This is a genomic window from Patulibacter defluvii (assembly GCF_034096925.1).
In the GTDB taxonomy this organism is placed as follows: domain Bacteria; phylum Actinomycetota; class Thermoleophilia; order Solirubrobacterales; family Solirubrobacteraceae; genus Patulibacter; species Patulibacter defluvii.
In genome coordinates, this window is record NZ_JAWZSQ010000008.1 from 110,931 (window position 1) to 167,326 (window position 56,396).

The window sequence follows — 56,396 nt, forward strand, 5'->3', positions numbered from 1 at the left end:
GACGCGAGCATCCACGGCGCGGACGCGAACGAGGGCGTCGAGTTCCCGGCGGTGGCCCAGGCGGTGCTGCCGGCGGACCGCGGGGCCTGGCTCGACTCCATGGTCGCCGCCGTCCGCGCCAGCGGGTCGTGGCGGCACGAGTACCGGATCCTCGCCGAGGACGGGACGGTCAAGTGGATGCGGGCCCAGGCGGTGGCGCGCGCCGCCCCCGACGGCTCGGGCGACCTCTACGGCTACGTCGGCGACGTCAGCGACCAGAAGAGCCTGGAGGCCGACCTGCTGCGCGCGCGGGAGGAGGCGGAGTCGGCCGATCGGGCGAAGTCGGCCTTCCTGGCGATGGTCAGCCACGAGCTGCGGACGCCGCTGGTGGCGGTGACCGGCACGCTCGAGGTGCTGGCCCTCGACGACCTCGACGCGCGCCAGCGCGAGCTGGTCGAGGTCGCGCTGCGCTCGGCCTCGGCGCTGCTGGCGGTGATCGGCGACGTGCTCGACTTCTCCAAGATCGAGTCCGGTCACCTGGACCTGGTCCCGCGGCCGACGGCGATCGGGCGGCTGGTGACCGAGCTGGCGGCGCAGTACCGCCACAACGCGGCGGCGAAGGGCGTGCGGCTGACCAGCGGCGTCGGCGGGCCGCTGGAGCCGGTGCACGTGGTCGACGCCGATCGCCTGCGCCAGGTGCTCGGCAACCTGATCGGCAACGCGATCAAGTACACGCCCGGCGGCGCGGTCGAGCTGCGGGCCGAGGCCGCGGCGGCCGAGGACGGGCGGCAGGCGCTGCTGTTCGAGGTCCGCGACACGGGCATCGGCGTCTCACCCGAGGACCAGCGGCGGCTGTTCGCGCCGTTCGCGCAGGCCCGCGCCCGCAACGACGGGACCGGGCTGGGGCTGGTGATCGCCCGCCAGCTGACCGAGGCGATGGGCGGCACGCTGGCGATGGAGAGCGCCGTCGGCGCCGGCACCACGATGCGGGTGCGGCTGGCGCTGCCGGTGTCGGACGAGGCCGAGCGGCAGCGGCTGGCGGACGGCGCGGTGACCCTGCGCCGGCGGCGGCCGTCGCGCGCCGCCGCCGTGGCCGAGGGCAGCCTGGTGCTGCTGGTCGAGGACCACCCGGTCAACCGGGCCGTGCTCCGCCGGCAGCTGGAGGCGATCGGGGTCGCGACCGACGTCGCGGGGGACGCGTCGGCGGCGCTGGAGCGGCTGCGCCGGACGGCCTACGGACTGGTCTTCAGCGACGTCCAGCTGCCGGACCTCGACGGCTACGAGCTGGTCCGCCGCTGGCGGGCCGAGGAACGGGCGATCGCCGGCCGCCCGCGGGTGCCGGTGGTGGCCCTGACCGCGAGCGCGATCGACGGCGAGGAGCAGCGCTGCCGGGCGGCGGGGATGGACGACCTGGTGACGAAGCCGGCGCCGATGGCGGTGCTCGCGGGCACGCTCCGCCGCTGGCTGCCGCACGTGGCCTGGGACGAGCCGGCCTTCGATCGCGGGGTCCTCGACGAGGTGACCGGCGGCGACCGGGAGTTCGAGCGGTCGCTGATCGCGACCTTCCGGACCGCGCTGCGCGACGACCTGGCCCGCCTCGAGGACGCGCTGGAGCGGGACGAGCGGGAGGTCCTGCGGGTGGTCGCCCACCAGCTGCTCGGCGCCAGCCGGATGGTCGGGTCGCACGCGGTCGGCGAGGCCGCGCAGGCCCTGCAGCGGGCGGCGGCCGCGCCCGACGCCACGCCCGCGCGGCTGCGCGAGCTGGTCGCGGCGCTGCGGCGCGCGACCGACGGGGTGGCCGCGCCGGCGACCTGAGTCAGAGCCAGGTGGTCGCCATCCGCGGAGCGACGTGGATGCAGACCATCCGCAGGTGGCCGGCGCCGATCGAGGTGAAGCGGTGGGGCGTCTCCGGCGCGACCACCACGACGTCGCCCGGGACCGCGTCGATCCGCAGGCCGTCGAGCTCGAAGCGGGCCCGCCCGCCCTCGACGACGAAGGTCTCCGAGTAGGGGTGGAGGTGCAGCGCCGGTCCCTCGCCGGGCGGCGTGTCGACCACGAAGCAGGAGACGGCCGAGCCGAGCTCCTCGCCCTCGAAGCGCCCGGCGCGCTGGCCCGGCTCGGGCAGCCACGAGCCGAGCGCGCCGGCCGGTTCCGCGGTGGTGGTGGTGTCGGGGTCCTGCAGCAGCATCTCGTCCTCCCGGGTCGTGTGGGGAGAAGGACCGGACGAGGGGCCGGAACTCATCGGTCGGTAGGGTGGGCCGCCGTGGTCGGGGTCAGGGGGAAGCGGATCGTCGGCGTGGCGCTGGTCGCCACCGTGGTGCCGGCCGTGGCCGGGGTGGCGATCGTCGCCGGCGAGTCGTCGCCGCGGGCGCCGGTGGCGGCGAGCGCGCCGGCCAACCCCTGCCTGGGGCCGGAGGCCGCGACGCTGCGCTGCCCCGACCTGATGATGAGCCGGCCGTTCGGGATCCGGGTCGACCGCAAGGCGCGGCCGGGGCGGACGCTGCTGCGGGCCGGCAACTCGATCGACAGCGTCGGCGCCGGTCCGGCCGAGCTGCGCGGTCGCCGCACCAGCGGCGGCTGGATGCAGGCCCGCCAGTACATCGACCGGGTCGGCGGCGGGCACCTGAAGCTCGACAGCGGCGGCCGGCTGCAGTTCAAGAAGGCCCACCTCGACCGCCGCTGGTGGAAGTTCCACGACGCGGCCCGCTTCGAGCTGTGGACGCTCGACGCCGCCGGCGAGCGCCAGCAGCGGGTCCGGGTGGGGCCGAAGGTCGCCTACTGCCTGCGCGACCTGGAGCGGACCGAGGGGCGGCTGCCGCGCTCGCCGCGGCGGGCCGTCTACCCCGCCTGCAGCACCGACCGCGACCGCCGGCGGGCGACGCTGGGCACCTCGCCGGGCTGGTCGGACGTCTACCCGCCGGCCTATCCCGAGCAGTGGATCGACGTCAGCGGCCTGCGCGGCTGCTTCGCCTACGTCCACATCGCCGATCCCGGCAACGCGATCCTCGAGTCGAACGAAGACAACAACCAGGCGCAGGTGATCCTGCGCCTGCCCTTCCGCCGCAGCGACCCGCGCGGCGACTGCCCGGGACGCGACTTCGGCCGCCGCTACCGGGCCGCCGATCGCGCCAGCAGCCGCGCCTACTGACCCCCGCCACGCGCCAAAGCGCAACTGATAGGTTGCGCGTCATGCGGATCCTGATCCTCGGCGGCACCGTCTTCCTGGGCCGCCACGTGACGGAGGCGGCGCTGGCCCGCGGGCACGAGCCGACGCTCTTCACCCGCGGCCTGCACGGCGCCGACCTCTTCCCCGAGGCCGAGCACGTCCGCGGCGACCGGGCCGACCTGGCGCCGCTCGCCGGCCGCTCGTGGGACGCCGTGATCGATACCTCCTGCTACGTCAGCGACCACGCGCGGGCGGCGGCGCGGCTCGACGTCGGGCACTACGTGTTCGTCTCGACGGCCAACGCCTACCCGCGCTGGCCCGACGAGCCGGTCGACGAGGACAGCCCGACCTGGCCCGGCGACGAGCCCGGCTACGGCCCGCAGAAGGCGGCCAGCGAGCGGGTGCTGCGGGCGGCGCTGCCCGGGCGCGTGGCGCTCGTCCGCGCCGGCCTGCTGGTCGGGCCCCACGACAACGTCTTTCGGCTGCCGTGGTGGGTCCGGCGGGTGGCGGCCGGCGGGCGCTTCCCGGCTCCCGGCGATCCCGCGCGGCCGCTGCAGCTGATCGACGCGCGCGACCTCGCCGGCTGGCTGCTCGACCTGGCCGAGCGGCGGACCGCCGGCGCCTTCAACGGCACCGGGCCGAGCGGCGCGACGACCTTCGGCGGCCTGCTCGACCAGATCGTCGCGGCCACCGGTGCCGACGCCGAGCCGCACTGGATCCCGGAGCCGGCGCTGCGGGCCGCCGGCGTCGCGCCGTGGACGGAGCTGCCGCTGTGGATGCCGGAGTCGGCCGCCGGCACCTGGCGGATCGGCACCGCCCGCGCGCAGGCGGCGGGGCTCCGCTGCCGGCCGCTGGCCGAGACCGTGGCGGACGTCCACCGCTGGCTGCGCGACGGCGGCGAGGCCGAGCTGGGGGACTGGCGGGCGGAGCAGCGGCCGGCGCCGATGACGGCCGCCCGCGAGGCGCAGCTGCTGGCCCTGTAGCGGGCCCTCCGGCGGAACCGTCCGGCGGGCATGAGAGCGTCCGCGCCAGCGAACGACGTTCGGGGACCTTCGGTGGCTGACTTCGGAGTGCGGTTCGACGACTACGGATACTGGGAGGTGCAGCGGCAGGGCGCCGCCCACCCCAGTTCGCGCCACGTCCGCAAGAGCGACGCGGTCCGGGCCGCCGGGCGCTACGCGTTCGGCTCCGGCGGCGGCCAGGTCCTGCTGCTGGAGCAGGACGGCAGCCTGACCGTGCTGCCGGTGCGCGAGCCGCCGCCGGTCAGCTGGCGCGCGGCCGGCTAACCGCTCCGCTCACCCCGGGTCGGGCCGGGGTGAGGCCGCGACCGACCCCGGGTGAGGCCGCCGCGCGGCGGGGTGAGCCGCGGCCGCCATCGCTCACCCCCGTGGTCCGCTAGCACCGCGACGGGTGAGGTGAGCCACCGCGCGGCGGCGCCGGCGCGCGTCCGGCCTGCGCCATCCGGCCACCTTCGCGCCGCCGCCGCGACCGCATGCTCCCTCGCGGTACGGAACCCCAGCGAAGGGACAGGTCGTGGAGCCACGACTCAGGCAGGCAACCCGAACATGGATCCTCGTCGCGCTGCTCTGCGCGGCCACGATGGCGCTGGCCGCGTGCGGCGGCGACGACGGCGGCAGCGAGGCGAGCGCCGACGGGGGCGGCGGCACGATCAAGGTCGGCATCCTCCACTCGCTGAGCGGCACGATGGCGATCTCCGAGGTCTCGGTGAAGGACGCCGAGCTGCTGGCGATCGACGAGCTCAACGCCGCCGGCGGCGTGCTCGGCAAGAAGCTCGAGCCGGTCGTCGAGGACGGCGCCTCGGACTGGCCGACCTTCGCCGAGAAGGCCCAGAAGCTGATCAGCCAGGACGAGGTGGCCGCGACCTTCGGCGGCTGGACCTCGGCCTCGCGGAAGGCGATGCTGCCGGTCTTCGAGCGCAACAAGGCGCTGCTCTACTACCCGGTCCAGTACGAGGGCCTCGAGGCGTCGCCCTACATCTTCTACACCGGCGCCACCACCAACCAGCAGATCATCCCGGCGCTGGAGTACCTGAAGACGGAGAAGAAGGCCAAGTCGCTCTACCTGGTCGGCTCGGACTACGTCTTCCCGCGGACCGCCAACAAGGAGATCAAGGCCTGGGCGGCGGCCAACGGCGTGAAGATCCTCGGCGAGGAGTACGCGCCGCTCGGCTCGACCGAGTTCTCGACGATCGTCAACAAGGTCAAGGCGGCCCAGCCGGACGCGGTCTTCAACACCCTCAACGGCGACTCGAACGTCGCCTTCTTCAAGCAGCTCGAGGGCGCGGGCCTGCCGTCCTCGAAGCTGCCGGTGGTCTCGGTCTCGATCGCCGAGGACGAGGTCCGCGGGATCGGCGCCGCCAAGGTCGAGGGCCAGATCGTGGCGTGGAACTACTACCAGACCACCCCGGGGGCGGCCAACGAGAAGTTCGTCGCCGCGTACAAGCGCAAGTACGGCGCCAAGCGGGTCACCGACGACCCGATCGAGGCGGCCTACGTCGGGGTCAAGCTGTGGGCGGCCGCGGTCGAGAAGGCCGGGTCGACCGACGTCGAGAAGGTCAAGGCGGCGTCGAAGGGCCTGACGCTGGAGGCGCCCGAGGGCAAGGTCACGATCGACGGCGAGAACCAGCACATCCACAAGACCGCCCGGATCGGGGTGATCCAGCCCGACGGGCTGATCAAGACGGTCTGGGAGTCGGACGGGCCGATCAAGCCCGACCCGTTCCTGAAGACCTACCCCTGGGCCAAGGGGCTCTAGGTCCGCACAGTCCCGTCCGGGGAGCGCCCGCGCGCGCTCCCCGGGCCGGCGTCCCTCGCGAGGTCCACCCGTGGAACAGCTCCTCTCCCAGATCTTCGTCGGGCTGAGCATCGGCTCGATCCTGCTGCTCGTCGCGCTCGGCCTGACCTTCACCTTCGGTCAGATGGGGGTCATCAACATGGCCCACGGCGAGTTCATCATGGCCGGCGCCTACACGACCTACGTCGTCCAGCAGGCGCTCGGCGACGGCGCGGTCTCGACCGCCTTCCTGCTCTCGCTGCCGGTCGCGCTGGTCGTCGCCGGGCTGCTAGGCCTGGCGCTCGAGATGCTGCTGATCCGGCGGCTCTACGACCGGCCGCTCGACACCCTGCTGGTCACCTGGGGCGTGGCCCTGATCCTCCAGCAGCTGGCGCGCGACCTGTTCGGCGCCCAGAACGTCGAGGTCAAGAGCCCCGGCTGGCTCGACGGCGGCACCGAGGTGCTCGGCGTCGGCCTGGCCTACAACCGGATCTTCATCATGGTCCTGGCGCTGGTGGCGACCGCCGGCGCGTGGTTCGTGGTCAGCCGGATGAAGCAGGGCCGGCGGATGCGGGCCGTGATGCAGAACCGCCAGCTGGCCGCCGCCTCGGGGATCGGCACCGTCGGTGTCGACCGGCGCACGTTCTTCCTCGGCTCCGGCCTGGCCGGCGTCGCCGGGGTCGCGATCACCCAGCTCGGCTCGGTCGGGCCGACGCTCGGCCAGAGCTACATCGTCGACGCCTTCCTGGTCGTGATCGCCGGCGGGCTCGGCAAGCTGCGGGGCGCGGTGATCGCGGCGATCGTGCTCGGCCTGGCCAACGCGCTGATCGAGTACTGGACCCAGGCGAGCCTGGCCAAGGTGATCGTCTTCGTCCTGATCGTGGCCTTCCTCCAGGTCCGACCGCAGGGGCTCGTCGCCCAGCAGACCCGGGGGCTGGCGTGAGCGCCGCGGGGCAGCCGACGCGCGCGGCGCGGATCGGCCGGCTGCTGGTCGGGGAGCGCTCCGAGGCCGCGGCGCGGGTCGGGTTCGTGCTCGTCGCGCTGCTGCTGATCGTCGTCGCGCCGGCGTCGCTGTCGGCGTTCCGCCTCGACCTGCTGGCCAAGTACCTGGTCTTCGCGATCGTCGCGGTCGGCATCGCCCTGGCCTGGGGCCGCGGCGGGATGCTGGTGCTCGGGCAGGGGCTGTTCTTCGGCCTCGGCGGCTACGCGATGGCGATGCACCTGCAGCTGGCCGAGACGCCCGCCGGGCAGCAGCCGATGTTCATGAGCCTGACCGGGGCGACCCAGCTGCCGGGCCTGTGGGAGCCGTTCCGCTCGCCGGTCTTCGCGCTGGCGATGGTCGTCCTGCTGCCGATGGCGGTGGCGGCGCTGCTCGGGCTGCTGGTCTTCCGCAGCCGGGTCCGGGGGCCGTACTTCGCGATCCTGACCCAGGCGCTGGCGGCGGCGTTCGTGATCCTCCTCGTCGGCCAGCAGAACGTCACCGGCGGCACCAACGGCCTGACGGTGATGACCTTCTTCGGTCTCGACCTGGCCGATCCGGGCGACAAGCGGACGCTCTACCTGCTGATCGTCGTGATCCTGGGGGCGGTCTTCCTGCTCGGCCGGCAGCTGGTCCGCAGCCGCTACGGCCGGCTGCTGGTGGCGGTCCGCGACGGCGAGGACCGGGTCCGCTTCCTGGGCTACTCGCCGACGACCGTCAAGGTCGTGGCGTTCACGGTCGCGGCCGGGTTCGCCGGGATCGCCGGGGCGCTGTTCGTCCCGGTGGTCGGGATCATCTCGCCGACCTCGCTCGGCGTCGTGCCCTCGATCGAGATGCTGATCTGGGTCGCGGTCGGCGGCCGGCTGTCGCTGGTCGGGGCGATCGCCGGGGCCGTCCTCGTCAACTGGGCGAAGACCGAGTTCTCCGAGGCCGTGCCGACGGGCTGGCTGTACCTCCAGGGGGCGCTGTTCGTGCTGGTGGTGGCGTTCGCTCCCCGCGGCCTGGCCGGCGCGCTCGACTGGCTGCGCGAGCGGCGCGGCCGGCCGCGGGCGACGCCCGCGCCCGAGCCGGTGGCGGCGACCGAGGGGGCGGCGCGATGACCGTCGAGCCGGTGGCGGCGAGCAGCCGCCGCGATCCGACGATGCCGTGGCCGATCCTGCAGGTGCGGGGCCTCGGCGTCAGCTTCGGCGGGTTCGCGGCCCTGACCGACGTCGACTTCGACGCTCGCAAGGGCGAGGTCCACTTCCTGATCGGCCCCAACGGGGCGGGCAAGACGACCCTGGTCGACGTCATCACCGGGCTGACGCGGCCGACGGCCGGCAGCGTCCGCTTCGACGACGTCGAGCTGGTCGGGCACCGCGAGCACCGGATCGTGCACCTCGGCGTCGGCCGCTCCTTCCAGGCCGCGACCGTCTTCGAGGCGCTCTCGGTCGAGGAGAACCTGGACATCGCCGCCAGCTTCCGGACGCGGTTGCGGGGGCTGCTGCGCCAGCGGCGCGGGATCCGCCCCGAGGTCGCCGAGGCGCTGGAGGTCACCGGCCTGGCCCCGTACGCCGACCGGCCGGCGGGCACGCTCGCCCACGGGCAGAAGCAGTGGCTGGAGATCGGGATGCTGCTGACCCAGCGGCCGCGGCTGCTGCTGCTCGACGAGCCGGTCGCCGGGATGAGCCCGGACGAGCGGACCACCACCGGCGAGCTGGTCCGCTACGTCGCCCGCGACTGCACCGTGGTGGTGGTCGAGCACGACATGGACTTCGTGCGGCGGTTCGCCGACCGGGTCACGGTGCTCCACGAGGGCCAGGTCCTGCGGGCCGACGCGACCGTCGCCGAGGTCCAGGCCGATCCGGTCGTCCAGGAGGTCTACATCGGCCGCGCGCGGGACGACCGCAACACGACCGTCCGCGACGCGCGGGCGGCCACGAGCGAGGAGCGGGAGCGATGAGGCTGGAGGCCACCGGCCTGGACGTCGCCCACGGGCGGACCCAGGTGCTGTTCGACGTGTCGCTGGCGTTCGAGGAGGGTTCGAGCACCTGCGTGCTCGGCCGCAACGGCGCCGGCAAGACCTCGCTGATGAACGCGATCATGGGCGTGCTGCCGCTGCGGTCCGGCTCGGTGACCCTCGACGGGCGCGAGCTGGCCGGCGTGCCGCCCTGGGAGCGGGTCCGCGCCGGGCTCGGCTACGCGCCCCAGGAGCGCTCCGGCTTCGGCGGGATGTCGGTGCTGGAGAACCTGCAGGTCGTGCTCGAGGCCCGCCGCGGCGCGCGGCGGACCGACCTCGACGAGGTGCTCGACCTGTTCCCGCGCCTGCGGCCGCTGCTCGGGCGTCCCGTCGCCTTCCTCTCCGGCGGCCAGCGGCAGCAGCTCGCGATCGCCCGCGCGCTGCTGACGAAGCCGCGGCTGCTGCTGCTCGACGAGCCGACCGAGGGCATCCAGCCGTCGATCGTGGCCGAGATCGAGGAGGCGATCCTGGCCCTCCGCGACCGCGACGGGATCGGGCTGCTGCTGGCCGAGCAGTACGTCGAGATGGCGCTGCGGATGGCCGACGACTACGTCGTCCTGGAAGCGGGCAACGCCGTCGCCGCGGGGCGCACGGCCGAGATGGACGCGGCGGCGGCGGGGCGGCTGCTGGCGATCTGAGCGGGCCCGATCGGCCGTCGTTCGCTACGGTTCCGTAGGCGTTCGCGCTACGGATCCGTAGCTTGTTGTTGACACATCGCGTTGTCAGCCTCATCATCTTGGCACCGATGGTTGTCAGGAACCGAGATCCGCGGTGAGCGGCGCGTCCGAGCTGGTCCGCCCTTGGCGCGGCAAGAGCCCCGAGCAGCGCGTCGCCGAGCGGCGCGCGCAGCTGCTCGACGCCGGGCTCGAGGTCTTCACCGCCAAGGGCTTCCACGCCGCCCGGGTCCGCGACGTCTGCCGCCAGGCCGGCCTCACCGAGCGCTACTTCTACGAGTCGTTCGCCGGCAAGGAGGCGCTGCTGGCGGCGCTCGCCGAGCAGATCGTCGGCGACCTGCTGGAGGCCGCCGCGCCCGGGATCGCGCTGGTCGAGGAGGACCTCGACGGCGCCCTCGACATGGCCTCGCGGGCGGTCGTGGCGTCGCTGACCGACGACCCGCGGCGGGCCCGGATCCTGTTCGTCGAGGTGGTCGGCGTCAGCCGCGAGATCGAGGACCGGCGGCGGGCGATCATCGGCGGCCTGGCGCAGGTCGTGCGCGACGCGGCCGCGCGCGCCTTCGGCCCCTGGGTGACTGCCTCGGCGGAGACCGAGCTGATCAGCCGGGCCGCGATCGGCGCGGTCCAGGAGCTGCTGGTCGCCTACGTGCGCGGCGAGCTGCCGCTCGACCAGGAAGCGCTGATCGTGAACTTCGGAAGGGTGTTCCGGCAGGCGGAGCCGATCCTCGGCGCCATGGCCGGACAGCAGGACATCGAACGAGCAGGGAGCACCACATGACCGCCACCACCGCCCCCCCGACCCGCGGCCTGGACCCGGACTACGAGGCGATGCTGCACACCCTCTCCGAGGGCTCGGTGCACGTCCACTTCGACCCCTACGAGGACATCGCCTGGGACGCGCCCGAGATGGCGATCGACCCCCGGGACCCGCGCTGGATCCTGCAGCCGGCCGTCGACCCGCTCGGCGCGACCGCCTGGTACCAGGCGCAGTCGCGCGAGCGCCAGATCGAGATCGGCCGCTGGCGGGTGATGAACGCCGTCAAGGTCGGCGGCTCGTTCGAGAGCATCCTGATCCGCGGCCTGATGCACTACGCGATGGGCCTGCCGAACGGCTCGCCCGAGTTCCGCTACTGCCTCCACGAGATGACGGAGGAGTGCAACCACATCCAGATGTTCCAGGAGCTGGTCAACCGCTCCGGGGCGGACGTGCCGGGGATGCGGCCGGCCTTCAAGGCCGCCTCGCCCGCGATCGGGTTCCTCGGCGGCTACCTGCCGGTGATCCTGATGATCGGGATCCTGGCCGGCGAGGAGCCGATCGACCACTACCAGAAGTCGATCCTCCGCGAGGGCATCGAGATGCCGCCGGCGGTGCTGCGGACGATGGAGATCCACATCGCCGAGGAGGCCCGCCACATCTCCTTCGCGGGCGAGTTCCTGCGGCTGCGGATCCCGCGCCTCAGCCGGGTCGAGCGGATGATCCTCTCGGTCGCCTTCCCGGTCATCATGCGCTGGCTGGCGGGCGAGATCATGACCCCGCCGCGGGCCTTCCAGCGCCGCTTCGGCATCCCGCGCGAGGTCTTCCGCGAGGCGTTCTGGGACGCCCCCCGCTCGCGCGAGATCATGGCCTCGTACTTCGGCGACATGCGCGCGCTGGCCACCGACGTCGGGCTGATGAACCCGGTCAGCCGGCGGGTCTGGCGGCGGCTGGGGATCGACGGCGAGGCGACCCGCTACCGCGGCGAGCCCGATCGCACCGCGACGGTGACCCGCTGATGCCGCACGTCGTCACGCAGTCCTGCGTCGGCGACGGGTCGTGCGTCTACGCCTGCCCGGTCAACTGCATCCAGCCGTCGCCGGACGACCCGGCCTTCGAGCTGGCCGAGATGCTGCACGTCGACCCGGCCACCTGCGTCGACTGCGGGGCCTGCGTCACGGCCTGCCCGGTCGACGCGATCAAGCCCCACTGGCAGCTCGACGAGCACGAGCGCGAGTTCGAGCTGATCAACGCCGCCTACCACCGGCCGGCGAAGCCGCGGCGGCTGCTGGCGCCGGTGCGGCCGGCGCTGCGGGTCCGCGACCGCGGCCTGCCGCTGCGGGTGGCGATCGTCGGCTCCGGCCCGGCGGCGATGTACGCGGCCGAGGAGCTGCTGACGATCCCCGGCGCCCAGGTCTCGGTCCTGGAGCGGCTGCCGGTCCCCGACGGCCTGGTCCGGACCGGGGTCGCGCCCGACCATCGGCGCACCCGCCGGGTCCGCCGCCAGCTCGACCAGATCCGCAGCCACCCCGGGCTGACGATGCACCTGGGGGTCGAGGTCGGCCGCGACGTCACCCACGACGAGCTGCTGAGGACCCACCACGCGGTGATCTACGCGGTCGGCGCCGCCGCCGACCGCCGGCTCGAGGTCCCCGGGGCCGACGCGCCCGGGGTGCTCTCGGCCACCGAGCTGGTCGCCTGGTACAACGGCCACCCCGACCACGCCGATCGGGTGGTCGACCTCTCGCAGCGGCGGGCGGTGGTGATCGGCAACGGCAACGTCGCGCTCGACGTCGCCCGGATCCTGACGATCGACCCCGCGGCGCTGGAGGACAGCGAGATCTCGCGGGTCGCGCTGGAGGCGCTGCGCGAGAGCCGGATCGAGGAGGTCGTCGTGGTCGGCCGCCGTGGTCCCGAGCACTCGGCCTTCACGCTGCCGGAGCTGATCGGCCTGCGGGCAACGCCGGGGGTGACGGTCGGGGTCGATCCGGCCGCGCTGGCGGGGGTCGCCGGCGACGACCCGAAGCTGGAGCTGCTGCGGGGCCTCGGCGCCCCGGCCGCCGAGGGCCGCCGGATCACCCTCCGCTACGGCCTGACGCCGGCGGTGATCGAGGGCGACGAGCGGGTGTCGGCGGTCGCCTTCGCGCGGACCGGCGGCGACGACGCGGTCGAGCGGATCGAGGCCGGCCTGGTGGTCGGCTCGATCGGCTACCGCGGGATGCCGGTCGCCGGCCTGCCCTTCGACGCCGCGACCGGGACGGTCCCCAACCGCGACGGCCGGGTGATCGCGCCCGCCGGCGCCGAGCCGCGGCCGGCGACCTACGTCGTCGGCTGGATCAAGCGCGGCCCGACCGGCTTCATCGGCACCAACAAGGGCTGCTCGCAGGACACGGTCGCCGCGCTGGTCGACGACTACAACGCCGGCCGGCTGCCCGCCCCGCCGGCGGCCCCGCCCGCGGCCGCGCCCGAGCCGGCCACGACCGGCCGCCGGGCCGCGCTGCGCGAGCTGCGGCGCTCGCTGGCCGGCAGCCGCTGACGCTCGCGGCGCCCTGCGGTCGTCACGGCCGCAGGGCGGCGAGCACCGCCTCGACGGTCGCCGCCAGCCGCTCGACGTCGAACCGCTGGGGGTCGTCGACGATCAGGCGCCCGAAGTGCTCGAGGATCGCCATCAGCGCGTGGGAGACGATCTCGGCGTCCAGCTGGGGGCCGCCGCGGAGGGCCAGGCCGGCCTCCAGCAGCATCGCGACCCGCTGGCGGACCAGCTCGCGGTCGCGCTCGATCCGCTCGCGGACCGGGCCAGGCGTGCCCTCCGGGGCGAGCAGGATCGGGCGCCAGGTCAGCGGGTCGCCGCCGACGATCTCGACCATCCGGCGGACGGTCGTGGCCACGAACGCGTCCGGGTCCTGCAGGTCGAGGTCGAGCGGCAGGACCTCGGTCAGCTGGGCCAGCGCCCGCTGCTCCTGCCTCTCCAGCAGAGCGTAGAGCAGCGGCTCGAGCCCGTCGAAGGCCCCGTAGACGACCGGGCGGGTGACGTCGGCCTCGCGCGCGATCGCGTCGATCGAGAGCCGGCCGTAGCCGTCGCGGGCGATCACCTCGATCGCGGCGTCGAGCAGCTGTTCGCGCCGCTGCTCGATCGGCATCCGGGGGGTGTAGGGGCGACGGGTCCCGGCCATGGGGCTCCGACGAGCGTCCCAGAATCCGCTTGCCGATGAAAGCTACGCGGCTGTAGTATTTGTCCCATGCCGCTCCCGTTCCGTCGCCGCGAGCCGATCGTCCCCCACGAGGACCACGGCTTCTTCGGGCCCGACTCCGTCACCTGGCGGGTCTGGAGCTACCCGACCTCGCTGACGGTCGGGTTCCAGCGGGCGGTGGTGATCGAGGAGCTCGATCCGGCCCTGATCGCCGCCGTCGACCAGACCGACGCCGTCCGCTACCGGCCGCGGACCCGCTACGACCGCACGCTCCGCTACTTCGCGCTGGTCGCCTTCGGCTCGACCCGCGCCACCAGCAAGGCCGCCGACGTGTTGGTCAAGGTCCACTCGAAGGCGGTCGGGATCGAGCCGCTGAGCGGCAACGGCTACGACGCCAACGATCCCCACTCGCAGCTGTGGATCCACCTGACCGCCTGGCACTCGATCCTCTACGCCTACGAGCGCTACGGCCCCGGCAAGCTCTCGGCCGAGGACGAGGCCCGCTACTGGCAGGAGTGCGCGGTCGCCGCCGAGCTGCAGACCTGCGACCCGGCCGACGTCCCGCGCACGCGCGAGGGCATCCGCGCGTACTTCGCCGAGATGCGGCCGCGGCTGGCGGGGTCGGAGGCGGCCCAGTCGATGATGGACCACCTGCTGAACGCCGAGGTGATGCTGCCGCCGCTGCCGCGGGTGCTGGCGCCCGCGCGCTGGGTGGTCAACCGCGTGCTGCGCGCCGCCACGATCGCCACGATGCCGCGCTGGATGCGCAAGCTCGGCGGGCTCCGTCAGCCGCGGGCGGTCGACGTGCTGGTGCGGCCGCTGATGCGCGTCAGCTTCGCTGTCGCCCACCTCAGCCGGCGGCTGGAGCTGGTGCTGCTGGGCTACCTCTCGCCGGCGACCGTGCCGGTGGTCGCCCCGATCCTGCTCGGGATCCCGCCGCAGCGGCCCGAGACCCTGACCCCCGCCGAGGCCCGCGAGCGCTACGGCTACGACCGCCCGGCCGAGGCGCACCTGGCCTGGCGGGCGAAGCAGCGGGAGCGAGTGCTGGAGCAGGGCCAGGCGCCGAGCGACGCCGGCCTGGTCGAGTCCGAGGCGATCCTCGGCTCGATGGCCGCCGCCGGCGCGCCGCCCGCCGGCGACTGAGGCTCAGCGCGGACGGACGGCGACCGCGGCGGTCGTCGCCCGCCCGGCCCGGACCCGCAGCAGCAGCGCGTCGCGCGCGGCCGGGGCGGCGAGCGCCAGCGCGAAGCGGCCGTCGCGCCGCAGCCGCCCGCGCGCGACCGCCGTCCAGCTGCCGCAGCCGTCGCGGCGCTCCAGCCGCACGGGCACCCGCCGGGCGTCGCCGCGGACGTGGCCGCGGACCGCGATCCGGGCCCCGTCGGCGTCGGCGTCGTCGATCCACGCCCGCCGCCGCAGGCCGAGCCAGGCCGACGCGCGGCCGGTCCCGTCGACCAGCCGGTAGGCGGCCCGTCGCGCCCGCGGCGCCGGCAGGTCGAGGGCGACCCGGCCGTCGGCGGCCGGGGCCGTGGTGGCGACGGTCCGCGCCCGTCCGCCGGGCCGGTCGCGGCGGACGACCCGCAGCGGGCCGGACGCGGTCGCCGCGCCCCGCAGCCGCACCCGGGGACCGGTCCGCCGCACGTCGCTGAGGGCCAGGCCGGAGGCGACGCAGCGGGTCAGCGCCGCCGTCGCGTCGATCCCGTTGGCGGCGTCCGGCTCGAGCGTGCCGCTGCGGGCGTAGGCCGGCGTCGTCACCCGCCCGTCGCCGATCCGCGCCACGCCGCTGACCGATCCCTGCCAGTAGACGCCGCCGCGCGGGGCGGCGTTGCCGGCCAGCTGCAGCGTGTCGTTCAGCAGCGTCGCGCCGAGGAAGGACGGCCCGCCGACCAGCCGCCCGCTGGCGGCGTCGATCGCGGCGAAGGCGAAGCGGTCGAGCGGCGTGGTCGCGGCCCCGTCGCCGCCGAGCGGGCCGCTGCGGACCGTGGTGTAGACGAGGCCGTCGGCGAGCGAGAGCTTCGGCACCGCCGCCGACCGGACCGCGTTGGTCCAGACCTCGTGGCAGCCGCGGCCGTCGGGGTCGACGTCGACCCGGGTCATCCCGCCGGCGAAGACCCCGTCGTGGTCGTCGGGGCCGATCGGGCCGGCGTCGTCGGGGTAGGCGGGGTAGGGGTAGCCGAGCGTGCTGGCCACGATCACGCCGCGGCCGGAGCCGATCGGCGAGTTCTCCGACCCGCTGGCGCCGGCGGGCAGGACCGGGATCCGGCAGATCGGCCGCGGGGCGCGGTCGCGGCGGCCGGCGAGCGCGTCGTAGACCAGCAGCCGCGAGCGGGGCGCGGCGTTGTCGACGATCGCCAGGTACTCGCTGCCGTGGACGGGCCCGAAGTAGGTCGGCGTCGAGCCGGTGCCGTGGCTCAGCTGGCCGGGCTTGCGGTAGGGACCGCGGTCGTAGGGCGCCCGCCACAGGATCCGCGGCCGGCCGTCGGCGGCGACGTCCAGCTCGTAGAGGGCGTGGGTGGTGGCGATCGCGGTCGCGTGGGGACCGCTGGAGATGCTGTTGGCGACCGTCTCGTCGCGGCCCAGGCGCAGCAGCGCGGCGCGACCGCTGGCCGGATCGACGGTGCCGGCGACCCCGGAGGCGGTGGCGATCCAGACCCGTCCCCGCCAGTCCGGCGTCAGGCCGACGACCCCGCCGCAGAGGCTGCCGGCGCAGGCCGCGCGGAGGGCGGGGGCCAGGTCGACGTCGGCGACGATCCGCAGCGTCCAGCCGCCGGCGGGGCCGGGGTCGCGACCGTGGGCGATCCGCAGCAGCCGTCCCTGGCCGGTCACCAGCACCAGCCGGTCGCGCTGGTCCAGGTAGGTGTAGACGCCGCCGAAGAGGTTGCCGACCGGCAGCGCCAGCGCGGCCAGCGAGGCGCCGCTCTGGGGGTCGAGCAGGTGGACGATCGGGGCGCGGTCGCTCTGGCGGGTGCAGAGCGCGACCGGGCGCTCGTCGCGGCCGATCACGATCGCCGGGCAGGCGGCGCCGAGCCCGACGCTGCGGACGCTCAGGCCGGGACCGGCTCCGGGCCCCGCGAACGGCGTGACGTCGGACGAGCCGCTGTCGCCGTGCATGGTGGCGGCGCCGGTCGGGGCGGTGAAGGGGTTCGGCGGCTGGAGCGGGCCGAAGGGCGCCGCGGTCGCGCCGGTCGGCCCGGCCGCGAGGCCCGCGGCGGCGAGCATGAGGGTCGCCGCCGCGCGGGCCGTTCGCCGAAATCCCATAATCCTGGTCAGGATATAGGCGAACCGGGTGGCGCGGCGGGCGGCCGCGCCGGGGGAGCGGGAGGGCTAGGCGCAGCGGTGGGTGGCGAAGCCGTCGGTGCCGGTGTGGACGTAGGCGTCGCTGACCCAGCCGCCGCCGATGATCTTGTTCCAGATGTTCGAGCGGCCGTAGGTGCCGGAGACCCACGAGCGGGTCCGCTTCTGGCAGATGATCCGCACGTAGCTGCCGTTGCGGACCTGGCGGATCTGCTTGGCGCCGGCCCGCGGCGTGGCCCGGACGCCGAGCGTCCAGCCCTTGGCGACCTTGACCTTGCCGGGGATCGTGTTCGGCGGCGGGCAGGGCGTGCCGTTGTCGTCGATGCAGCGGGCCTGTGAGACGGCGGGCACGGTCAGGGCGGTGGCCGGCAGGGCGGCGAGCGCGGCGGTGGCGGCCAGCGCGACGCGGCCGCGACGGGAGCGGAGGGCGAGCATGGGGGGCTCCTCGGACGGGGGACGGGACGGCGGGCCGGTGCCCGCCGGCCGGGCGGGGGGACCCGGCGACAGGGAGGACCCTATGGCGCGTCCGGGGCGGCGGCGAGCGCTTCTCATCCGCTTCTCACGACCGCTGAGAGGGCCGTGAGAGAGGTGCCGGCGCTACTCGTCGACGTGACGGGTGAGGACCTCGACGCCGGTCTCGGTGACGAGCACGGTGTGCTCCTCCTGGGCCGAGCGCTGGCCGTCGACGGTGACCGCCGTCCAGCCGTCCTCGTCCCAGATCCGGGCGTCGGGCGAGCCGAGGTTCAGCATCGGCTCGATCGTGAAGGTCATGCCGGGGAAGAACCGCTCGGTCGCCCGGCGGTCGTAGTTGTGCTGGACGTGGAGCCCGTCGTGGAAGTCGGGCCCGATCCCGTGGCCGCCGAACTGGGTGACGATCCCGTAGCGGTTGCGGACGACCTTCTCGATCGCCTTGCCGATGTCGCGCACCTGGCCGCCGGGCTTGACGGCGGCGATCCCGGCCTCGAGCGCCCGCTTGGTGGCGTCCATCAGGTCGCGCGAGCGCTGGTCGATCTCGCCGACGGCGAAGGTCTGGTTGAGGTCGCCGTGGACCCCGTCGACGTAGGCGGTGACGTCGATGCAGACGATGTCGCCCTCGTAGAGCTGGGTGTCGAGGTCGGGGATCCCGTGGCAGATGACCTCGTTGATCGAGGCGCAGATCGACTTCGGGTAGTGGTGGTAGTTGAGCGTCGAGGGATACGCACCGCGGCTGATCATCGCCTCGTGGGCGATCTCGTCGAGCGCGTCGGTGGTGACCCCGGGAGCGATCGCGGCGGCGACCGCGGCCAGCGCGTCGCTGGCGATCTCGCTCGCGTGCCGCATCCCCTCCAGCTCGGCGGCGGTCCGCGGGCGGGGGCGCTTCGGCGCCGGCGGCTCCCCGAGCAGCGCGTACGGCGGCTTCGCGATCCCCTTCGGGACCTTGCGCCGCGGCGAGATGCGCCCGGGACGGAGCGGAGGACGGGTGGAGGTCGGAGCGGACACCACGTTCCAGGGTAGCGCCGGGGGTCGGCTGGTCGGTGCTGCGGTGCGGCTGGGCGGTGCGGGGTGAGCGGCCGGCCGGTGTGGGCGGGTCGGGATCGTCTGCGGGTGGCGCGGCCGGTGGAGCGCGTGGTCGGCCGGTGGCGGTCACCGCCGGTGGTCGCGGTTCGGGGACGTGGTGGCGCCGACGGGCGCCTTCGTGACTCGCGGCCCGGCAGTGAGGGGGGAGGGACGGGAACGCGCGGCCGGGTCCGCGGGGGTCGGGTGGCGGGGCGCGTTGCGGGGGGGCGAACGTCGCACGCCCGGCCCACCCCTCGTCGCCGTGTGACGTTTCGGTGCCTGGGCGGGGGCGAACGTCGCATCGTCGGTGGAGCGGCCGGGGCGTGTGACGTTCGCGCCCCTCGACGGGGGGCCGACCGCGTAGTGGCGTCAATCCACCCCTGCCCCCGCGAACTGGCGTCATTCCATACCGCTCAGCGGGACGGATCCCAACCACTTCGCCTGGGTAGGGGCGGATTGACGCCAGTTCCGCCCGCCGCCCGCCGCCCGCCGCCTGCCGATGGCCACGGCCCGCCCGCCGCCGCGGCTCGCCGAGCGACTCCGCCACGCAGCGCTGAGGCCCCGACCCCCGCTCCCCTCACTGCCTGGTCGCGAGCGCCGACGCGGGTCGTCGACGGCGCGGCCGCCGCGAAACGCCGACCAGCAGCGGTGACGTTCACCGGCCGACCGCGCGCTCGACCGGCCGCGCCACCCCGCGGATCTCCCCGAGCAGCCTCACCGACCGGCCGCGAACCGGCCTTAAAGGCCCAAATCCATCCGGGTATTTGGCATTTCGCGCGGCGACTGCTACCGTCCGCCGCGGTCAAGAGTGCCAGCGCCAAGCCCCGGCTCGCTGGCCGGCAACCCTCCGACCGCGGTGGGGTGCCCCGGGTGATGACCAGGCGCGCAGGACGGTCCTGCGCAGCAAGCGCGGACCCTGTCGTACGGGTCCGGGAACCACCCAGCAGGAGACCCGATGAGCAGCACCCTGGCCCCGAGCACCGCCCGCCCGCGCGCCGCGACGCCGACCGGCACGCCCGCGCCCGCGCCGACCGCCGCCGCGCCCGCCACCGCCCCGCCGACCGCCGCGCCCGCCACCGCCCCGCCGACCGCCGAGCAGCCGCTGCTGCCGGTCGTCGGCGCCGACCTGGCCGTGCCGCTGCTCGGCGGCGGCCGCGTTCGCTACGTCGGCCTCGACTACGCCGCGACCGCCCCCGCGCTTCGCACCGTCGCCGACCGGATCGAGCGGCTGCTGCCCTTCACCGGCAGCGTCCACCGCGGCGCCGGCCTGCCCTCACAGGCCTCGAGCGCCGCCTACGAGGCCGCCCGCCGGACCGTCCACGAGGCCGTCGGCGGCCGGCCCGAGGACGTCGTCGTCTTCACCCGCAACACGACCGACGCCACCAACCTGCTGGCCCGCAGCGTCCCGCCCGCCGCCGGCGACGTGATCACGCTCGACATCGAGCACCACGCCACCCTCCTGCCCTGGCGCTCCACCGGCCACCGCTGCGTGCCGCACGCCCCGACGATCGAGCAGACGCTGGAGCGGCTGGCCCTCGCCCTGCGCACCCGCCGCGCGGCGCTGCTGGCCGTGACCGCGGCCTCGAACGTGACCGGCGAGCTGCTGCCGCTCGACCGGATCGTGGCCCTCGCCCACGAGCACGGCACCCGGGTCCTGATCGACGGCGCCCAGCTGCTCGCCCACCGCACGATCGACCTCTCGACGCTCCACGCCGACTACCTGGCCTTCTCCGGCCACAAGCTCTACGCCCCCTACGGCGCCGGCGTGCTCGTCGGCCGCCGCGACTGGCTCGACGCCGCCCCGCCCTACCTGGCCGGCGGCGGCGCCGTCCGCGACGTCACCCTCGACGGCACCGTCTGGGCCGAGGCTCCCGCCCGCCACGAGGCCGGCACCCCCAACCTGCTCGGCGCGGTCGCGATCGCCGAGGCGCTGCGGACCCTTGCCGCCAGCGACGGGATCGCCGCCCACGAGGAGACCCTCCGGCGGCGGCTGGTCGACGGGCTCGCCGGCCTCGACGGCGTCCGCCCGCTGCGGATCTGGCGCGACGCCCCCGACGCGATCGGCGTCGTCGCCTTCACCGTCGACGGCTTCGCTCCCGGCCACGTCGGCGCCTTCCTCTCCGCCGAGCACGGGATCGGGATCCGCGACGGCCGCTTCTGCGCCCACCCGCTGCTCGCCCGCCTCGGCCTGCCCGAGGGCGCCCTGCGGGCCAGCTTCGGCGTCGGCTCGCGCGCGGCTGACGTCGACCGGCTGGTCGAGGCCGTCCGCTGCCTGACCACCGTCGGCCCCCGCCACCGCTACGCGGCCGGCCCCGCCGGCTGGGCGCCGGTCGACGACGACCGCGACCTCGACGGCTGGCTGGCCGGGACCGCCGACGCCGTCGCCGAGCTGCCGCCCTCGCCCTGCGCCACCGGCTGAGGCGGGCCGCCGGCGATGGCGACGGTCGTCCTCCGCGGCCACGACCCGCGCCTGCGCTTCCGCGGCGCCGTCTCGCTCCAGCGCGGGCCCGACGACGCCTGGGTCGCGCCGTGGCGGGTCCCGCACGACGAGGCGTCGCTGCACCTGCCGGCCGGCGGGCTCGGGCGGGCGGCGATGCCGGCCGGGGTCCGGATCGCGCTGCGGACCGACGCCCGCGGCCTCCGCTGCCGCTACCGGGCCGACCCCGCCCCGCGCCTCAACGGTCCCCAGGAGCCGCCGAACCTGGACCTGCTGGTCGACGGCGGCGAACGGCGGACCGTCCGCCTGGACACGACCGGCGACGAGGCCGAGCTGCGGCTGCCGCTGCCCGGCCGGCCGGCGCTGGTCGAGCTGTGGCTGCCCAGCTACCACCAGTTCCGGCTGGCCGCGATCGAGCTGGAGGACGCCGGCTGGGTCGACCGCGACGACCGCGAGCCGCCGCCGTGGGTCCACTACGGCAGCTCGATCTCGCAGGGACGGGGCGCCGCCTCTCCCAGCCGCGCCTGGACCGCGCGGGTCGCCCGCGGCGCCGGTCTCGACCTGACGTCGCTGGCGCTCGGGGCCGCCTGCCACATGCAGCCGATGACCGCGCGGCTGATGCGCGACCAGCCGGCCGCGCTGCTGAGCGCCTGCGTCGGGATCAACAGCCAGGCGCTCGGGGCGCTCAACGGCGAGACCTTCCTGGCCGCCGCGATCGGCTTCGTCCGGACCGTCCGCGAGGCCCACCCGACGACGCCGTTCGTGCTGATGTCGACCACCTGGGCGCCCGAGCGCGAGGATGTCCCCGGCGACTCCGGCCTGACGATCCGCGACTGCCGGGCCCTGACCGCCCGCGCCGTCGAGCTGCTGCGCGCGCACGGCGACCGGCACCTGCACCACCTCGACGGGCTGGCGATCCTCGGTCCCGACGACGGCGACCTGTTCCTGGAGCCGCCCGAGATCGAGCGGCTGCACCCGAGCCCGGCCGGCCACGTCGTCGTCGCCGAGCGGTTCCTGGCCGCGCTGCGCGGGTTCGGGGCGCTGCCCGCGCCCGCCGTGGCGGCTCCAGCCTGATACCGCGGGTATCCGCATGAACCCGGGTCTGGTTGGCCGCGGGGACCGTCGCCAGCATCCGCCGCGATGCCGTCCCGTCCCGACCAGGCCCCCGATCCGGCTCCCGACGAGGCGCCGCCGGAGCCGCTCCGCTGGCGCGCCTTCCTCGGCGTCTACCTGTTGCTGCTCCTGATCGGGACCGAGACCTTCCTGGTCTCGCCGCTGCTGCCGACGATCGCCGACTCGATAGACGTCAGCGAGGCCGCGGCCGCGACCACGGTCACCGCCTACACGCTCGCCTACGCGCTGACCGCGCCGTTCCTCGGCGCCGTCTCGGACCGCTTCGGGCGCCAGCCGACGATCGTCGCCGGCACCGTCCTCTTCCTGCTCGGCAACGTCGTCGCGGCGGTCGCCGGCGGGCTGACGGTGCTGGTGATCGCCCGGATCGTCGGCGCGCTCGGGGCGGCGCTGGCCGGCCCCTCGATCTGGGCCCACCTGGCCGAGCGGGCCCCGGAGCAGGCCCGCGGCCGCGCGATCGGGACCGGGCTGGCGCTCTTCTCCGCCGGCCAGGTGCTGGGGGTGCCGCTGGCCAGCTTCCTGGCCGGCGCCGGCGGCTGGCGGGCCTCGTTCTGGGCCCTCGCCGTGCTCTCGGCCGTCGCCGTCCCGCTGGTCTGGCGCCAGACCCGGCCGGCGGCCTTCGGCGCCGCGACCGCCACGACCGACGCGGCCCCGGCCCCGCGGCTGCGGCTGGCCGCCGTCTTCTCGGTCTGGGCCGACCCGCTGCTGCGGCGGGTGCTGCTGGTGGTGCTGCTGCTGCAGGGGGCGAACCTCGGCGCCTACACCTTCATCGGCGCGGTCCTCGACGACCACTTCGACCTCTCGGTCACCGCCCTCGGCCTGATCGGCGTGCTGGTCGGGATCGGCAGCGCGGCCGGCTCGGTCGCCGGCGGCCGGATCGGCGACGCGGCCCGCCGCCGTGGCCACGACGACCGCGGCTGGATCCCGCTCTGGTGCCTGGTCCTCGGCGGCGGCACGATCCTCGCCGTCTGGGGCGCACCGCTGCCGGTCGCCGGCCTGGCCGTGGTCGTCTGGTTCTTCGCCAGCGGCGCCTTCGGGGCCAACGTCCAGGCGCTGCTGGTCGAGGCCCGGCCGGCGCTCGCCGCCACCTCCAGCTCGTGGAACAGCGCGCTGCTCTACGGCGGCGCGGCGATCGGGGTCTTCCTGATCCAGCGCTTCTCCGACGTCGACCTCGCCGTGACCCTCGTCGCCGGGGCGATGGCGTTGACCGCGACCGCGCTGTCGCTCGGTCTCGTCCGCCGCCGCGACTGCCCCGCCGTCCCGTCCCCCCACACGCCCGGGCCGCCGAGCCCGATCCAGGAGGTCTAGATGCCCCCGTCCCGTCCCCCCGCCGCACCAGCGGGCGAGCGCTCAGCGGTGCTCGACCCCAGCCGCCGCCACGCCCCGGCCCTCGACGGGCTACGGGCGCTGGCGGCGCTGCTGGTGATCGCCCTCCACGTCGGCATCTACAGCGGCCAGGTCGCCTCCAGCTGGCTGGGGATCGGCGAGGGCGGCGCGCTCGGCCCGCTGCTCTCCCGGTTCACCGTCGGGGTCCCGATCTTCTTCGTCCTCTCCGGGCTGCTGCTCTACCGCCCGTTCGCCGACGCCGCGCTCGACGGCCGCTCGGCACCGTCGGCGCTGGTCTACCTGTGGCACCGCGCGCTGCGGATCCTGCCCGCCTACTGGCTGGTGGCGATCGTGGCGCTGGTCGCCTTCGGCAGCCTCGGCGGCTGGCCGACCCTGCGGACGCTGCTGCTGCTCGGGATCTACGAGCCGAACGGGCTGCCGCTGGGGATCACCCAGACCTGGAGCCTGGCGACCGAGGTCGCGTTCTACGTGCTGCTGCCGCTGCTGGCGATCGGGCTCGGCCGGCTCGCCCGCCGCCCCCGCGGACCGCTGGCGATCTTCCTGCTGCTGGAGGCGGTGACGGTGGTCGCGATCGTCCTCAGCCACCGGGCGGCCGCCGGCGACTACCCGCTCGCGCACCTCTGGCTGCCCGAGTACCTGGGCTACTTCGGGGTCGGGATCGCGCTCGCCACCTGGTCGGCGCGGCAGGCCCGCGGCGGCCGACCGGGACCGCTGACCGCCGCCCTCGGCCGCGCGCCGTGGCTCGGCTGGGCGGTCGCGGTCGCCGCCTACGTGGTCGTCTCGACGCCGCTGACCGGCTCCACCGCCCGCTACCCGAGCATCGGCGAGGCGCTGCTGGAGCACGCGCTCTACCTGCTGATCGCCGCCGCGCTGGTGCTGCCGCTGCTGGTCGCCCCCGGCCGCGGGCCCTCGCGGCTGCTCTCGACCGCGGTCCCGCGGGCGCTGGGGCGGATCTCCTACGGCCTCTTCCTCTGGCACATGGTGATCGTCGAGGCCTGGCTGCGGCTGGTCGACCAGACCGCCGGCACGGCCGACTTCGCGGTCCTCTTCCCGGTCGCGGTCGTCGGCGCGACCGTCGCGGCGACCGCCTCGTACCGGCTGGTGGAGCGGCCGCTGCGGCGCCTGCGCCCGCTGCCCGAGCGGCTGCTGGCGCGGCGGACGGCCGGCGGCCTCGGCGAACCGGCCGCGGCCGCCGTGGCGACGGGGGCGGAGCGATGAGCGAGCCGACCTGGGCCGTCAACCTGCCGCTGCCGGGGCTCTCCCTGCCCGCCGCGCGGACGACGATCGAGGCGCTGCCCGACCTCGGCTTCGACCAGGTCTGGACCGGCGAGGGCGGCGGCTTCGACGCCTTCACCCCGCTGACCGCGGCGGCGGCCTGGCAGCCGCGGCTGAGCGTCGGCACCGGGGTGGTGCCGGTCGGCACCCGCGGGCACGGGGTGCTGGCCCAGACCGCGGCGACGCTGGCGGAGCTGACCGCCGGCGAGGTGCTGCTGGGGATCGGCTCGTCGGTCCCGGCGCACGTCACCCAGCTCAACGGGGTGCCGTTCGGCAAGCCGCTGGGCCGGGTCCGCGACACGGCCCGCTTCCTGCGGCGGGCGTTCGCCGGCGAGACGATCCACGAGGACTTCGAGACCTTCAACGCCGACGGCTACGGGCTCGGCTTCCGGCCCGCGCGCCCGCCGAAGGTGATCGTCGGGGCCCTGCGGGAGAAGATGATGCGGCTGGCCTACGACGAGGCCGACGGCGCGATCGTCAACATGCTCGGGGCCGACGACCTGCCGCAGGTGCTCGGCCGCGCCGACGCGCCGCGGGCGGGCAAGCGGACGATCGTCAAGCTGTTCCTCTGCCCGACCGCCGACCGCGACTGGGCGCGGCGGTCGGGGCGCGGGTTCCTGGGCTGGATCCTCAACCAGAAGCCGTACTTCGCGTTCCATTCGGAGCTGCGGCGGGGACCGCGGATGGTCGCCTCGCAGGAGCGGTTCCTGGCCGGCGACGCGGCGGGCGCGGCGGCGGCGATCCCGGAGGACGTGGTCGACGAGCTGTGGATCAGCGGCTCGCCGGAGCAGTGCCGCGAGCAGATCGCCCGCTTCGTCCTGCCCGGCGTCACGACCGTCCTGCTCTACGTGGCGCCGACGCCGGAGCTGCTGCGGCGGCCGGAGGGCCTGCCGCAGCTGCTGACGGCGCTGCGTCCGGAGCTGGTCCGCCATGGCTGAGGCTGGTCCGGCGCTGGTCGAGCCGCTGACCGCGGCCGAGGTCGCCGCCACCCGCGCCAGCCTCGACGAGGCGGCGCGGCGGGTGCGGCTGGCCGCGGGCACGCTCGCCGAGGAGGACGTCCTCGGCGGCCGCCCGGCGCTGCGGGTCCGCCGCCGGACGGGCGCCGCGACCGGCACCGTGCTGCTGCTGCACGGCGGCGGCTACCGCGCGGGCAGCCCGCGGGTCGAGGCCGGCGTCGCCTCCGAGCTGGCCGCGGCGACCGGCGTCGAGCTGGCGATCCCGGCCTACCGGCTGGCCCCCGAGCACCCGCTGCCGGCCGCGGTCGAGGACGCCGTCGCCGGCTACCGCGAGCTGCTCGCCGGTGGCCGCTCGCCGGACCGGATCGCGCTGGCGGGCACGTCGGCCGGTGGCGGGCTGGCGGCGGCGACCACGCTCGCGATCGCCGCCGCGGGCCTGCCGCGGCCGGCGGCGCTGGCCGCCCTCAGCCCGTGGCTCGACCTGACCGTCTCGGCGTCCGCCTACGCGCGCAACGCGGCCAGCGACCCGATCTTCGGCGCCGTTGCCGCGCGCCGCTCGGCGGCGGCCTACCTGGACGGCGCCGACCCGCGGACGCCGCTGGCCTCGCCGCTGCACGCGGACGACGCCGAGCTGGCCGGGTTCCCGCCGACGCTGCTCCAGGCCAGCCGCGCCGAGGTGCTGGTCGACGACGCGACGGCGTTCCACGGACGGCTGCGGGCGCTGGGGGTCGAGAGCACGCTCCAGACCTGGCCGGCGGTCACCCACTGCTGGCACGTGCAGGCCCCGGAGCTGCCGCAGGCGGTCGACGCACTGGAGCGGGTCGGTGAATTTCTGGAAATCCGATTGGGATAAGGGTTATTGTATGGCGGGCCGTGAGCCGCTCGACCGTCACCCCGCTGCGTCCGGCCTCCGCCCCGCCGGCGCCCTCCCCGCCACCGGCGCCGGAGGCGCCCGAGGTCTCGCTGGCCGCCCGGCGGGAGATCGGCGCCTTCCTGCGGGCGCACCGCGAGCGCACCAGTCCGGCCTCGGTCGGGCTACCGGCGACCGGCCGGCGGCGCACGCCGGGGCTCCGGCGCGAGGAGGTCGCGGCGCTCTCGGGGGTCGGCCTGGCCTGGTACTCGTGGCTGGAGCAGGGGCGGGTCTCGACCTCGAAGCAGGTGCTCGAGGCGGTCGCGCGGACGCTGCGGCTGGACCCGACCTCGACCCGGCACCTGCTGGCGCTGGCCGGGCACCGGCCGCCGGCGCTGCCGGCGGTCGACCGACCGGCGCTGACCGACGGCGCCCGGGCGCTGCTCGAGGCGTGGCCGGCGAGCCCGGCGGTGCTGCTCGATCCCTACCTGGACATGACCGCCTGGAACCCGGCCTTCGCCGCGGTCTGGACCGACCCGGCGACGATCGAGCCACTGCGGCGGAACCTGATGTGGGCGATCGTCGGCGACCCGCGGCTGCGGGCGGCGACCGTCGACTGGGAGCCGCTGGCGCGGGCGCTGCTGGCGCAGTTCCGGCTCCAGACCGCGCCTCGCTCGGAGGAGCGGCGGACGCGCGAGCTGTACGCGCTGCTGGAGGAGGACTTCCCCGACCTGCGGCCCTGGTGGCGCTGCCAGGGCGTGGGGGACCTGACGACGCGGCCGCTGGCGCTGCGGGTCGACGACGAGCCGGTCTGGCTGCGGACGACCGCGATGCGGCCGGTCGACGATCCCGACGCGCTGCTGCTGGTCGCGACCCCGGTCGGCGCGGCCGACCGGCGCGCCGTCGAGCGGGCGGTCGCCGCCCGTCCGCGGCTCTCGCGGGTCGGCTGACCCCGCTGCGTCGGCCCGCGCCGGCGCTCCTCTCGTACAGCTCCGCGCGCGTCGCCGCGCGCCTCCGTCGCCCGCCCTGGCCGCGGGCTCTCGGTCGTTCGTCCAGCCGTCCGCGATCAGCGGCGTCGATCGCTGGAACTCGACGCCGCCCAGTGCTAATTTGCATGAAAGCTGATCGAGAATTACTAGATTAGCTTCGTCCGCCCGTCCCACCCCCCTCCGAGGCGTACCGATGTCCCGTACCACCGTCCTGCGGCCCCCGCCGCACCAGCTCGACCTGTCCGCCGCCGAGCACGCCGCCCTCTGGCGCCAGCGGCTGTTCGAGGCCGAGGCCGGCATGACCCGCTACCTCGCCGCCCGCGCCGACGACGACGTGATCGCGTCGTGGATCCGGACCCGCTCGGCGCTCTTCGCCGACCTGCCCGGCGACGACGCCGGCCCCGACGGCTGGCAGGCGATCTTCTTCCGCGGCCAGGCGCTGATGGAGCGGTTCCTGGTCTCGCGCTTCGGCCACGAGGCGATGCGCGAGTGGGCCGGCCGCAACGCCGAGGTCCACGCCCTCGTCGAGCGCGATCGCGGCGGCGGCGCCCGCGACCCGATCGAGCGGATCGCCCGCCAGGCCGAGCTCTACGGCTCGACCTACGCGATCGGCCCGGCCGGCCGCGAGACGGCGACGGTCGAGATCTCCCACTGCGCGATCTGGGACTACCGCGAGCAGGCGCGGGCCCGCGGCGTCCCGCTGACCCTCCGCTCACCGTGCGAGTACTGCACGAAGTCGATGGCCGCCAACGTCGCGGCGCGCGGCTACGAGCCGGTCTACGAGCTGCTGGAGCACGACGACGGCCCCGGCTGCCGCTGGACCGCCCGCGCCCGCGGCGACCGCCAGGAGGACGGCGCATGTGCGGCGTGACCGGCTGGGTCGACTGGGGCCGCGACCTGCGGCGCGAGCGGCCCGTCGTCGAGGCGATGACCGACACGATGGTCCCGCGCGGACCCGACGCCGCCGGCGTCTGGCTCGACCGCCACGTGGCGCTCGGCCACCGGCGGCTGGCGATCATCGACCTCGAGGGCGGCGTCCAGCCGATGGTCGCCCGCGACGCCGAGGGCACGCCGCTGGCCGTCATCACCTACAGCGGCGAGGTCTACAACCACCGCGAGCTGCGGGCCGAGCTGACCGCCCGCGGCCACGGCTTCCGGACCCGCTCCGACACCGAGGTCGTGCTCCGCGCCTACCTGGAGTGGGGCGCCGACCTGGCCTCGCACCTGAACGGGATGTTCGCCTTCGCCGTCTGGGACGTGCCGGCCCAGGAGCTGCTGCTGGTCCGCGACCGGCTCGGGATCAAGCCGCTCTACTACGCGGCGGCCGGCGCCGGGGCGCTGCTGTTCGGCTCCGAGCCGAAGGCGATCCTGGCCAACCCGCTGTTCGCCCCCGAGCTGGACCACGACGGGATCGCCGAGCTGTTCGCGCTCGCGACCGCGCCGACGCCCGGCCACGGGGTCTACCGCGGGCTGCGCCAGGTCCGTCCCGGCCACCTGGTCCGGGTCACCCGCGGCGGCGTCCGCGAGCGGCGCTGGTGGCAGCTGCCGACCCGCCCGCACCTCGACGGCCTCGACGCGACCGCGCTGCGGGTCCGGGGGCTGGTCGCGGCGGCGGTCGGGCGCCAGCTCCAGAGCGACGTGCCGCTCGGGTTCCTGCTCTCGGGCGGGATCGACTCCAGCGCCCTGGTCGCGCTCGCGGCCCGCCAGCGCAACGGCGACGGCACCGACACCTACTCGGTCGACTTCCCGCCCGACGAGGGCCCGGAGCGGCTGGGGGAGTGGAACCGCAGCGAGGACCAGCCCTACGTCGACGCGGTCGTCGGCCACGTCGGCACCAGCCACCGGCGGATCGTCGTCGCCGGCCGCGAGCTGGCCCGCCACCGCGGGATCGGGCTCGACGCCCGCGACCTGCCCGGCTGGGGCGAGCCGGACACCTCGCTCTACCTGCTCTTCCGCGGCGTCCGCGAGCACGCCACCGTCGCGCTCTCGGGCGAGGTCGCCGACGAGGTCTTCGGCGGCTACTCGTTCTTCCACGACGGCGCCCGCGGCCCGGTCGAGCAGTTCCCGTGGCTGGTCGGCCGCCGCAGCCCGGTCGCGCTGCTGCGGCCGGAGGTGCGGCAGGCGGTCGACCCCGACGGCTACGTCCGCGCGCGGCTGGCCGAGGCGCTCGACGAGGTCCCCGCGCTGGCCGGCGAGCCGGCGGCCGACGCCCGTGCGCGGACGCTCTCCTACCTGGCCCTGACCCGTTGGCTGCCGGCGGTGCTCGAGCGCAAGGACCGGATGAGCATGGCGACGGCGCTCGAGGCGCGGGTGCCGTTCGCCGACCACCACGTCGTCGAGTACCTGTGGAACGTCCCCTGGGAGCTGAAGACGACCGGCGGCGAGGCCAAGGGGCTGCTGCGGCGGGCGATCGGCGACGTGCTGCCGGACGCGGTCCTGCGGCGGCCGAAGAGCGGCTACCCGGCGACCTCGGCCAGCGCCTACGGCGACGAGCTGCGGGAGCGGGTCGGCGAGCTGCTGGAGCGCGACGCCCGCGTCTTCGAGCTGGTCGACCGCGACGTCGTCGCCCGCCACCTGCGCGACGGCACCCGGATTCCGGGGCCGCGGGCGGCGCCGCACCCGACCGGCGGGCTCGACTTCCTGCTGACGCTCGACCGCTGGCTCGACGAGTACGGGGTCCGGATCCGATGAGCGCCGTCCCGACCGCCGACGCCTTCCGCGCCGCCGCCGGCCGCTTCGCCAGCGGGGTCACGGTCGTCGCCGCCCGCCGCGGCGGGGCGACGACCGCCAAGACCGTCTCCGCCTTCAGCTCGCTGTCGCTCGACCCGCCGCTGGTCGGGGCCGCGATCGGCGGCCGCTCGCCGCTGGTCGACACGCTGCGCGCCGGCGGCGGCTTCGGCATCAGCGTCCTGCGCCACGACCAGCACGCCGTCTCCGACTGGTTCGCCACCGCCGCCGACCGCCGCAGCGGCCCGGCCCCGGCGGCCTTCGTCGCCCCCGTCCGCGAGGACGCGCCGGTGCTCGACAGCTGCCTCAGCTGGTTCGGCTGCCGCGTCGCCGAGGTCGTCCCCGCGGGCGACCACGTGATCGTCGTCGGCCGGGTGCTGGCCGTCGGCACCGGCGAAGCGGAGGCCGGCGGGGCGGGCGGGGCGGGCGGGGCGGGCGGGCCCCTGATCCACCACGCCGGCCGCTACCACGCCGTCTCGTCCCATCCCGACGTCCCCCCAGGAGCGCTCCCGATGAGCACCGTCCGTCCCGTCCCCGTCCGCCCGCTGCTCGCGCCCGCCGATCCACCGCTCGGCGTGCTCGACGGCGACCGCTATCGCGCCAGCCTCGACGACGGCCGCAACGTCTGGCTCGACGGCGAGCGGGTCGACGTCGCGCGCCATCCGGCCTTCGCGCCGACGGTCGACGAGCTGGCCCGCCAGCTCGACCGCCAGCACGACCCGGCGCTGCGCGACCTGCTGACCGTCCCCGAGCCGCACAGCGGCCTGCGGACCGCCCGCGGCTACCACCCGCCGCGCGACCTCGACGACCTGCGGGCGCTGCGCGCCGCCGCCGAGCACTGGCTGCGGGAGTCGTGGGGCCAGCACGGCCGCTCGCCCGTCTTCATGTCGACGATCGCCGTCGGGCTGCTCGACTTCGCCGGCCGGCTGGAGCACAACGGCGCCGGCCACGGCGAGAACGCCCGCGCCTGGTACCACCACGTCGCCCGCAACGACCTGGTGCTGACCCACGCCCTCGGCGATCCCCAGATCGACCGCAGCGCCAGCGTCGCGGAGAACCCCGACCACGCGCTGCGGATCGTCGAGCGGCGCGACGACGGCGGGCTGGTGGTCCGCGGCGCCAAGCAGCTGACCACGCTGGCGCCCTACGCCCACGAGGTGCTGGTCTACCTGTCGGCCTCGTTCGCCGGCCGCGAGGCGGAGGAGTTCGTCGTCTGGTTCGCGCTGCCGATCGCCACCCCGGGGCTCCAGATCCTGGCCCGCGAACCGCTCGGGACCGGCGGCCACGGCCACGCCCATCCCTTCGGCCAGCGCTTCGACGAGCAGGACGCGATGCTCTTCTTCGACGACGTCGAGGTCCCGGCCGACCGCGTCTTCCTGCTCCGCGACGGCGCGCTGGCGCTGGAGGGGCTGGGGCGGATCAACGCCTGGAGCCAGTACGTGGGCCAGATCCGCTACCGCGAGCGGCTGCGGACGCTGCTCGCGATCGGGACGCTGGTCGCCGACGCGATCGGGGTCGCCGGCTTCCGCAACATCCAGGAGGACCTGGGGCGGCTGGCCAGCTACGTCGAGATCCTCGACCACTTCCTCGACGCCGGCGAGGCGACCGCGCGGGTCACCGACGGCGGCCTGCTGGCGCCGGGACCGACCCCGGCGGCGGCGATCTGGTCGGCCGAGGTCGCCTCCAGCGCGCTGCGGATCGTGCGCGGGATCGGCCAGTCGGGGATCCTGATGCAGCCGACCGAGGGCGACCTGGCCAACCCCGAGCTGCGGCCCTTCCTCGACCGCTACATGGGCGGGCGCGAGATCGGCCCGGCCGAGAAGTCGCGACTGTTCCGGCTGGCCTGGGACCTGACCGCCGACAGCTTCGGCCAGCGCCAGGACCTCTACGAGGTCGTCCACCGCGGCGACGTCGCCCGCAACCGGATCAACCTCTTCCGCCGCCACGACCAGCGCGAGCTGCTCGACCGGCTGCGGTCGCTGATCGCCGAGCCGCTGCCGGAGGCCGGCCGATGAGCGCGCTCCAGCGGGCCCGCGACCTGGCCGGCTACGACGAGGTCGCCGGCCTCCGCCAGAGCCAGGACCTCGACTGGGTGCTGTCGCTGGCGCCGGCCGCGCCCGGGTCGCTGGCCGACCTCGGCTGCGGGACCGGGGCGCTGCTGCAGGCCGCTCACGGGCGCTGGCCGTCGCTCGGCCGGACGCTCGGGATCGACGGCGCGGCGACCCGGGTGGCCGAGGCCCGCGCCCGGCTCGGCGCCCGGGCCGAGATCCGCCAGGGCGACCTGCTGGCGCTCGACCCGCTCGGCGAGCGGTTCGACCTGATCACCGCCACCTCGGTCCTCCACTGGCTGCATCCGGACGAGGAGCGGGCGCTGGCCTGGATCGCCGCCCACCTGGCCGACGACGGCGCGCTGCTGCTGACCACCCACCACCCGCACGTCGGCCCGGACGGCCTGGGGGCGGAGGACGTCGTCGCTCGCGAGGCCTACGCCGCGCTCGGGATCGACGACTTCGGGGCGGTGCTGCCGATGGCGGTCCGGGCGCGGCCGGCGGCCGACGTCCAGCGGCTGCTGGCGGCGGTCTTCGCGCTCGACGCGATCGAGGAGCGGGAGGTGGCCGTCGAGACGGCCAGCGCCGAGCAGTACGCGCGCTTCCACGCCTCGACCTTCGGCACCTACTTCAGCCGCCGGGTGCCGGCGGCCGAGGAGGAGGCGTTCTTCGCCGCGGTCGGCGAGGCCGCGGCCGCCCGCCAGGCGCGCGACGGGCTCGTCTACCCGATCAGCGTCCGGCTGTGGCGCGCAAGGCCGCGGCGCGCAGCGCGGTAGCCAGCGCCTCGTGGTCGTACGCCCCCTGGTGGCGGCGGCCGTTGACGAAGAAGGTCGGCGTCCCGGAGACGCCCGAGGCGTCCGCGCTCTGGACGTCGCGGGCGACCCGGGGCGCGTGCCGGCGGCGCCGCAGGTCGTCGGCGAAGCGCTCGACGTCGAGGCCCAGCTCGGCGGCGTGACGCAGCAGGTCGCGGCCGCTGAGCCCGTCGTCGTCGTGCAGCAGCCGCTCGTGCATCTCCCAGAACGCGCCCTGGGCGGCGGCGGCCTCCGAGGCCTCGGCCGCCAGCTGGGCGCCGGGGTGGACGTCGCTCAGCGGCAGGTGCCGGAAGACGTAGCGGAGCTGGTCGCCGAACTGCTCCTGGAGCCGCTCGACGACGGTCCAGGCGTCGCGGCAGTAGGGGCACTCCAGGTCGCCGTACTCGAGCAGCGTGAGCGGGGCGTCGAGGGTGCCGCGGACGTGGTCGGTCGCGGGGTCGACCTCGTCGGCGAGGTCGGCGATCGGCGGCGCGGTCGCCTCCAGCTGGCGGGCCCGGACCTCCTCCGGCAGCCGCCGCAGGATCCGCACCCCGAGCGTCGCGACCAGCGGCGAGAGCAGCGCCGTCAGCAGCACGCCGACCTTCGCCTCCTCCAGCCGCGGGCCGTCGAAGGCGAGCGAGGCGACCAGCAGCGAGACGGTGAAGCCGACCCCGGCCGAGGCGGCGGTGATCGCCAGCGCCGGCCAGGTCAGCGTCGGCCGGGCGCCGCCGAAGAACGGCCGCGACGCGACCCAGGTCGCCGCCAGCACCCCGAGCGGCTTGGCGACCACGAACGCCACCAGCAGCCCGATCGTGATCGGCGAGGCGACCGCCCGCGAGAGCAGCTCGCCGTCCAGGTGGACGCCGGCGTTGGCGAGCGCGAACAGCGGCACCACCACCCGGCTGGTCCACGGGTGCAGCAGGTACTGCAGCCGCTCGTTGGCCGAGATCGCCGCGTTCATCCCCGCCCGCACCGAGCTGGCGGCCTCGGGCGAGGGCTGCTCGCGGAACGAGCGGGCCAGCTCGGTGCTGCGCTCCAGGTCGTCGCGGGCCGGCGGGTAGGCGGTCGTCACCAGGCCGATCGCGAGCCCGGCGATCACCGGGTCGACCCCCGACTCGAACATCGCCAGCCAGACGCCGAAGCCGACCACGACCGCGACCGGCGCCCGCCAGGCGACGCTCAGGAAGCGGAGCGCGATCAGCAGCGCGAACAGCCCGAGCGCGACCGCCAGCGCCCCCGGCGAGACCGTCTCGGTGTAGGCGAGGGCGATGATCAGGAGCGCGATCAGATCGTCGCTGACCACCATCGAGAGCAGGAAGACCCGCGCCCGCAGGCCGCGCCCGCGGGTCACCAGCGCCAGCGCGCCGAGCGCCAGCGCGGTGTCGGTCGAGACCGCCGCGCCCCAGCCCGACGCGCCCGAGCCGCCGGCGTTGATCGCCAGGTAGGCCGCGGCGGCGGCCAGCATCCCACCGATCGCCGCCACCGCCGGCAGCGCCATCCGCGAGCGCTCGCGCAGCTCGCCGACGTCCAGCTCGCGCTTCGCCTCCAGCCCGACGACCAGGAAGAAGAGCGTCATCAGCCCCTCGTTGATCCAGCCGCGGAGGTCGGTCTCCAGCCGGTGGTCGCCGACGGCGATCGAGGCGCTCGTCTCCCACAGCCGCTCGTACGAGCCGGGGGCGACGTTGGCCCAGACCAGCGCCGCCGCGATCGCCGCGACCAGGATCAGCGAGCCGCCGATCTCGGCGTGCAGGTAGCGCCGGATCGGCGCCGCGAGGTTGCGGGCCCACGCGGTCTTGCCGGCGGCCAGGGCGGCGGTGCTCATCCGGCGGCCGACGGTAGCGGACGGCCGGGCCGCCGCCGAGCGGATCGGGCGTCCGGCTACGGCGCGGTGGCGGCGGCGACCGCCGCCGGGGCCGGATCGCGCAGCTCGTCGAGCAGCGCCCGCCGCAGCTCGCGGTCGCGCTCGTCCTCCAGCGGCAGCTGGATCTGGAGCACGTCGACGCCGATCTCCCGCAGCGTCCGCAGCCGACGGGCGACGGTCGCCGGGCCGCCGACGATCGTGCGCTCGAGGGCGGCGGCCACCGCGGCCCGCAGCCCGTCGGCGGTCGGCCGCGGATCGTGGCCGGGCGGAGCGACGCGGGCGATCCAGGCCGGGTCGCCGGCGCGCCCGGCCAACGCGCCGGCGCGGGCGACGATCGCCGCCGCCCGCCGCTCGGCCGCGGCGTCGTCCTCGGCCAGCAGCAGCCGCGCGTTGGCCCAGATCCGCAGCCGCCGCCCGTGGCCGGCCGCGGCGGCCTGGGCCTGGTCGATCAGCGCCCGGGTCGCGGCCGGGTCCTGGGCCGCCACGCCGTAGACGTCGGCGTACTGGGCGGCGAGCGCGATCCCGGCCGGCGACGAGCCCGCGAACGACAGCTCGGGCCGGCGGCCGGGCAGCGGCCGGACGCCGGAGAGCGCGTCGCGGACCCGGTAGTGGCGGCCCTCGTGGTCGAACGGCCGCTCGGCGTCGAGCGTGCGGGCGAACAGCTCGAGGAACTCGGCCGCCCGCTCGTAGCGCTCGGCCTTGTCGAGCGGGTCGCCGTCGCGCAGCACGTCGGCGTCGGAGGAGCCGAGGATCAGGTGGACGCCGGCCCGCCCGCGCGAGAGCCGGTCGAGGGTCAGCAGCGCGCGGGCGGCGGCGGTCGGGGCGGTCAGCCCGATCCGGTGGGCCAGCACCACCCGCAACCGCGAGGTCGCCGCCAGCGCCCAGGCGGCCACCAGCCACGGGTCGGGCCACGACGAGGACGCGACCACCAGCGCGCTGTCGATCCCGTCCTGCTCGTCGGCGCGGGCGACGGCGACCACGTGGTCGGGGTCGGCGTCGCGCTCGCGCGGGTCGCTGGCGAAGCGCAGCACCTCGCGCGCGGCCGGGTCGTCGCCGGGGATCGCGGCGGCGCGCACGCCGCCGCGCAGCTCGAAGCTCAACGCAGGACCTCCTCGCGCTCGGGCGGGGCGGCCGGCCGGTCGAGCGTCGGCGTCGCCGCGAGCAGCTCGCGGGTGTAGGGGTGGGCGGGCCGGTCGAAGATCGTCGCCACCGGCCCCTCCTCGACGACCCGGCCGTCGCGCATCACCAGCACCCGGTCGCAGACCTCGCGGACGACGGCGAGGTCGTGGGAGACGAACACGATCGCCAGCCGCCGGTCGCGCTGGATCCGGTCGAGCAGCCGCAGGATCTGGGCCTGGGTGCGGACGTCGAGGGCCGAGACCGGCTCGTCGCAGACCAGCAGCTCGAGCCCCTCGCCGCCGCCGACCGCGAGCGCGCGGGCGATCGCCACCCGCTGCCGCTGGCCGCCGGAGAGCTGGCCGGGACGGTGGTCGAGCAGCGCCGCCGGCAGCCCGACCTCCTCCAGCAGCGCCACCAGCCGCCGGTCCTGGCCGCGGTCGCGGAGCCGGCGGCCGCCGAGCGCCTCGCGCAGGACCGCGCGCACGTCGTGGCGCGGGTCGAGCGCGCTCAGCGGGTCCTGGGGCACGTGCTGGACGGCCGGCCGTCGCGGCCGCCGGTCGCGCTCGCGGAGCCCGCTCCAGCGCTGGCCGTGGAGGGCGACGGTGCCGGCGTCGGGCTCCAGCAGGCCGAGCAGCGTCCGCGCCAGCGTGGTCTTGCCGGAGCCGGACTCGCCGACCACGCCCAGCGTCTCGCCGCGGCGGACGGTCGCGCTGACGCCGGCGAGGGCATCGCGCTCGTGGCCGGCGGCGTCGCGGTAGCGCTTGCGCAGGTCGGTCGCCCGCAGCAGCGGCTCCTCTCGGCCGGCCGGCGCGGGCGCGGCGGCGGGCGCCCGCCGGCCCCGCGGGATCGCGTCGAGCAGCGTCCGGGTGGCGGGATGCTCGGGCGCGCCGATCACGCGCGCGGCGGTTCCCTGCTCGACGATCCGGCCGCCGTCCATCACCGCGATCCGGTCGGCGATCCGGGCCACCACCGCCAGGTCGTGGCTGACCAGCAGCAGCCCGCGGCCGGCCTCCTTCAGCGACGCCAGCAGCTCCAGGATCCGGGCCTGGACGGTCACGTCGAGCGCGGTCGTCGGCTCGTCGGCGATCAGCAGCGGCGGGTCGGCGGCCAGCGCGGTTGCGATCAGCGCCCGCTGCCGCAGCCCGCCCGACAGCTCGTGCGGGTGCTGGCGGCGGCGCCGCTCGGGGTCGGGGATCCCGGCCGCGGCCAGCCGCCGCTCGACCTCGACCGTGGTCGCCGCGCGCGAGAGGTCGCGGTGGATCCGCAACGGCTCGGCGACCTCGGCCCCGACCGTCCGCAGCGGGTCGAGCGCGGTCAGCGCGTCCTGCAGCACGAAGCCGACGTCGCGGCCGCGGATCGCCCGCCAGCCGCGATCGCGGAGGCCGCGGCCGTCGTGACCGGCGACGGTCAGCCGCTCGGCCGTCAACCGTGCCCCGGCCCCGGCCAGGCCGACCAGCGCGCGGGCGCTGACGCTCTTGCCCGAGCCGGACTCGCCGACCAGCGCCAGGCACTCGCCGGGCCCGATCCGCAGGTCGATCCCGTGGACCACCTCGCGGGCGGCGGCGCCGCGGCCGAAGCCGATCCGCAGCCCACGGACGTCGAGCAGCGGCTCGCTCACCGGTCGCTCCCGCGCAGCTCGCGCCCGAGCACGCTGGCGCAGAGCACCACCGTCGCCACCGCCAGGCCGGGGAACAGCACCGTCCAGGGCGCGTCCTGCATCACGTCCTGGCCCTCGACCAGCATGCTGCCCCACTCCGGCGACGGCGGCCCGGGGCCGAAGCCCAGGTAGCTGAGCCCGGCCCCGGCGACGACGGCGCTGCCGGTCGAGATCGCCGCCAGCGCCAGCACCGGGCCGACCGCGTTCGGCAGCACGTGGCGCAGCACCAGCCAGGCCGGGCCGCGGCCGAGCGTGCGGGCGGCGACCACGAACTCGGCCTCGCGCAGCACCAGCACCTGGGCCCGGACCAGGCGCGCCAGGTTGGGGATGCTGGCGACGCCGATCGCCGCCGCGACGTTCGCCGAGCCGCTGCCGAGGACGACGATCGCGACCAGCGCCAGCAGCAGCTCGGGGATCGCGGCGAGCACGTCGATCACCCGCATCAGCAGCCCGTCGACCAACCGTGGACCGAAGCCGGCGAGCGCCCCGACCAGCGACCCGACCAGCAGCCCGATCGCCGTCGCCCCGAGCCCGATCGCCAGCGAGGTGCGGGCGCCGTGGACGACCCGGCTGAAGACGTCGCGACCGAGCCGGTCGGTGCCGAGCAGGTGGTCGAGCGAGGGCCCGCGCAGCGCCCGCGCGGTCTCGGTCGCGTTCGGGTCCTGGTGGGCGAGCAGGCCGGGACAGAGCGCCATCAGCAGCAGCAGCGCGGCGACGGCCAGGGCGACCGCCACCGTCGGCCGGACACGGCGGCGGCCGCGGGCGGCGCGCGGCAGCAGCGGGGTCGCGGCGGCGGTGCTCACGCCGGCTCCGCGGTCGGGCGGGCGGCGGTCGCCGCGGGGGCGGTCCGCAACCGCGGGTCGATCCAGCGGTAGGCCAGGTCGACCAGCAGGTTGACGACGGTGAAGACCGCCGCCACCAGCAGCACGATCGCGCTCACCACCGGCAGGTCGCGCGAGGTGACCGCCGACAGCAGCACCCGCCCGAGCCCGGGGCGGGCGAAGACGGTCTCGATCAGGACCGCGCCGCCGAAGAGGGTCGCCACCATCCAGCCGACCAGCGTCGTCAGCGTGGCCAGCGCGTGGCGAAGGGCGTGGCGGGCGATCAGCGCCACCGGGCCGGCTCCGCGCGCGCGGGCGCTGAGCGCGAACGGCTGGGCCAGCGCCTCGTCGAGCGCCTGCCGCAGCACCTGGGTCAGCAGCCCGGTCAGCGGCAGCGCCAGCACCAGCGACGGCAGCAGCAGGCCGCCGAGCCCGCCGCTGCCCGCGCCGGGGAAGACGCCCCAGCGGAAGGAGAGGTAGGTCAGGGCCAGCAGGCCGACCCAGAACGCCGGCACCGCGACCGCCACCAGCTCGACCGCCGACGCCACGCCCCGCACCAGCCGCCCGCGGCCGGCGGTCAGCAGCGCCAGCGTCAGCGAGGCCGTCAGCGCGATCGCCGTCGCCGCGCCGGCCAGCGCGGCGGTCGGGCCGATCTGGCCGGCGAGGGCGTCGCCGACGGTGGTGTTCAGCTGGTACGAGCGGCCGAGGTCGCCGGTCAGCAGGTGGCCGATCCAGCGCAGGTACTGGACGACGATCGGCTGGTCGAAGCCGTACTCGTGGACGATCTGGGCCCGCACCTCCGGGGTCACCAGCGCGCCGGTCCCGACCACGCCGCTGACCTGGTCGCCCTGCACCAGCAGCAGCACGACGAAGGTCAGCGTCGCCGCGCCCCACATCACGCCGACGCCCGCGAGCAGGCGCAGCGCGACGTGGCGGACGGTCGGGTGGCGCACCGGCGGCCCTCAGCCCTGCTTGGCGACGTCGTAGAAGAGCGGCCAGCCGTTGGCGTCGAAGCGCAGGCCGGTGACCGTCTTGCGGGTCGCGATCTGGCGCTGGATCACCCCGGTCGGCAGCGCGTCGCCGTCGCCGATCAGCTTCTGCTGGACGAGCGCGTAGAGCCGCTTGCGCTCGCCGACGTCGCTGGTCGCGCCGGCCGCCCGCAGCCAGCGGTCGACCTGCGGGTCGTGCAACCGGGCGGCGTTGTTGCCGCCGTCGTCGAACAGCTGGCTGGAGTCGAACAGCACCCGCAGGATGTCCGGGTCGGCGCCGCCCCAGGCGAAGGCGATCAGGCCGTAGTCGCCGCGGTTGCGGACCGGCTCGTAGGCGGCGGCGTCGAGCGGCACCAGCTTCAGCTCGATCCCGGCCTTCTTCAGGTCGGCCTGCAGCGCCTGGTCGAGCGCGGCACGGTCCTCCGAGGTGTACTGGGGGACGTAGAGCAGCCGGGTCGAGAGCCGCTTGCCGTCCTTGGTCCGGTAGCCGTCGCCGTCGCGCTTCGCGTAGCCGGCCTCGTCGAGCAGCCGGCCGGCCGCCTGCGGGTCGTGCTTCCAGGTCCCCTCGAGCGCGCGGTCGTAGCCGAGGGTCGCCGGCGACAGCACGCTCCAGGCCCGCCGGTACTTGCCGAAGTAGACCGCCTTGACCGCCGCCTCGACGTCGAACGCCTGCTGCACCGCCAGCCGCAGCCGGCGGTCGCGGAAGAGCGAGTTGTCGCTGTTGAGGAAGTACGTGTAGCCGACGCCGGGGGTCTCGGTGCCGACCAGCTTCAGCGTCGCGTCGCGCGCGATCTGGTCGATCTGGTTGGGCGGCACCACGTCGGCGACGTCGACCTGGTGCGAGACGACGCTGCCGACCCGCACCGTCGGGTCGGGCACGAAGCGGAAGGTCAGGCGGTCGAGGTGGGCGGGGCCGCGGTGGCCGGCGGTAGCGGGCGCCGAGTCGTAGCGCGGGTTGCGGACCAGCTCCAGCCGCTGGCCGCGGACGTAGGAGCGCAGCAGGAAGGGACCGGTGCCGACCTGGACCGGGCTGCCGGCGCAGAGCCGCGAGCCGTGCTCCTCGATCGACTTGGTGGAGTGGAAGCCGAGGTAGGTCGTCGAGGCCGAGCGGAGGAAGGTCGCGAAGCGGCTCTTGAAGCGGACCTCGACCGTCCGCGGATCGAGCACGCGGCTGTCGCGGTAGGGGCCGAGCAGGCTGATCGCGTACTTCGACTTCGTCTTCGGGTCGGCGATCCGGTCGAAGTTGGCCTTCACCGCCGCGGCGTCGAAGGGGGTGCCGTCGCTGAAGCGGACGCCGTCGCGGAGGCTGAAGGTGTAGCGGCGGCCGTCGGGCGAGACCTTCCACTTGGTGGCCAGCCAGGGGGCGTAGCTGCCGTCCGGCTTCTGGACCACCAGCGACTCGTAGACGTTGCGCAGGATCACGCCGGTGATGTCGGCCTGCGAGACCTGCGGGTCGAAGCAGTCGGGCTCCTTCTCCGAGGCGAAGGTCAGGTTGCCGCCCGAGGCCGTCGTCCCGGCCGACGCCGCTGGTGGGTCGTCGCTGCCGCAGCCGCTGGCGGCGAGCGCGCCGGCGAGCCCGAGCACGAGCAGGGTCGGGCCACGACGGGCGATCGGCGGGAGCACTGAACGGCGAGCCATGACGCCCGATCTTGCGGGCACCGCCGCCGCCCAGCCAGACCTGGATCGCTGCTGATACTCGGGGTATCAGGCTGGGACGGTCGCGCTAGGCGAAGAAGGCCCGCAGCGCCGCCAGCGTCTCCTCCGGCGCCTCCTCGGGCAGGAAGTGGCCGCAGTCGAGGGCCCGGCCCTGGACGTCGCCGGCCCATCCGCGCCAGGTCTCCAGCACGTCGTGGTCGCGGCCGGCGTGGGCCCGCGCGCCCCACAGGGCCAGCAGCGGGGCGGCGATCCGGCGGCCGGCGGCGCGGTCGGCGCGGTCGTGCTCCAGGTCGGGACCGACCATCGCCCGGTAGTCCTCGCACATCGCGTGGACGGTGGCCGGATCGGCGGCCGCGGCCCGGTACGCCGCCAGCGCCTCGGGGGCGAAGAGCGCGGCGTGGGGGCCGAACAGCAGCGCCTCGGGCTCGGCCGCGATCAGCCGCTCCGGCAGCGGCGCCGGCGCGGCCAGCAGGAACCAGCGCCAGAGCGCCTGCGCCGTTCGCGCGTCGACCCGTTCGAGCGCGTCGAGCGTCGGCACCACGTCGAGCACGGCCAGCCGCTCGACCCGCTCGGGGTGGTCGAGCGCCAGCCGGTAGGCGCAGCGCGCCCCGCGGTCGTGGCCGGCCAGCCGGAAGCGGGGGAAGCCCAGCCGCTCCATCACCGCCACCTGGTCGGCGGCCATCGCCCGCTTGGCGTAGGTCTCGTGCTGCGGATCGCCGGGCGGCGCGCTGCTGGCCCCGTAGCCGCGCAGGTCGGTCAGGACGACGGTGAACCGCTCGGCCAGCGCCGGCGCCACGCGGTGCCACATCGCGTGGGTCTGCGGGAACCCGTGCAGCAGCAGCAGCGGCGGACCGCTGCCGGCGACGCGGGCGTGGATCTGGAGGTCGCCGACCGGGACGTCGAGCCGGTCGAAGCCTTCGAGCATGGGCGGCTCCTGGTGGGGGCGAGGGAGTCTAGGAGCCGGCCGGCGGCCGCTCCGCTCGTGTGCGCTGGCGCACAGGTCCGAGCGGCCGGGGTGACCGGTGAAGCGGCTGTTACTCTCGAACCAGGCGTCGCGGTGCCTTCCGCTCCCTTCCACCGCGCACGGTCATGGCCCCTGACACGCTCGAACACGGCGACGCTCCCCGCCACGAATGTGGCGTCTTCGGCGTCTACGCGCCCAAGCAGGACGTCGCGAAGTTCGCCTACTACGGCCTCTACGCCCTCCAGCACCGCGGGCAGGAATCAGCGGGCATCGCGTCCGCCGACCGCGGCGGGTACATCATCACGCAGCGCGCGCTCGGCCTGGTCAGCCAGGTCTTCACCGAGCACGACCTGCGGGCCCTGACCGGCGACCTGGCGATCGGCCACACCCGCTACTCGACGACCGGCGGCAACGAGTGGGAGAACTCGCAGCCGGTCCACCGCAACGACCGCCGCGAGCTGGCGCTGGCCCACAACGGCAACCTGATCAACGCCGTCGAGCTGCACGGCGAGCTGGTCGCCAAGGGCGTCCACTTCCGGGCCACGACCGACTCCGAGATCATGGCCGCGCTGCTCTCGACCGGCGAGGCCGACTCGCTGGAGGACGCGATCGCCGAGGCGATGCCGCGGCTGCGGGGCGCCTTCTCGACCGTGGTGATGGACCGCGACCGGATCTGCGCCTTCCGCGACCCGCAGGGGATCCACCCGCTGGTGCTCGGCCGGCTGGAGGGCGACGCCTGGGTGGTCGCCTCGGAGACCTGCGCGCTCGACATCGTCGGTGCCACCTACGTCCGCGACGTCGAGCCGGGCGAGCTGGTCGTGCTCGACGAGCGCGGCGTCACCAGCCGCCAGGTGATCGACGGCGAGCGGCGGGCCTTCTGCCTCTTCGAGTACATCTACTTCGCGCGGCCCGACTCGCGGATGAACGGCCAGCTGCTGCAGCGCAGCCGGGTCCGGATGGGCGAGATCCTGGCCCGCGAGGCGCCGGCGCCGGGGGCCGACCTGGTCGTCGCCGTGCCCGACTCGGGGATCCCCGCCGCCCGCGGCTTCGCGGCCGCCAGCGGCGTCCCGATGGACGACGGCTTCGTCAAGAACCGCTACGTCCAGCGGACGTTCATCCAGCCCGGCGACCAGCTGCGCCAGCACGGCCTGCGGCTGAAGTTCAACCCGCTGCCCGAGGTGATCGAGGGCAAGAGCCTGGTGGTCGTCGACGACTCGATCGTGCGCGGCAACACCACCCGCCAGCTGGTCAAGATGCTGCGCGACGCCGGCGCCCGCGAGGTCCACTTCCGGATCACCGCGCCGCCGATCCGCAACCCCTGCCACTACGGGGTCGACATGTCCTCCCGCGAGGAGATGGTCGCCCACGAGCGGACGGTCGAGGAGATCCGCGACCACATCGGCTGCGAGTCGCTGGCCTACCTGTCGCTGGAGGGCGTCTACGAGGCCGTCCGCGGCCAGCGCGCCGACCACTGCGACGCCTGCTTCAGCGGCCAGTACCCGATCGCGGGCACCGAGGGCCACCTCGGCAAGTACGCGCTCGAGAACGCGCTGCCGATGGTCAAGGCCTGAGGGCAGGGGCCGCGGCGCGGCCCCCGCCCCCGCCGGCGTCGGCCCGGTCAGGTCACGCGGGTCCCGGCCGGCGCGGCCGTGATCCGGGTGCCGTCGGGCTGGGCGCCGGTGATCCGGGTGCCGTCCGGGGCGGCGGCCGCGGCGGCCGATGCGGCGGGGACGAGCGCGAGCAGCGCGACGGCGGTGGCGAGGGTGGCGGTGCGGGGAGTGGACATGGCTCCAGGATCGGTCCCGGCGACCGCCCGCGGGGCTCCCTCCGGCGGGGAACCGGCTCACCCCCCGCGGCGCCCGCCGGACCGCCGATCGTCCGCCTCGGGGGCTACCGTGAAGCACCGGATGCCGGTCGACGATCCGCTGCTCCACACCCTGCGGGTCGCCTTCGGGCACTCCTCCTTCCGGCCCGGCCAGGAGGAGGCCGCGCGCGCCGCCCACGAGGGGCGCGACGCGCTGGTCGTGATGCCGACCGGCGCCGGCAAGTCGCTCACCTACCAGCTGCCCGCGCTCTGCCGCGACGACCTGACGCTGGTCGTCTCGCCGCTGGTCTCGCTGATGCGCGACCAGGTCGAGCAGCTGAACGCCCGCGTGCCGGCGCCCGCGACCGCCGCCGCCCGCGCCCGCGGCGGCTGGCCGCCGGCGGCGATGCTCAGCAGCCAGCAGGATCCGGCCGAGAACCTGGCGATCCTCGACCGTGCCGTCGCCGGCGACCTGCGGCTGCTCTACGTCGCCCCCGAGCGGTTCGGCTCGGCCGCCTTCCTGGAGCGGATCCGCCACGCCCGGGTCGGGCTGTTCGTGGTCGACGAGGCGCACTGCGTCAGCCAGTGGGGCCACGACTTCCGGCCCGACTACTTCCGGCTCGCCGACGCCGCCCGCTGGCTCGGCGTCTCCTCGATCCTGGCCGCGACGGCGACCGCCACCCCGCAGGTCGCGCTCGACGTCGAGCGGCGGCTGCACCTGCGCGACCCGGTCAGCGTCCGGACCGGCTTCGACCGGCCCAACCTCTCGTTCGTCGTCCGTCGCTGCGCCGGCCGCGTCGAGCGTCGCGGGCGGCTGCTGGCCGCGCTGCGCCAGGACGGCGCGCTGCCGGCGATCGTCTACGCCGGCACCCGCGACAACGCCGAGCAGCTGGCCGCCGACCTGGCCGCCCAGCTCGGGGTCGAGGCGATCGCGTACCACGCCGGCCTCGACCGCAAGCGCCGCGACGAGGCCCAGCGACGCTTCATGAGCGGCGAGGTCCCGATCGTCTGCGCCACCAACGCCTTCGGGATGGGCGTCGACAAGGCCGACGTCCGGACCGTCGTCCACGACAGCGCCCCGCCCTCGATCGAGGCCTGGTACCAGGAGGCCGGCCGCGCCGGACGCGACGGCGAGCCGGCCCGCGCGCTGCTGCTGGCCGACGGCCGCGACAAGGGCCTGCACCGCTACTTCATCGAGCGGACCGAGGTCGACGACCCGACCCTCGACCGGATCGCCGGGGCGATCGTCGCCGGCGCCGTCGACGGCCGCTTCGACCTGGCCGTGGCGGAGCTCGGTCCCGCCGGCGACGGCGAGTCGGTCCGCGCGGTCCTCGGCCACCTGACCCAGGCCGGGATGGTCCAGCCGGCGCCGGCCCCGCCCGACCGCGTCCGCGGCCGGCTGCTCGGCCCCTACGACGAGCGGGTCCGCCACGAGCTGCGGGTGCTCGTCCACGAGGCCCAGCAGAAGCGCTGGGCCCAGTACCGTGCGCTCTGGCGGTTCGTCGAGAGCGAGAGCTGCCGCCGCCAGGCGGTCCTGCGGCACTTCGGCGACGACGCCGACCCGGTCCCCGGCGAGCGCGCCACCGTCGCCTGCTGCGACGCCTGCGTGCCGCTGCTGCTGCCCGACGCCGAGAGCCCGGCCGGCCACGCCGGCGGCACCGCGCGGGGCCGCGGGGGGCGGCGCGGCGGACGGCGGCTGAGCGGCGACGAGGCCCGCGCGCTCGACCGCTCGGTGATCGAGGTCGTGCGCGACGCCCGGCCCCCGGTCGGTCGCACCCGCACGGTCGAGATCCTGCGCGGCGGCCGCTCCCAGAAGCTGGTCGAGCGGGGCTACGACGGCCTGCCCGGCTACGGCCGCCACGCCGACCTGCGCGACGCCGACGTGCTCGCCCGGGTCGACGCGCTGCTGGCCTCGGGCGCGCTCGGGACCAGCGGCGGCCGCTACCCGACGCTGGTGCTGGTCGACGACGGCCAGCTCGACCTGGAGGACGTGGCGTGACGCCCGAGCCGCCGCCGCTGCGCGTGGGGGTCCTCGCCTCCGGCCAGGGCACCAACCTGCAGGCGCTGCTCGACCACTTGCCGCCGGCGCGGGCACGGGTCGTCGCCGTCGCCGGCGACCGGGCCGACGCGGTCGCGTTCGAGCGGGCGGCCGCCGCCGGGGTCGAGCACGCCGCCTTCGCCCGCGACGACCACCCCAGCCGCGAGGCCCGCGACGCGGCGATCGCCGCCTGGCTGGCCGCGCGCGACGTCGAGCTGGTGGTCCTCGCCGGCTACATGGCGATCCTCACCCCGGCCTTCCTGCGGGCGTTCCCCGACCGGGTGCTGAACGTCCACCCCTCGCTGCTGCCGGCGTTCCCCGGCATCCGCGCGATCGAGCAGGCGGTGGCCTACGGGGTGCGGGTCTTCGGGGTCACGGTCCACCTGGTCGACGAGGGCGTCGACACCGGTCCGATCGTGCTCCAGGAGGCGGTCCAGCTGGACGGTCCGGTCGACGCGGCCGCGGTTCACGCGGCGCTGCAGCCGGTCGAGCACCGGCTGCTGCCGCGGGCGGTCGAGCTGGTCGCCCGCGGCGCGCTGCGGCGCGATCCGGACGATCCGCGCCGCGTGCTGCTCGGCTGATCCCGGTGGGGCCGGGGCCGGGCCGGCGGCTCAGGCTCAGTTGCCGCCGACCTGCTTCTTCAGCTCCTCGAGCCGCTTCTCGACGTCGCCGGTGTCGACGCCGCTCTGCTCGAGCTGCTTCTTGATCTCGTCCGCGTTGGGGATGTTGTCGAGCTGCTTCTTCAGCTCCTCGCTGCTCGGCAGACTGTCGAGCTGCTTCTTCAGGTCGTCGGCCGAGGGGACGTTGCCGCCGAGCTTGTCGATCTGCTTCCGGATCTCGGGATCGTTCAGCATCTCCTTGGTGCGGTCCTGGATCTGCTGCGGCGAGAGCTTGCCGCTCTGGACGTCCTTCTGGAACTGCTCGGCCTTCTCCTTGGCCTTGTCCTCGTCGCTCTGGCCGCAGGCGGTCACGCCGAGGGCAGCGGTCAGCAGCAGGGGGAGCGCCAGCAGGCGGATGGGGGTCATCTCGATGTCTCCTGATCGGCCCGCGGGGGCCGAGACGGGGGGATGGGACGCGAGGAACTGTACGGCGACCACCCGCGGCGGGGCGCCCCACCCGCGGTGAACCGCCTCCCCGCCCGCCCCCGGAACGACGACCGGCGGCCTCGATCGGCCGCCGGTCGCGGGGCGGGTCGCGGTCACCCCTGATCCGCGACCCGCCCGGGTTCGCCGGCCATCCCGACCGGCGACGCATCCCGGAGCCGTGGCCACCCCTGACCGCTGCTTCGGGTGCGAGACCGGCGTCACCCCTGATCGCCGGTCTAATCGCGCACGACGGCCACCCCTGACCGCCGTGCGCCGTTGCGGGACCGCTCGCGGACCACCCCGATCCGCGAGCGCGTCGACCCTGACCCCGATCCCGCCCCCCGGGATCGCGTGCGGGCTCCGCCGGCCCGCCACGTTCTCTGCGCTACTGGCCCGGAACCGTCGGGACCTGGCCCTTCTGGGCATCCTCGAGCTGCTTCTTGGCGTCGTCGAGCTGGTCCTTGACGTCGTCCGGCACGTCGTCGCTCTGCTTCAGCGAGTCGATCGTGTCGTTGGCCGTGTCGGTCGCCTTCTTCTGGATGTCGGCGCCGATCTCCTGGAGCTGCTTCTGGCCCTCCTCGGCGCTCAGCTCGCCGCTGCGGATCTTGTCGCTGATCTCCTGGGCCTTCTTCTGCGCGTCCTGGCCCTGCTTCTGGAGCTGCTGTCCCTGCTCCTGGAGGGTCTTGGTCACCTTCTCGGCGTCGCTGTCACCGCAGGCGGTGATCCCCATCGCCGCGACGGCGAGGAGGGGAAGCGCGAGAGTCCGGATGCTGGGCATGGGTTCGTCCTTGGTTCGGATGGGTGAGCCGCGAGCGATCGTCGTCCGTTCCCGGGGCCGGCGCATCGTGGTCGGCACCCCTGAGATTTCGTCCTGTCGCTGCGGTTGTGCCCCTCCAACCGTCCAGCCGCGGCCGTATTACGCGGCCGCTCGAAATTTGTTTCGTCCGTATCCTCGACGGTCGTGTTGGATCCGCTCGACATCACCCCGCCCGACCGCGTTCCCGTCCGGCGGGCGCTGCTGTCGGTCTCCGACAAGACCGGTCTGGTCGACCTGGCCACCGCCCTCCACCGCCAGGGCACGGAGCTGCTCTCGACCGGCGGCACGGCGAAGGCGATCGCCGACGCGGGCCTGCCCGTGATCGCCGTCGACGACGTCACCGGCTTCCCCGAGATGATGGACGGGCGGGTGAAGACGCTGCACCCGCGGCTGTTCGCCGGCATCCTCGGCGTGCGCGGGATCGAGGCCCACGCCGCCTCGGCCAGCGAGCACGGGATCGGCTGGATCGACCTCGTCGTGGTCAACCTGTACCCCTTCGAGGACACGATCGCCCGCGAGGGCGTGACCCTGGCCGAGGCGGTCGAGAACATCGACATCGGCGGCCCCTCGCTGATCCGCGCCGCGGCCAAGAACCACGCCTACGCGACGATCCTCACCGATCCCGCCCAGTACCCGGCGGTGATCGAGGAGCTGGCGGCCTCGGGCGACGGCTCGCTGGGGCTGGCCACCCGCCGCAACCTGGCGCTCCAGGCCTACGCCACGACCGCCCGCTACGACGCCGCGATCAGCGGCTTCCTGCAGGAGCGGGACGAGTTCGGCGGCACCGTCGCCGACGAGGACGGCGGCGGCTCGCGGCCCGGCTTCCCGCCGACCTTCTCGCGCGGCTACGTCAAGGAGCGCGACCTGCGCTACGGCGAGAACCCGCACCAGCGCGCGGCCTACTACCGCCGCGCCGGCGCCCCGGCCCACCTGCTGGGCGGGGTCGAGCAGCTGCACGGCAAGGAGCTGTCGTTCAACAACCTGCTCGACCTCGAGGCCGCGCGGGCGATCGCGCGCGAGTTCGACGAGCCGGCCTGCGTGATCGTCAAGCACAACAACCCCTGCGGGGCGGCGATCGGCGACGACGTCGCCCAGGCCTACGCGCGGGCCTTCGCCTGCGATCCGGTCTCGGCCTTCGGCGGCATCATCGCCCTCACGCGGCCGGTCGACCGGGCCGCGGCCGAGGCCCTCAGCCAGCAGTTCGTCGAGGTCCTGTTCGCGCCCTCCTACGACGACGACGCGCTCGAGGTGCTGACCCGCAAGCCGAACGTGCGGCTGCTGCGCGGCGACGACGCGGCCCTCCGCGGGCTGGAGCGGCTGGACGTGCGGCCGGTGGCCGGCGGGGCGCTGGTCCAGGACGCCGACAGCGTCGTGATCGACCGCGCGTCGATGACCGTCGCGACCGCCGCCCAGCCGACCGAGGAGCAGTGGCGCGACCTGCTCTTCGCCTGGCGCGTGATGCGCCACGTCAAGAGCAACGCGATCGTCTACGCCAAGGACGGCGCCACCGTGGGGATCGGTGCCGGCCAGATGAGCCGCGTCGACTCGGCCCGGCTGGCGGTCGAGAAGGCGGCCGAGCACGGGCTCGACCTGACCGGCGCGGCGATGGCCTCGGACGCGTTCTTCCCCTTCCCCGACGGGTTGGAGATCGGCCTCAACGCCGGCGTCACCGCGGTGATCCAGCCCGGCGGCTCGGTCCGCGACGAGCAGGTGGTCGCCGCCGCCGACGCCGCCGGCGCCGCGATGGTGATGACGGCCCGCCGCCACTTCCGGCACTAGCGGCGCGGGCGGCGCGAGATGGCGCCTCGCATCCACCCGCGGGCGGATGCGAGGCGGGCGGGTCGGCTCAGTCGCGGTCGGGACGGACCGTCTGGTACGCCAGCGCGCCGGCGGTCGCGCCGACGAAGGGGCCGACCAGGAAGATCCAGATGTCGCCCCAGTGGTCGCCGCTGATCAGGTCCGGGCCGAAGGTCCGGGCCGGGTTGACCGAGGTCCCGGTGAGCGGGATCCCGACCAGGTGGATCGCGGCCAGCGTCAGGCCGATCGCGAGCGCGGCGAAGCCCGGGGTCACCCGCCGGTCGGTCGCGACGCTGACGATCACGAACAGGAAGACCGCGCTCAGGACCGCCTCGGCCAGCAGCGCCGAGCCGTTCGAGACCCCGTCCTGGACGAAGTTGTTGCCGAGCCCGTCGGCGTCGGGGAAGACGCCCTTCAACGCCAGCGCGGCCAGGACCGCCCCGACCACCTGGGCGCCGATGTAGGCCGGCAGGTCGGCGGCCCGGAAGCGGCCGATCACCGTCAGCGCCACGCTGACCGCCGGGTTCAGGTGGCCGCCGCTGACGTGGCCGACGGCGTAGATCGCCCCGGCGATGCCGAGGCCGAAGGCCAGCGCGATGCCGGTGAACTGCAGCGCTGAGGCGCCGCCGGGGACCGCGCCGGTCAGCGCGATCGCCGCGCCGCAGCCGAGGAAGACGAGGATGAAGGTGCCGATCGCCTCGGCGATCGCCCGCTTGACCAGCGGTGGATCGAGCGGTTCGGTCGGTTCGATGGTGCTCATGGAGCCTCCTGGTGGGGGGGGGGTGCACCCCGGAAGCTAGCCCCGCCCGTCGGCCCGTGGAAGCGGTGCACCGACCCTGCAACGGACCCTGCACGGCGCCCGCTGCGGACGCCGTCCACTCGCTCGCTCAGGCGAACCGGTAGACGGCGGTCGCGCGCGCCACCGGCGGGCCGTCCGGCTCGTCGGCCGATCGCACGACCACGTCGCAGAAGCAGGTCCGGCCGGCCCGGTGGGTGACGGTGCCGGTGGCCAGCAGGTCGACCCCGGCGGCGGCGCGCAGGTAGTCGACGTTGAGGCTGACCGTCGCCCCGTTCGGCTTCCGCGGCGGCTCGTCGAAGGCCCACGCCGCCGCCACCGCCGCGGTGTCGGCCAGCGCCCCGATCGCCCCGCCGTGGACGACGTCGGCGATCGTGGTGACCTCGTGGCGGAAGGGCAGCCGCAGCAGCGCCTCGTCGCTGCCGATCGTCACCGGCTCGATCCCGAGCAGCCGCGAGAGCGGCGAGTGCTGGAGGAAGGCCGCGATCAGCTCGCGGCCGCTGGGGGTGTCGGTGCCGGTGCTCATGGACCACAGCATCGCCCAGCCGCCGACGCACGGCGATGACCTGGCGGGTCATGGCCGCGCGTCGGCGAGCGGGGGAGAACCCCACCCCCGGTCGGGGGCGGCCCCGCTGGGCCGGGCGGCGCGCGCGGCTTAGGCTCCCGTCCGTCGCCGTCCCCGACGCCCCGGAGCCCCCGAATGCCCGCCCCCCTGCACGATGCCCCCACGCCCCCACGCGGCCTGCCGCGGGCAGTGATCGCGATCGGCCTGATCATCGGCCTCGCCGCCGTCCTGATGACCGCCCTGATGCTCGTCCTGCGCTCCTCGCGGGAGACGATCACCAGCGAGCGCGTCCACCGCGGCGTCAGCGCCCTGACCGTCGAGGGCGACTCCGGCGAGATCGAGCTGGTCGGCGCGCCGGCCGGGGCGCCGCTGCGGGTCGAGCAGCGGATCACGAAGGAGATCCAGGCCCCGAAGGTGCTCCACGAGCAGGACGGCTCGCGGCTGCGGCTGCGGACCGAGTGCCCCTCGCTGCCGCTGGCCTCGTGCGAGGTCCGGTTCCGGATCCAGGTCCCGGCCGGCACCGCGATCGACGTCTCCAGCGACTCCGGCGACGTGCTCGTCCGCGACCTCCGCAGCGACCATCCAGTCACGCTGGAGAGCGACTCCGGCGAGCTGCGCGTCTCGGCCCTGACCGCGCCGGTGCTGCGGATGAAGGCCGATTCCGGCGACGTCCGCGGCGAGGAGCTGCGGGTGCCGGACGTGATCGCCTCGGCGGACTCGGGCGAGATCGACCTGGCGCTGGCGGTGCCGCTGCGGCGGCTGGCGGCCGTGGCCGACTCCGGGGACGTGCGGATCGCGGTGCCCGACGACGTCTACGCGCTGTCGGCGTCGAGCGACTCGGGCGGCGTCGACGACGACGGCATCCGCCGCGATCCCCGCTCGCCCCGCCGGATCGAGCTGCGGACCGACAGCGGCGACGTCCGGATCGCGGCCGGCCGCTAGGGCGCCTCGGCCTGGCTCAGCACCTGGGCCAGGGCCGTCGCCAGCCGCGAGTGCATCGCCGGCGTCCGGACGGCGATCCGCACGTAGCGCTCGTCGAGCCCGGCGAAGGTGGTGCAGGGCCGGACGGCGATCCCGCGCGCGTGCAGGCCGGCGACCGCGTCGACGCCCGACGGGACCCGCGCCAGCACGAAGTTCGCCTGACCGTCCCAGACCTGGACGCCGGCCAGCTGCCGCAGCCGCGCGACCAGGTCGCCGCGGTGGGCGGCGGTCCGGGCGGCCACTCGCTCGCAGGCGTCGGGGCGCTCGGCGTAGGCCCGCAGCAGCTCCAGCGAGGGCGTCGGGCAGGTCCACGGCGGACCCGCGTCGCGGACCAGCGCCACCAGCTCCGGGTCGCCGAGCAGGTAGCCGGCGCGGGCCCCGGGCACCGACAGCGCCTTGGTCAGGCTCCGCAGCACCACCAGGTCGCCGGGGCCGTCGTCGCCGGGCCGGCGGTCGGCCAGCGCGTCCGGCTCGTCGGGCACGAAGTCGGCGAACGCCTCGTCGACCAGCAGCGTCCGGCCAGGGCGCCGCAGGCGCAGGATCGCCTCGCGCGGGTCGAGCACGCCGGTCGGGTTCTCGGGCCGGCCGATCGCCACGAAGTCGCAGTCCTCGGGCACCGCCGCCGGGTCGAGCGCCCAGTCGTCGCGCGCCTCGCGGCGGACGCGGACGATCTCGGCGCCGACGCTGCGCAGCGCCGCCTCCGACTCGGTGAAGCCGGGCACCAGCACCGCGGCCCGCTTCGGCCGCACGGCCAGCGCCAGCCGCCAGAAGCCCTCGACCGCGCCGCCGAGCGGCAGCACGCCCTCGGTCGGGCGGCCGTGGCGGGCGCCGAGCGCGGCGGCCGCGGCCTGGTCGTCGGGGTAGGCGCCGGCGGCGTCGAGCCCGGCCTGGAGCGCCTGGCGGGCCCAGCCGGGCGGATCGCCGGCGACGACGTTGACCGCGAAGTCGAGCATCCCGGCGGGGACCATCCGGTCGCCGTGGACGCGCAGCGCGACCAGCCCGGTCTGGGGCGCGGCGAGCGGCGCCGCGGCGGGGACGACCTCGGTCCGCGGGGCCTCCTCGCGCTCGGCGCTCTCGGCGGGAGCGGCAGCCGCGGGGGCGGGGTCGGGTTCCGGGGTCGGCTCGGGCGGGGTGCTCACGGGGGCCTCCACGGGCCGGGGGGCGCTGCCGTCGGCGGGCACGGGCGGGGCGGGCACGGCCTCGGGGACCGCCGCCGCGCCGTCGGCCAGCGCCCGCGGCAGCTCGATCGCGCGGCCGGCGACCACCAGCAGCACGCGGTCGGCGCGGGTGGCGAGGGTCTGGTGGGCGGTGCCGAGCAGGTCGACCCAGCGACGGGTCCCGCGGTCGCCGGCGACCGGGGCCATCCCGGCCTCCTCGCCGACCACCACCGTCAGCCCGCTGCGGCCGACGGCCTCGTCGGCCAGCCGCTCGACCGCCTGCTGGACGCTGGCGATCGCCGACGCGCCGTCGATCGCCTCGGCCGGGTCGGGGGCGTCGCCGTCGTCGTCGAGCAGCCCGGCGTCGTGGAGGACCCCGGCCAGCCAGGCGCCGAGGCCGTCGAGCAGGATCGTCTCGCCGTCGGCGTCGCGCAGCGCCTCGGCCGGCTGCGGGCGGCCGGCCAGCTCGACGGTCGGCCAGCTCGACGGTCGCCGCGCGCGGTGGGCGGCGATCCGGGCGCCGTCGCCGTCGGGGCCGGTCGGCGCGGTGGCCAGGTAGCGGACGGGGGCGCCGCTGGCCGTGGCCAGCTGCTCGGCGACCGCGCTCTTGCCGGAGCGGGTGCCGCCGAGGACGAGCACCAGACGGGACGTGGTCATGGGGAATCCTGGTCGTCGTCGCGGTGGTACAGCAGGGCGTGGATCGCGGCGACGGTCACGGGGGTGCCGCCGCGCTCGCCCTCGTTCGTCAGGCACGGTACCCCGCTGCGGGCCAGCGCCGCCTTGCTGTCGGCCGCGCCGACGAAGCCGACCGGCAGTCCGATCACCAGCGCCGGCCGCACCCGGCCGGCGGCGATCTCGTCGAGCAGGGCGAAGAGCGCGGTCGGCGCGTTGCCGATCGCCCAGACCGCGCCGTCGGGGTGGTCGGCCGCCGCCAGCCCGAAGGCGGCCGCCGAGCGGGTGCTGCCGGTCCGCCGCGCGACCTCGGCGGCGCGCGGGTCGGCCAGCGGCACGATCGTCTCGCGGGCGGTGATCCCGGCCGCCGCCATCCGCGTGTCGACGATCAGCGGCGCGCCGGCCAGCAGCGCCTCGCGGCCGCCGCGGAGCGCGTCCTCGTCGAGCACCAGCGTCGCGGCGAACGCGACGTCGGCGACCGAGTGGACCGTCCGCTCGGTGACCGCGCGGCTGAGTGGCGCCAGCCCCGAGGTGTCGAGCCGGGAGCGGAGGATCCGGTAGCTCTCGACCTCGATCGGGTGCGGCGCCCGCCGCGGCGCCCCGGCGGCGGTCCGCTCCGGGGTCCCGGGCAGCAGCGCGGGCGCGGCGGTCGCGACCGCGACCGTGGCGTGGGCGCTGCGGCGCTTGGCCACCAGCAGCCGGGCCCGCCCCGGATCGCCGTCGCCGGCGGTCAGCAGCGCCGCCGCCTCGGCCACCGACGGGGTCCCGACCGCGGCCGCGACGACCTCCGAGGGGGTCGGCACCGGCACCGCCGCCAGCGTCTCGGCGGCGAGGAAGCGGGGCGGGACGGCGAGCGTGGCCGCGGCGGCCAGGATCGCCGGCTCGTCGGCTTTGACGTCGGCCGAGGCGACCGCCGCGACCGCGCTCCGCGACCGCCCGGCCGCCGCCAGCGCCTCGTCGATCAGGGCCAGCAGCTCGTCGCCGGGGCAGCCGCGGCTGGCGCCGACCCCGACGACGACGGTCGCCGCGCCGTCGGGATCGATCGGGTCGACGGTCTCCATCCGGCCATGTTCCCGGGTTCGGCCGTGCGCCGCCGTCCGGTGGCGCGGTCTGGCAACGTGTCGCGGCGTGACCGACGAGACCCGCCCCGCCGTCCACGCGCAGCGGCTGTTCCAGCTGCCGCCCGACGCCCGCGAGGTGATCCTGGTCCGCCACGGCGCCTCGATGGCCCTCGTCGAGGGCGAGCCGTTCCCGCTGACCGAGGACGGCCACGGCGATCCGCCGCTGGCGCCCGAGGGCCACCGCCAGGCCGAGCGGGTCGCGGCACGGCTGGCGCAGGAGCCGGTCGCCAGGCTCTTCGTCACCAGCCTCACCCGCACCCACCAGACCGCCGCGCCGTTCGCCGCCGCCAGCGGCCTCGAGCCGGAGGTCGTCCACGACCTGCGCGAGATCCACCTCGGCGAGTGGGAGGCCGGGGAGTACCGGGTGCGGGTGGCCAACCGCGACCCGCTGGTGCTGAAGGCGTGGATGGAGGGCCGCTGGGACCACATCCCCGGGGCCGAGAGCAACGAGCAGCTGGCCGAGCGGACCGGCCGCGGGCTCGACCACGTCTTCGCCTCGCTCGAGCCGGGCACGATCGCGGTCGCGGTCGTCCACGGCGGGGTGATCGCCGAGCTCTGCCGGCAGGTGACCAAGAGCGAGACCTTCGCCTTCATGGGCGCCGACAACACCTCGATCACCCGGATCGTCGAGCTCGGCTTCGGGCTCCGGCGGCTGCGCTGCTACAACGACACCGCCCACCTCGACGGGCTGCGGACCGAGGAGCCGCTGGTCTAGCGGACCCCGCCCCGCCGGCCCACGAGCACGGCGGTCGGGTTGGTCGGCTGCAGCCGGTGCGAGCCGACGAAGGGGCGGATCCGCGACGCCTGCAGCAGCGTGCCGTCGGTCTCCAGCCCGGCGGCGGCCAGCCGGTCGAGGGTCGGGCCGATCCGCTCGACGGTGGCCAGCGTCACCACCACCGCCCGCTGGGCGCGGGCGGCCGCGACGTCGACGATCACGTCCAGCTCGTCGCCGCCGCCGCCGACGAAGACCGCGTCGGGATCGGGCAGCGCGGCCAGCGCCTCGGGCGCGCGGCCCTGGAAGGCGGCCAGCTCGACCCCGTGGTCGGCGGCGTTGCGGCGGGCCAGGGTCACGCCCTGCTCGTCGTGATCGACGGCGATCACGCCGGCCCCGAGCCGCGCGCACTCGACCCCGACCGAGCCGCTGCCGGCACCGACGTCCCAGATCAGGTCGCCTGGGCCGGGACCGAGATGGGCGAGCGCGGCGGCGCGGACCTCGCGCTTGGTGATCATCCCGTCGCGGTGGGCGAAGGAGGCCTCCGGCAGCGCCCACGAATGGGCGGTCCGGGCCGGCTGGATCGCCGTCCGGAGGGCGGCCACCGGACGGTCGGGGGCCCAGGCCAGCAGCACGTTGGGGTCGGCGAAGCGGCCCTCGGCGATCTCCTCCGGCGCGCCGATCGTGACCCGCTGGTCGGGGCTGTCGAGCCGTTCGCAGACGGCCAGCCGACGCTCCGGCGCGCCGGGGATCCGGGCGTAGGCGCAGGCCAGGAAGGCCGGATCGCAGTCGGGCGCGGTCAGGACGGCGACCTTCGGCCCGGCGATCAGCGCCGCCAGCACCGACGAGACGCCCTCGCGGCCGCGGGCAT

At 75.8% G+C, this 56,396-nt stretch carries 50 protein-coding genes, 1 pseudogene and 1 riboswitch (2 of these 52 cut by a window edge); of the genes and pseudogenes, 30 read left to right on the forward strand and 21 right to left on the reverse strand.

The features are described from left to right. Positions 1-1,794: the 3' portion of a hybrid sensor histidine kinase/response regulator gene (locus tag SH587_RS10675; RefSeq protein WP_320670592.1), read on the forward strand. Its footprint begins 1,071 nt before the window's first position; the window shows 1,794 of its 2,865 coding nt (coding positions 1,072-2,865); its start codon lies off the left edge, out of view; it ends in the stop codon at positions 1,792-1,794. A 1-nt stretch (position 1,795) separates the two neighbouring features. Here the strand turns inward: SH587_RS10675 and SH587_RS10680 are convergent, their stop codons facing one another. Next, positions 1,796-2,167 (reverse strand): cupin domain-containing protein, encoded by a 372-nt coding sequence (locus SH587_RS10680; RefSeq protein ID WP_320670593.1) that lies wholly within the window; start codon positions 2,165-2,167, stop codon positions 1,796-1,798. Between the two features lie 75 nt (positions 2,168-2,242). On the opposite strand from SH587_RS10680, the gene SH587_RS10685 reads away from it, so the two are divergent. The 11 genes from SH587_RS10685 to SH587_RS10735 all read left to right on the forward strand — a co-directional run bounded on the left by SH587_RS10685 (position 2,243) and on the right by SH587_RS10735 (position 12,880). Beyond that, positions 2,243-3,127, forward strand: a complete 885-nt coding sequence (locus SH587_RS10685) for a lysyl oxidase family protein (RefSeq protein WP_320670594.1) — start codon at positions 2,243-2,245, stop codon at positions 3,125-3,127. 41 nt (positions 3,128-3,168) lie between these two features. Beyond that, entirely contained in the window at positions 3,169-4,128 is a 960-nt protein-coding gene (locus SH587_RS10690) for an NAD-dependent epimerase/dehydratase family protein (protein ID WP_320670595.1), read from the forward strand. Between the two features lie 72 nt (positions 4,129-4,200). Further along, on the forward strand, positions 4,201-4,431 hold the full coding sequence (locus SH587_RS10695; RefSeq protein ID WP_320670596.1) for a DUF2188 domain-containing protein: 231 nt from the start codon (positions 4,201-4,203) through the stop codon (positions 4,429-4,431). Positions 4,432-4,744: 313 nt separating this feature from the next. Continuing rightward, positions 4,745-5,920, forward strand: coding sequence for an urea ABC transporter substrate-binding protein (urtA, locus tag SH587_RS10700; protein WP_320670597.1), 1,176 nt, complete (start codon positions 4,745-4,747; stop codon positions 5,918-5,920). A gap of 70 nt (positions 5,921-5,990) precedes the next feature. Beyond that, on the forward strand, positions 5,991-6,881 hold the full coding sequence (gene urtB, locus SH587_RS10705) for an urea ABC transporter permease subunit UrtB (protein ID WP_320670598.1): 891 nt from the start codon (positions 5,991-5,993) through the stop codon (positions 6,879-6,881). Then, entirely contained in the window at positions 6,878-8,017 is a 1,140-nt protein-coding gene (urtC, locus tag SH587_RS10710; RefSeq protein WP_320670599.1) for an urea ABC transporter permease subunit UrtC, read from the forward strand. Before urtB ends, urtC begins: the two co-directional genes overlap by 4 nt. Next, positions 8,014-8,859: an urea ABC transporter ATP-binding protein UrtD gene (urtD, locus tag SH587_RS10715; protein ID WP_320670600.1), complete on the forward strand. Its 846-nt coding sequence runs from the start codon at positions 8,014-8,016 to the stop codon at positions 8,857-8,859. The genes urtC and urtD overlap by 4 nt, the downstream gene beginning before the upstream one ends. After that, positions 8,856-9,554, forward strand: coding sequence for an ATP-binding cassette domain-containing protein (locus SH587_RS10720; protein WP_320670601.1), 699 nt, complete (start codon positions 8,856-8,858; stop codon positions 9,552-9,554). Before urtD ends, SH587_RS10720 begins: the two co-directional genes overlap by 4 nt. A 133-nt stretch (positions 9,555-9,687) precedes the next feature. Next, positions 9,688-10,368: a TetR/AcrR family transcriptional regulator gene (locus tag SH587_RS10725; protein ID WP_320670602.1), complete on the forward strand. Its 681-nt coding sequence runs from the start codon at positions 9,688-9,690 to the stop codon at positions 10,366-10,368. Continuing rightward, the gene (locus tag SH587_RS10730; protein WP_320670603.1) at positions 10,365-11,363 is read left to right on the forward strand and encodes an AurF N-oxygenase family protein; all 999 of its coding nucleotides are present in this window, start codon (positions 10,365-10,367) and stop codon (positions 11,361-11,363) included. Before SH587_RS10725 ends, SH587_RS10730 begins: the two co-directional genes overlap by 4 nt. Continuing rightward, complete coding sequence (locus SH587_RS10735) at positions 11,363-12,880, forward strand: 4Fe-4S binding protein (RefSeq protein ID WP_320670604.1); 1,518 nt, start codon at positions 11,363-11,365, stop codon at positions 12,878-12,880. The genes SH587_RS10730 and SH587_RS10735 overlap by 1 nt, the downstream gene beginning before the upstream one ends. A 22-nt stretch (positions 12,881-12,902) precedes the next feature. On the opposite strand, the gene SH587_RS10740 is transcribed toward SH587_RS10735, so the two are convergent. After that, positions 12,903-13,484, reverse strand: a complete 582-nt coding sequence (locus tag SH587_RS10740) for a TetR/AcrR family transcriptional regulator (protein WP_320670605.1) — start codon at positions 13,482-13,484, stop codon at positions 12,903-12,905. A 99-nt stretch (positions 13,485-13,583) separates the two neighbouring features. On the opposite strand from SH587_RS10740, the gene SH587_RS10745 reads away from it, so the two are divergent. Further along, complete coding sequence (locus SH587_RS10745; RefSeq protein ID WP_320670606.1) at positions 13,584-14,678, forward strand: oxygenase MpaB family protein; 1,095 nt, start codon at positions 13,584-13,586, stop codon at positions 14,676-14,678. A gap of 3 nt (positions 14,679-14,681) precedes the next feature. Here SH587_RS10745 and SH587_RS10750 read toward each other — a convergent pair whose 3' ends face one another. The 3 genes from SH587_RS10750 to map all read right to left on the reverse strand — a co-directional run bounded on the left by SH587_RS10750 (position 14,682) and on the right by map (position 18,305). Then, positions 14,682-16,751 (reverse strand): hypothetical protein, encoded by a 2,070-nt coding sequence (locus SH587_RS10750; protein WP_320670607.1) that lies wholly within the window; start codon positions 16,749-16,751, stop codon positions 14,682-14,684. Positions 16,752-16,856: 105 nt separating this feature from the next. Further along, positions 16,857-17,261: a hypothetical protein gene (locus SH587_RS10755; protein WP_320670608.1), complete on the reverse strand. Its 405-nt coding sequence runs from the start codon at positions 17,259-17,261 to the stop codon at positions 16,857-16,859. 162 nt (positions 17,262-17,423) lie between these two features. Continuing rightward, positions 17,424-18,305 carry a type I methionyl aminopeptidase gene (gene map, locus SH587_RS10760; RefSeq protein ID WP_320670609.1) on the reverse strand — a complete coding sequence of 294 codons (882 nt, stop codon included), beginning with the start codon at positions 18,303-18,305 and terminating at the stop codon, positions 17,424-17,426. An 857-nt stretch (positions 18,306-19,162) separates the two neighbouring features. Continuing rightward, a riboswitch (SAM riboswitch) is annotated at positions 19,163-19,278 on the forward strand. Between the two features lie 39 nt (positions 19,279-19,317). On the opposite strand from map, the gene SH587_RS10765 reads away from it, so the two are divergent. The 11 genes from SH587_RS10765 to SH587_RS10815 all read left to right on the forward strand — a co-directional run bounded on the left by SH587_RS10765 (position 19,318) and on the right by SH587_RS10815 (position 32,898). Continuing rightward, entirely contained in the window at positions 19,318-20,781 is a 1,464-nt protein-coding gene (locus SH587_RS10765; RefSeq protein WP_320670610.1) for an aminotransferase class V-fold PLP-dependent enzyme, read from the forward strand. Positions 20,782-20,796: 15 nt separating this feature from the next. After that, positions 20,797-21,873, forward strand: coding sequence for a GDSL-type esterase/lipase family protein (locus SH587_RS10770; protein ID WP_320670611.1), 1,077 nt, complete (start codon positions 20,797-20,799; stop codon positions 21,871-21,873). Between the two features lie 66 nt (positions 21,874-21,939). Then, positions 21,940-23,238, forward strand: coding sequence for an MFS transporter (locus tag SH587_RS10775; protein WP_320670612.1), 1,299 nt, complete (start codon positions 21,940-21,942; stop codon positions 23,236-23,238). A 48-nt stretch (positions 23,239-23,286) separates the two neighbouring features. Beyond that, positions 23,287-24,495, forward strand: a complete 1,209-nt coding sequence (locus SH587_RS10780; protein ID WP_320670613.1) for an acyltransferase family protein — start codon at positions 23,287-23,289, stop codon at positions 24,493-24,495. Continuing rightward, on the forward strand, positions 24,492-25,490 hold the full coding sequence (locus tag SH587_RS10785) for an LLM class flavin-dependent oxidoreductase (protein WP_320670614.1): 999 nt from the start codon (positions 24,492-24,494) through the stop codon (positions 25,488-25,490). The genes SH587_RS10780 and SH587_RS10785 overlap by 4 nt, the downstream gene beginning before the upstream one ends. Continuing rightward, the gene (locus SH587_RS10790) at positions 25,483-26,361 is read left to right on the forward strand and encodes an alpha/beta hydrolase (protein WP_320670615.1); all 879 of its coding nucleotides are present in this window, start codon (positions 25,483-25,485) and stop codon (positions 26,359-26,361) included. The genes SH587_RS10785 and SH587_RS10790 overlap by 8 nt, the downstream gene beginning before the upstream one ends. A gap of 20 nt (positions 26,362-26,381) precedes the next feature. After that, positions 26,382-27,308: a helix-turn-helix domain-containing protein gene (locus tag SH587_RS10795; protein ID WP_320670616.1), complete on the forward strand. Its 927-nt coding sequence runs from the start codon at positions 26,382-26,384 to the stop codon at positions 27,306-27,308. Positions 27,309-27,540: 232 nt separating this feature from the next. Further along, a complete protein-coding gene (locus SH587_RS10800) occupies positions 27,541-28,218 on the forward strand; it encodes a hypothetical protein (RefSeq protein ID WP_320670617.1) in 678 nt (225 codons plus the stop codon). Beyond that, positions 28,206-30,038, forward strand: a complete 1,833-nt coding sequence (gene asnB / locus SH587_RS10805) for an asparagine synthase (glutamine-hydrolyzing) (protein WP_320670618.1) — start codon at positions 28,206-28,208, stop codon at positions 30,036-30,038. Before SH587_RS10800 ends, asnB begins: the two co-directional genes overlap by 13 nt. Further along, a complete protein-coding gene (locus SH587_RS10810; protein ID WP_320670619.1) occupies positions 30,035-32,089 on the forward strand; it encodes a 4-hydroxyphenylacetate 3-hydroxylase N-terminal domain-containing protein in 2,055 nt (684 codons plus the stop codon). The genes asnB and SH587_RS10810 overlap by 4 nt, the downstream gene beginning before the upstream one ends. Continuing rightward, complete coding sequence (locus SH587_RS10815; protein ID WP_320670620.1) at positions 32,086-32,898, forward strand: class I SAM-dependent methyltransferase; 813 nt, start codon at positions 32,086-32,088, stop codon at positions 32,896-32,898. The genes SH587_RS10810 and SH587_RS10815 overlap by 4 nt, the downstream gene beginning before the upstream one ends. On the opposite strand, the gene SH587_RS10820 is transcribed toward SH587_RS10815, so the two are convergent. The 7 genes from SH587_RS10820 to SH587_RS10850 form a co-directional block, all read right to left on the reverse strand. Next, entirely contained in the window at positions 32,852-34,735 is a 1,884-nt protein-coding gene (locus SH587_RS10820; protein WP_320670621.1) for a Na+/H+ antiporter NhaA, read from the reverse strand. The two genes, SH587_RS10815 and SH587_RS10820, sit on opposite strands and share 47 nt — an antisense overlap. A 56-nt stretch (positions 34,736-34,791) precedes the next feature. Beyond that, positions 34,792-35,874 (reverse strand): LLM class flavin-dependent oxidoreductase, encoded by a 1,083-nt coding sequence (locus tag SH587_RS10825; RefSeq protein ID WP_320670622.1) that lies wholly within the window; start codon positions 35,872-35,874, stop codon positions 34,792-34,794. Next, on the reverse strand, positions 35,871-37,511 hold the full coding sequence (locus tag SH587_RS10830) for a dipeptide ABC transporter ATP-binding protein (protein ID WP_320670623.1): 1,641 nt from the start codon (positions 37,509-37,511) through the stop codon (positions 35,871-35,873). The genes SH587_RS10825 and SH587_RS10830 overlap by 4 nt, the downstream gene beginning before the upstream one ends. Beyond that, positions 37,508-38,353: an ABC transporter permease gene (locus SH587_RS10835; protein WP_320670624.1), complete on the reverse strand. Its 846-nt coding sequence runs from the start codon at positions 38,351-38,353 to the stop codon at positions 37,508-37,510. The genes SH587_RS10830 and SH587_RS10835 overlap by 4 nt, the downstream gene beginning before the upstream one ends. Beyond that, positions 38,350-39,324 (reverse strand): ABC transporter permease, encoded by a 975-nt coding sequence (locus tag SH587_RS10840; protein WP_320670625.1) that lies wholly within the window; start codon positions 39,322-39,324, stop codon positions 38,350-38,352. Before SH587_RS10840 ends, SH587_RS10835 begins: the two co-directional genes overlap by 4 nt. Positions 39,325-39,333: 9 nt before the next feature. After that, positions 39,334-40,998 carry an ABC transporter substrate-binding protein gene (locus SH587_RS10845; RefSeq protein ID WP_320670626.1) on the reverse strand — a complete coding sequence of 555 codons (1,665 nt, stop codon included), beginning with the start codon at positions 40,996-40,998 and terminating at the stop codon, positions 39,334-39,336. 85 nt (positions 40,999-41,083) lie between these two features. Continuing rightward, entirely contained in the window at positions 41,084-41,941 is an 858-nt protein-coding gene (locus tag SH587_RS10850) for an alpha/beta fold hydrolase (protein ID WP_320670627.1), read from the reverse strand. 164 nt (positions 41,942-42,105) lie between these two features. Between SH587_RS10850 and purF the strand changes: the two genes are divergently transcribed. Beyond that, entirely contained in the window at positions 42,106-43,551 is a 1,446-nt protein-coding gene (gene purF / locus SH587_RS10855) for an amidophosphoribosyltransferase (protein WP_320670628.1), read from the forward strand. A gap of 47 nt (positions 43,552-43,598) precedes the next feature. Here the strand turns inward: purF and SH587_RS10860 are convergent, their stop codons facing one another. Then, the gene (locus SH587_RS10860) at positions 43,599-43,766 is read right to left on the reverse strand and encodes a hypothetical protein (RefSeq protein WP_320670629.1); all 168 of its coding nucleotides are present in this window, start codon (positions 43,764-43,766) and stop codon (positions 43,599-43,601) included. A gap of 121 nt (positions 43,767-43,887) precedes the next feature. Here SH587_RS10860 and SH587_RS10865 point away from each other — a divergent pair, with 121 nt between their 5' ends. Together SH587_RS10865 and purN are read left to right on the forward strand one after the other, a co-directional pair. Further along, a complete protein-coding gene (locus tag SH587_RS10865; RefSeq protein WP_320670630.1) occupies positions 43,888-45,783 on the forward strand; it encodes a RecQ family ATP-dependent DNA helicase in 1,896 nt (631 codons plus the stop codon). Next, on the forward strand, positions 45,780-46,403 hold the full coding sequence (purN, locus tag SH587_RS10870; protein ID WP_320670631.1) for a phosphoribosylglycinamide formyltransferase: 624 nt from the start codon (positions 45,780-45,782) through the stop codon (positions 46,401-46,403). The genes SH587_RS10865 and purN overlap by 4 nt, the downstream gene beginning before the upstream one ends. 36 nt (positions 46,404-46,439) lie before the next feature. On the opposite strand, the gene SH587_RS10875 is transcribed toward purN, so the two are convergent. After that, on the reverse strand, positions 46,440-46,847 hold the full coding sequence (locus tag SH587_RS10875; protein WP_320670632.1) for a hypothetical protein: 408 nt from the start codon (positions 46,845-46,847) through the stop codon (positions 46,440-46,442). Between the two features lie 445 nt (positions 46,848-47,292). Continuing rightward, positions 47,293-47,685, reverse strand: a complete 393-nt coding sequence (locus tag SH587_RS10880; protein ID WP_320670633.1) for a hypothetical protein — start codon at positions 47,683-47,685, stop codon at positions 47,293-47,295. A gap of 183 nt (positions 47,686-47,868) precedes the next feature. Between SH587_RS10880 and purH the strand changes: the two genes are divergently transcribed. Further along, on the forward strand, positions 47,869-49,503 hold the full coding sequence (gene purH, locus SH587_RS10885) for a bifunctional phosphoribosylaminoimidazolecarboxamide formyltransferase/IMP cyclohydrolase (protein WP_320670634.1): 1,635 nt from the start codon (positions 47,869-47,871) through the stop codon (positions 49,501-49,503). Positions 49,504-49,570: 67 nt separating this feature from the next. Here the strand turns inward: purH and SH587_RS10890 are convergent, their stop codons facing one another. Both SH587_RS10890 and SH587_RS10895 read right to left on the reverse strand, forming a co-directional pair. Then, positions 49,571-50,281: an MIP/aquaporin family protein gene (locus SH587_RS10890; protein WP_320670635.1), complete on the reverse strand. Its 711-nt coding sequence runs from the start codon at positions 50,279-50,281 to the stop codon at positions 49,571-49,573. 127 nt (positions 50,282-50,408) lie between these two features. Continuing rightward, positions 50,409-50,843 carry a PaaI family thioesterase gene (locus SH587_RS10895; RefSeq protein WP_320670636.1) on the reverse strand — a complete coding sequence of 145 codons (435 nt, stop codon included), beginning with the start codon at positions 50,841-50,843 and terminating at the stop codon, positions 50,409-50,411. A 174-nt stretch (positions 50,844-51,017) separates the two neighbouring features. On the opposite strand from SH587_RS10895, the gene SH587_RS10900 reads away from it, so the two are divergent. Beyond that, positions 51,018-51,824, forward strand: a complete 807-nt coding sequence (locus SH587_RS10900) for a DUF4097 family beta strand repeat-containing protein (RefSeq protein WP_320670637.1) — start codon at positions 51,018-51,020, stop codon at positions 51,822-51,824. Here the strand turns inward: SH587_RS10900 and SH587_RS10905 are convergent. The 3 genes and pseudogenes from SH587_RS10905 to SH587_RS24635 form a co-directional block, all read right to left on the reverse strand. Continuing rightward, positions 51,821-53,677 carry a bifunctional adenosylcobinamide kinase/adenosylcobinamide-phosphate guanylyltransferase gene (locus SH587_RS10905; RefSeq protein ID WP_320670638.1) on the reverse strand — a complete coding sequence of 619 codons (1,857 nt, stop codon included), beginning with the start codon at positions 53,675-53,677 and terminating at the stop codon, positions 51,821-51,823. The genes SH587_RS10900 and SH587_RS10905 overlap by 4 nt on opposite strands. Beyond that, the gene (locus SH587_RS24630; protein ID WP_375341754.1) at positions 53,674-54,324 is read right to left on the reverse strand and encodes a precorrin-8X methylmutase; all 651 of its coding nucleotides are present in this window, start codon (positions 54,322-54,324) and stop codon (positions 53,674-53,676) included. The genes SH587_RS10905 and SH587_RS24630 overlap by 4 nt, the downstream gene beginning before the upstream one ends. A 30-nt stretch (positions 54,325-54,354) precedes the next feature. Further along, a pseudogene (locus SH587_RS24635) lies at positions 54,355-54,753 on the reverse strand (cobalamin biosynthesis protein); the annotation flags it as partial. 67 nt (positions 54,754-54,820) lie between these two features. Between SH587_RS24635 and SH587_RS10915 the strand changes: the two are divergent. Beyond that, positions 54,821-55,528 carry a histidine phosphatase family protein gene (locus tag SH587_RS10915; protein ID WP_320670640.1) on the forward strand — a complete coding sequence of 236 codons (708 nt, stop codon included), beginning with the start codon at positions 54,821-54,823 and terminating at the stop codon, positions 55,526-55,528. On the opposite strand, the gene cbiE is transcribed toward SH587_RS10915, so the two are convergent. Continuing rightward, on the reverse strand, positions 55,525-56,396 hold the 3' portion of the coding sequence (gene cbiE / locus SH587_RS10920; protein ID WP_320670641.1) for a precorrin-6y C5,15-methyltransferase (decarboxylating) subunit CbiE. 394 nt of this gene lie beyond the right edge of the window; only the last 872 of its 1,266 coding nucleotides appear in the window; its start codon lies off the right edge, out of view; it ends in the stop codon at positions 55,525-55,527. The genes SH587_RS10915 and cbiE overlap by 4 nt on opposite strands.

Coding starts and splice junctions, on each gene's coding strand:
- urtD (WP_320670600.1), top strand. CDS start 8,014: ATGACCGTCGAGCCGGTGGCGGCGAGCAGCCGCCGCGATCCGACGATG.
- SH587_RS10875 (WP_320670632.1), bottom strand. CDS start 46,847: ATGACCCCCATCCGCCTGCTGGCGCTCCCCCTGCTGCTGACCGCTGCC.
- SH587_RS10820 (WP_320670621.1), bottom strand. CDS start 34,735: ATGAGCACCGCCGCCCTGGCCGCCGGCAAGACCGCGTGGGCCCGCAAC.
- SH587_RS10810 (WP_320670619.1), top strand. CDS start 30,035: ATGAGCGCCGTCCCGACCGCCGACGCCTTCCGCGCCGCCGCCGGCCGC.
- asnB (WP_320670618.1), top strand. CDS start 28,206: ATGTGCGGCGTGACCGGCTGGGTCGACTGGGGCCGCGACCTGCGGCGC.
- urtA (WP_320670597.1), top strand. CDS start 4,745: ATGGCGCTGGCCGCGTGCGGCGGCGACGACGGCGGCAGCGAGGCGAGC.
- SH587_RS10735 (WP_320670604.1), top strand. CDS start 11,363: ATGCCGCACGTCGTCACGCAGTCCTGCGTCGGCGACGGGTCGTGCGTC.
- SH587_RS10730 (WP_320670603.1), top strand. CDS start 10,365: ATGACCGCCACCACCGCCCCCCCGACCCGCGGCCTGGACCCGGACTAC.
- SH587_RS10790 (WP_320670615.1), top strand. CDS start 25,483: ATGGCTGAGGCTGGTCCGGCGCTGGTCGAGCCGCTGACCGCGGCCGAG.
- SH587_RS10775 (WP_320670612.1), top strand. CDS start 21,940: ATGCCGTCCCGTCCCGACCAGGCCCCCGATCCGGCTCCCGACGAGGCG.
- SH587_RS10690 (WP_320670595.1), top strand. CDS start 3,169: ATGCGGATCCTGATCCTCGGCGGCACCGTCTTCCTGGGCCGCCACGTG.
- SH587_RS10895 (WP_320670636.1), bottom strand. CDS start 50,843: ATGAGCACCGGCACCGACACCCCCAGCGGCCGCGAGCTGATCGCGGCC.
- SH587_RS10800 (WP_320670617.1), top strand. CDS start 27,541: ATGTCCCGTACCACCGTCCTGCGGCCCCCGCCGCACCAGCTCGACCTG.
- SH587_RS10745 (WP_320670606.1), top strand. CDS start 13,584: ATGCCGCTCCCGTTCCGTCGCCGCGAGCCGATCGTCCCCCACGAGGAC.
- SH587_RS10905 (WP_320670638.1), bottom strand. CDS start 53,677: ATGACCACGTCCCGTCTGGTGCTCGTCCTCGGCGGCACCCGCTCCGGC.
- SH587_RS10860 (WP_320670629.1), bottom strand. CDS start 43,766: ATGTCCACTCCCCGCACCGCCACCCTCGCCACCGCCGTCGCGCTGCTC.
- SH587_RS10785 (WP_320670614.1), top strand. CDS start 24,492: ATGAGCGAGCCGACCTGGGCCGTCAACCTGCCGCTGCCGGGGCTCTCC.
- SH587_RS10765 (WP_320670610.1), top strand. CDS start 19,318: ATGAGCAGCACCCTGGCCCCGAGCACCGCCCGCCCGCGCGCCGCGACG.
- SH587_RS10880 (WP_320670633.1), bottom strand. CDS start 47,685: ATGCCCAGCATCCGGACTCTCGCGCTTCCCCTCCTCGCCGTCGCGGCG.
- SH587_RS10680 (WP_320670593.1), bottom strand. CDS start 2,167: ATGCTGCTGCAGGACCCCGACACCACCACCACCGCGGAACCGGCCGGC.
- SH587_RS10890 (WP_320670635.1), bottom strand. CDS start 50,281: ATGAGCACCATCGAACCGACCGAACCGCTCGATCCACCGCTGGTCAAG.
- SH587_RS10850 (WP_320670627.1), bottom strand. CDS start 41,941: ATGCTCGAAGGCTTCGACCGGCTCGACGTCCCGGTCGGCGACCTCCAG.
- SH587_RS10770 (WP_320670611.1), top strand. CDS start 20,797: ATGGCGACGGTCGTCCTCCGCGGCCACGACCCGCGCCTGCGCTTCCGC.
- SH587_RS10865 (WP_320670630.1), top strand. CDS start 43,888: ATGCCGGTCGACGATCCGCTGCTCCACACCCTGCGGGTCGCCTTCGGG.
- purF (WP_320670628.1), top strand. CDS start 42,106: ATGGCCCCTGACACGCTCGAACACGGCGACGCTCCCCGCCACGAATGT.
- SH587_RS10900 (WP_320670637.1), top strand. CDS start 51,018: ATGCCCGCCCCCCTGCACGATGCCCCCACGCCCCCACGCGGCCTGCCG.
- SH587_RS10720 (WP_320670601.1), top strand. CDS start 8,856: ATGAGGCTGGAGGCCACCGGCCTGGACGTCGCCCACGGGCGGACCCAG.
- SH587_RS10755 (WP_320670608.1), bottom strand. CDS start 17,261: ATGCTCGCCCTCCGCTCCCGTCGCGGCCGCGTCGCGCTGGCCGCCACC.
- SH587_RS10815 (WP_320670620.1), top strand. CDS start 32,086: ATGAGCGCGCTCCAGCGGGCCCGCGACCTGGCCGGCTACGACGAGGTC.
- SH587_RS10845 (WP_320670626.1), bottom strand. CDS start 40,998: ATGGCTCGCCGTTCAGTGCTCCCGCCGATCGCCCGTCGTGGCCCGACC.
- SH587_RS10740 (WP_320670605.1), bottom strand. CDS start 13,484: ATGCCGATCGAGCAGCGGCGCGAACAGCTGCTCGACGCCGCGATCGAG.
- SH587_RS10750 (WP_320670607.1), bottom strand. CDS start 16,751: ATGCTCGCCGCCGCGGGCCTCGCGGCCGGGCCGACCGGCGCGACCGCG.